This is a genomic window from Pseudomonas sp. SJZ080 (assembly GCF_007828295.1).
Lineage (GTDB): Bacteria > Pseudomonadota > Gammaproteobacteria > Pseudomonadales > Pseudomonadaceae > Aquipseudomonas > Aquipseudomonas migulae_A.
Window position 1 is genome coordinate 224,526 of the sequence record NZ_VIUK01000005.1, and the last position, 57,028, is coordinate 281,553.

Annotated in this window: 59 protein-coding genes (1 of these 59 running past the window's edge); 57 read left to right on the plus strand and 2 right to left on the minus strand. The window is 59.5% G+C overall.

What is annotated here, in order from left to right:
• From FBY04_RS09945 to FBY04_RS10230, 57 genes are all read left to right on the plus strand, one after another.
• Positions 1 to 39, plus strand: partial view of a dTDP-4-dehydrorhamnose 3,5-epimerase family protein gene (locus FBY04_RS09945; RefSeq protein WP_145315116.1) — the end only. The gene continues 522 nt to the left of window position 1, outside the view; the window shows 39 of its 561 coding nt (coding positions 523–561); the start codon falls outside the window, past its left edge; it ends in the stop codon at positions 37 to 39.
• Positions 36 to 1,262, plus strand: a complete 1,227-nt coding sequence (locus tag FBY04_RS09950; RefSeq protein ID WP_145315117.1) for a class I SAM-dependent methyltransferase — start codon at positions 36 to 38, stop codon at positions 1,260 to 1,262. The genes FBY04_RS09945 and FBY04_RS09950 overlap by 4 nt, the downstream gene beginning before the upstream one ends.
• Complete coding sequence (locus FBY04_RS09955) at positions 1,259 to 2,380, plus strand: DegT/DnrJ/EryC1/StrS aminotransferase family protein (RefSeq protein ID WP_145315118.1); 1,122 nt, start codon at positions 1,259 to 1,261, stop codon at positions 2,378 to 2,380. Before FBY04_RS09950 ends, FBY04_RS09955 begins: the two co-directional genes overlap by 4 nt.
• Complete coding sequence (locus tag FBY04_RS09960) at positions 2,377 to 3,042, plus strand: acetyltransferase (protein WP_145315119.1); 666 nt, start codon at positions 2,377 to 2,379, stop codon at positions 3,040 to 3,042. Before FBY04_RS09955 ends, FBY04_RS09960 begins: the two co-directional genes overlap by 4 nt.
• 30 nt (positions 3,043 to 3,072) lie before the next feature.
• A complete protein-coding gene (locus tag FBY04_RS09965) occupies positions 3,073 to 3,801 on the plus strand; it encodes a cephalosporin hydroxylase family protein (protein ID WP_017337168.1) in 729 nt (242 codons plus the stop codon).
• 54 nt (positions 3,802 to 3,855) lie between these two features.
• On the plus strand, positions 3,856 to 6,789 hold the full coding sequence (locus tag FBY04_RS09970) for a TIGR00180 family glycosyltransferase (protein WP_145315120.1): 2,934 nt from the start codon (positions 3,856 to 3,858) through the stop codon (positions 6,787 to 6,789).
• A gap of 104 nt (positions 6,790 to 6,893) precedes the next feature.
• The gene (gene pseC / locus FBY04_RS09975) at positions 6,894 to 8,063 is read left to right on the plus strand and encodes a UDP-4-amino-4,6-dideoxy-N-acetyl-beta-L-altrosamine transaminase (RefSeq protein ID WP_145315121.1); all 1,170 of its coding nucleotides are present in this window, start codon (positions 6,894 to 6,896) and stop codon (positions 8,061 to 8,063) included.
• Between the two features lie 37 nt (positions 8,064 to 8,100).
• Entirely contained in the window at positions 8,101 to 9,210 is a 1,110-nt protein-coding gene (gene pseI, locus FBY04_RS09980) for a pseudaminic acid synthase (protein ID WP_218571654.1), read from the plus strand.
• On the plus strand, positions 9,207 to 9,908 hold the full coding sequence (gene pseF / locus FBY04_RS09985) for a pseudaminic acid cytidylyltransferase (RefSeq protein ID WP_145315122.1): 702 nt from the start codon (positions 9,207 to 9,209) through the stop codon (positions 9,906 to 9,908). The genes pseI and pseF overlap by 4 nt, the downstream gene beginning before the upstream one ends.
• Positions 9,905 to 10,801, plus strand: coding sequence for a class I SAM-dependent methyltransferase (locus FBY04_RS09990; protein ID WP_145315123.1), 897 nt, complete (start codon positions 9,905 to 9,907; stop codon positions 10,799 to 10,801). The genes pseF and FBY04_RS09990 overlap by 4 nt, the downstream gene beginning before the upstream one ends.
• 11 nt (positions 10,802 to 10,812) lie before the next feature.
• A complete protein-coding gene (locus FBY04_RS09995) occupies positions 10,813 to 11,565 on the plus strand; it encodes a TylF/MycF/NovP-related O-methyltransferase (protein WP_145315124.1) in 753 nt (250 codons plus the stop codon).
• Positions 11,562 to 12,152, plus strand: a complete 591-nt coding sequence (locus FBY04_RS10000) for a GNAT family N-acetyltransferase (protein WP_145315125.1) — start codon at positions 11,562 to 11,564, stop codon at positions 12,150 to 12,152. The genes FBY04_RS09995 and FBY04_RS10000 overlap by 4 nt, the downstream gene beginning before the upstream one ends.
• Entirely contained in the window at positions 12,149 to 13,135 is a 987-nt protein-coding gene (locus tag FBY04_RS10005) for an ATP-grasp domain-containing protein (RefSeq protein ID WP_256666832.1), read from the plus strand. Before FBY04_RS10000 ends, FBY04_RS10005 begins: the two co-directional genes overlap by 4 nt.
• Entirely contained in the window at positions 13,119 to 13,814 is a 696-nt protein-coding gene (locus FBY04_RS10010; RefSeq protein WP_145315127.1) for an HAD family hydrolase, read from the plus strand. The genes FBY04_RS10005 and FBY04_RS10010 overlap by 17 nt, the downstream gene beginning before the upstream one ends.
• Positions 13,815 to 14,026: 212 nt before the next feature.
• Positions 14,027 to 14,953: a ketoacyl-ACP synthase III gene (locus FBY04_RS10015; RefSeq protein ID WP_145315128.1), complete on the plus strand. Its 927-nt coding sequence runs from the start codon at positions 14,027 to 14,029 to the stop codon at positions 14,951 to 14,953.
• 97 nt (positions 14,954 to 15,050) lie between these two features.
• Positions 15,051 to 16,343: a motility associated factor glycosyltransferase family protein gene (locus FBY04_RS10020; RefSeq protein WP_145315129.1), complete on the plus strand. Its 1,293-nt coding sequence runs from the start codon at positions 15,051 to 15,053 to the stop codon at positions 16,341 to 16,343.
• Positions 16,340 to 16,606: a hypothetical protein gene (locus tag FBY04_RS10025; RefSeq protein WP_145315130.1), complete on the plus strand. Its 267-nt coding sequence runs from the start codon at positions 16,340 to 16,342 to the stop codon at positions 16,604 to 16,606. The genes FBY04_RS10020 and FBY04_RS10025 overlap by 4 nt, the downstream gene beginning before the upstream one ends.
• Positions 16,607 to 16,859: 253 nt before the next feature.
• Entirely contained in the window at positions 16,860 to 17,705 is an 846-nt protein-coding gene (locus FBY04_RS10030; protein ID WP_145315131.1) for a flagellin domain-containing protein, read from the plus strand.
• A 72-nt stretch (positions 17,706 to 17,777) separates the two neighbouring features.
• Positions 17,778 to 18,143, plus strand: a complete 366-nt coding sequence (locus FBY04_RS10035) for a flagellar protein FlaG (RefSeq protein WP_145315132.1) — start codon at positions 17,778 to 17,780, stop codon at positions 18,141 to 18,143.
• An 82-nt stretch (positions 18,144 to 18,225) separates the two neighbouring features.
• Complete coding sequence (fliD, locus tag FBY04_RS10040) at positions 18,226 to 19,668, plus strand: flagellar filament capping protein FliD (protein ID WP_145315133.1); 1,443 nt, start codon at positions 18,226 to 18,228, stop codon at positions 19,666 to 19,668.
• A 126-nt stretch (positions 19,669 to 19,794) separates the two neighbouring features.
• Complete coding sequence (gene fliS, locus FBY04_RS10045) at positions 19,795 to 20,190, plus strand: flagellar export chaperone FliS (protein WP_008035229.1); 396 nt, start codon at positions 19,795 to 19,797, stop codon at positions 20,188 to 20,190.
• A gap of 10 nt (positions 20,191 to 20,200) precedes the next feature.
• A complete protein-coding gene (locus FBY04_RS10050) occupies positions 20,201 to 20,497 on the plus strand; it encodes a flagellar protein FliT (RefSeq protein ID WP_084320557.1) in 297 nt (98 codons plus the stop codon).
• Between the two features lie 173 nt (positions 20,498 to 20,670).
• A complete protein-coding gene (locus FBY04_RS10055) occupies positions 20,671 to 22,146 on the plus strand; it encodes a sigma-54 dependent transcriptional regulator (RefSeq protein WP_008044600.1) in 1,476 nt (491 codons plus the stop codon).
• A 128-nt stretch (positions 22,147 to 22,274) separates the two neighbouring features.
• Positions 22,275 to 23,480 (plus strand): PAS domain-containing sensor histidine kinase, encoded by a 1,206-nt coding sequence (locus FBY04_RS10060; protein WP_167362948.1) that lies wholly within the window; start codon positions 22,275 to 22,277, stop codon positions 23,478 to 23,480.
• 5 nt (positions 23,481 to 23,485) lie between these two features.
• A complete protein-coding gene (locus FBY04_RS10065; protein ID WP_084320559.1) occupies positions 23,486 to 24,871 on the plus strand; it encodes a sigma-54 dependent transcriptional regulator in 1,386 nt (461 codons plus the stop codon).
• 216 nt (positions 24,872 to 25,087) lie between these two features.
• Complete coding sequence (gene fliE / locus FBY04_RS10075; RefSeq protein ID WP_084320560.1) at positions 25,088 to 25,417, plus strand: flagellar hook-basal body complex protein FliE; 330 nt, start codon at positions 25,088 to 25,090, stop codon at positions 25,415 to 25,417.
• Positions 25,418 to 25,432: 15 nt separating this feature from the next.
• Positions 25,433 to 27,217 carry a flagellar basal-body MS-ring/collar protein FliF gene (gene fliF, locus FBY04_RS10080; RefSeq protein WP_084320561.1) on the plus strand — a complete coding sequence of 595 codons (1,785 nt, stop codon included), beginning with the start codon at positions 25,433 to 25,435 and terminating at the stop codon, positions 27,215 to 27,217.
• Entirely contained in the window at positions 27,210 to 28,229 is a 1,020-nt protein-coding gene (gene fliG, locus FBY04_RS10085) for a flagellar motor switch protein FliG (protein WP_008006649.1), read from the plus strand. The genes fliF and fliG overlap by 8 nt, the downstream gene beginning before the upstream one ends.
• A gap of 7 nt (positions 28,230 to 28,236) precedes the next feature.
• Positions 28,237 to 29,037 carry a flagellar assembly protein FliH gene (gene fliH / locus FBY04_RS10090; protein ID WP_145315134.1) on the plus strand — a complete coding sequence of 267 codons (801 nt, stop codon included), beginning with the start codon at positions 28,237 to 28,239 and terminating at the stop codon, positions 29,035 to 29,037.
• A complete protein-coding gene (fliI, locus tag FBY04_RS10095) occupies positions 29,027 to 30,385 on the plus strand; it encodes a flagellar protein export ATPase FliI (RefSeq protein ID WP_084320563.1) in 1,359 nt (452 codons plus the stop codon). The genes fliH and fliI overlap by 11 nt, the downstream gene beginning before the upstream one ends.
• A 6-nt stretch (positions 30,386 to 30,391) precedes the next feature.
• A complete protein-coding gene (fliJ, locus tag FBY04_RS10100) occupies positions 30,392 to 30,841 on the plus strand; it encodes a flagellar export protein FliJ (RefSeq protein ID WP_084320564.1) in 450 nt (149 codons plus the stop codon).
• 212 nt (positions 30,842 to 31,053) lie between these two features.
• Positions 31,054 to 31,359 (plus strand): STAS domain-containing protein, encoded by a 306-nt coding sequence (locus tag FBY04_RS10105; protein ID WP_145315135.1) that lies wholly within the window; start codon positions 31,054 to 31,056, stop codon positions 31,357 to 31,359.
• Complete coding sequence (locus tag FBY04_RS10110; protein ID WP_145315159.1) at positions 31,359 to 33,062, plus strand: fused response regulator/phosphatase; 1,704 nt, start codon at positions 31,359 to 31,361, stop codon at positions 33,060 to 33,062. The genes FBY04_RS10105 and FBY04_RS10110 overlap by 1 nt, the downstream gene beginning before the upstream one ends.
• 30 nt (positions 33,063 to 33,092) lie before the next feature.
• A complete protein-coding gene (locus tag FBY04_RS10115; RefSeq protein ID WP_145315136.1) occupies positions 33,093 to 33,461 on the plus strand; it encodes an Hpt domain-containing protein in 369 nt (122 codons plus the stop codon).
• Between the two features lie 82 nt (positions 33,462 to 33,543).
• Positions 33,544 to 34,905 carry a flagellar hook-length control protein FliK gene (locus FBY04_RS10120; RefSeq protein WP_145315137.1) on the plus strand — a complete coding sequence of 454 codons (1,362 nt, stop codon included), beginning with the start codon at positions 33,544 to 33,546 and terminating at the stop codon, positions 34,903 to 34,905.
• Positions 34,906 to 35,137: 232 nt separating this feature from the next.
• The gene (gene fliL, locus FBY04_RS10125) at positions 35,138 to 35,638 is read left to right on the plus strand and encodes a flagellar basal body-associated protein FliL (RefSeq protein WP_084320569.1); all 501 of its coding nucleotides are present in this window, start codon (positions 35,138 to 35,140) and stop codon (positions 35,636 to 35,638) included.
• Between the two features lie 9 nt (positions 35,639 to 35,647).
• The gene (fliM, locus tag FBY04_RS10130; RefSeq protein ID WP_008024584.1) at positions 35,648 to 36,616 is read left to right on the plus strand and encodes a flagellar motor switch protein FliM; all 969 of its coding nucleotides are present in this window, start codon (positions 35,648 to 35,650) and stop codon (positions 36,614 to 36,616) included.
• A 70-nt stretch (positions 36,617 to 36,686) separates the two neighbouring features.
• Positions 36,687 to 37,145 (plus strand): flagellar motor switch protein FliN, encoded by a 459-nt coding sequence (gene fliN / locus FBY04_RS10135; protein ID WP_008151080.1) that lies wholly within the window; start codon positions 36,687 to 36,689, stop codon positions 37,143 to 37,145.
• Positions 37,146 to 37,583: a flagellar biosynthetic protein FliO gene (fliO, locus tag FBY04_RS10140; RefSeq protein ID WP_145315138.1), complete on the plus strand. Its 438-nt coding sequence runs from the start codon at positions 37,146 to 37,148 to the stop codon at positions 37,581 to 37,583.
• Entirely contained in the window at positions 37,583 to 38,341 is a 759-nt protein-coding gene (fliP, locus tag FBY04_RS10145) for a flagellar type III secretion system pore protein FliP (protein WP_084320571.1), read from the plus strand. Before fliO ends, fliP begins: the two co-directional genes overlap by 1 nt.
• Entirely contained in the window at positions 38,338 to 38,607 is a 270-nt protein-coding gene (gene fliQ / locus FBY04_RS10150; protein ID WP_008024593.1) for a flagellar biosynthesis protein FliQ, read from the plus strand. Before fliP ends, fliQ begins: the two co-directional genes overlap by 4 nt.
• 3 nt (positions 38,608 to 38,610) lie before the next feature.
• A complete protein-coding gene (gene fliR / locus FBY04_RS10155; RefSeq protein WP_145315139.1) occupies positions 38,611 to 39,393 on the plus strand; it encodes a flagellar biosynthetic protein FliR in 783 nt (260 codons plus the stop codon).
• Positions 39,394 to 39,395: 2 nt separating this feature from the next.
• Positions 39,396 to 40,535 carry a flagellar biosynthesis protein FlhB gene (gene flhB / locus FBY04_RS10160; RefSeq protein ID WP_145315140.1) on the plus strand — a complete coding sequence of 380 codons (1,140 nt, stop codon included), beginning with the start codon at positions 39,396 to 39,398 and terminating at the stop codon, positions 40,533 to 40,535.
• A 167-nt stretch (positions 40,536 to 40,702) separates the two neighbouring features.
• Positions 40,703 to 42,832 carry a flagellar biosynthesis protein FlhA gene (gene flhA / locus FBY04_RS10165; RefSeq protein WP_145315141.1) on the plus strand — a complete coding sequence of 710 codons (2,130 nt, stop codon included), beginning with the start codon at positions 40,703 to 40,705 and terminating at the stop codon, positions 42,830 to 42,832.
• Positions 42,833 to 42,843: 11 nt separating this feature from the next.
• On the plus strand, positions 42,844 to 44,172 hold the full coding sequence (flhF, locus tag FBY04_RS10170; RefSeq protein ID WP_084320576.1) for a flagellar biosynthesis protein FlhF: 1,329 nt from the start codon (positions 42,844 to 42,846) through the stop codon (positions 44,170 to 44,172).
• Positions 44,173 to 44,288: 116 nt separating this feature from the next.
• Entirely contained in the window at positions 44,289 to 45,119 is an 831-nt protein-coding gene (fleN, locus tag FBY04_RS10175) for a flagellar synthesis regulator FleN (protein ID WP_008001746.1), read from the plus strand.
• Complete coding sequence (fliA, locus tag FBY04_RS10180; protein WP_007894214.1) at positions 45,116 to 45,856, plus strand: RNA polymerase sigma factor FliA; 741 nt, start codon at positions 45,116 to 45,118, stop codon at positions 45,854 to 45,856. The genes fleN and fliA overlap by 4 nt, the downstream gene beginning before the upstream one ends.
• Positions 45,857 to 46,023: 167 nt before the next feature.
• Positions 46,024 to 46,395, plus strand: coding sequence for a chemotaxis response regulator CheY (locus FBY04_RS10185; protein ID WP_008006721.1), 372 nt, complete (start codon positions 46,024 to 46,026; stop codon positions 46,393 to 46,395).
• 22 nt (positions 46,396 to 46,417) lie between these two features.
• Positions 46,418 to 47,206: a protein phosphatase CheZ gene (locus FBY04_RS10190; protein ID WP_084320577.1), complete on the plus strand. Its 789-nt coding sequence runs from the start codon at positions 46,418 to 46,420 to the stop codon at positions 47,204 to 47,206.
• A 46-nt stretch (positions 47,207 to 47,252) separates the two neighbouring features.
• Entirely contained in the window at positions 47,253 to 49,499 is a 2,247-nt protein-coding gene (locus FBY04_RS10195) for a chemotaxis protein CheA (protein WP_084320578.1), read from the plus strand.
• Between the two features lie 50 nt (positions 49,500 to 49,549).
• Positions 49,550 to 50,680, plus strand: coding sequence for a chemotaxis response regulator protein-glutamate methylesterase (locus FBY04_RS10200; RefSeq protein WP_145315142.1), 1,131 nt, complete (start codon positions 49,550 to 49,552; stop codon positions 50,678 to 50,680).
• Entirely contained in the window at positions 50,680 to 51,420 is a 741-nt protein-coding gene (locus tag FBY04_RS10205; protein ID WP_017337198.1) for a flagellar motor protein, read from the plus strand. Before FBY04_RS10200 ends, FBY04_RS10205 begins: the two co-directional genes overlap by 1 nt.
• A 15-nt stretch (positions 51,421 to 51,435) precedes the next feature.
• Positions 51,436 to 52,326 (plus strand): flagellar motor protein MotD, encoded by an 891-nt coding sequence (gene motD, locus FBY04_RS10210; RefSeq protein WP_084320580.1) that lies wholly within the window; start codon positions 51,436 to 51,438, stop codon positions 52,324 to 52,326.
• 39 nt (positions 52,327 to 52,365) lie between these two features.
• Positions 52,366 to 53,154, plus strand: coding sequence for a ParA family protein (locus FBY04_RS10215; protein ID WP_084320581.1), 789 nt, complete (start codon positions 52,366 to 52,368; stop codon positions 53,152 to 53,154).
• A 1-nt stretch (position 53,155) separates the two neighbouring features.
• Positions 53,156 to 54,034: a CheW domain-containing protein gene (locus FBY04_RS10220; protein WP_145315143.1), complete on the plus strand. Its 879-nt coding sequence runs from the start codon at positions 53,156 to 53,158 to the stop codon at positions 54,032 to 54,034.
• A gap of 73 nt (positions 54,035 to 54,107) precedes the next feature.
• The gene (locus FBY04_RS10225) at positions 54,108 to 54,593 is read left to right on the plus strand and encodes a chemotaxis protein CheW (protein ID WP_008024622.1); all 486 of its coding nucleotides are present in this window, start codon (positions 54,108 to 54,110) and stop codon (positions 54,591 to 54,593) included.
• Positions 54,594 to 54,986, plus strand: coding sequence for a DUF2802 domain-containing protein (locus tag FBY04_RS10230; protein WP_017337202.1), 393 nt, complete (start codon positions 54,594 to 54,596; stop codon positions 54,984 to 54,986).
• 113 nt (positions 54,987 to 55,099) lie between these two features.
• Here FBY04_RS10230 and FBY04_RS10235 read toward each other — a convergent pair whose 3' ends face one another.
• Together FBY04_RS10235 and FBY04_RS10240 are read right to left on the minus strand one after the other, a co-directional pair.
• Positions 55,100 to 55,429: an EscU/YscU/HrcU family type III secretion system export apparatus switch protein gene (locus FBY04_RS10235; protein ID WP_084320583.1), complete on the minus strand. Its 330-nt coding sequence runs from the start codon at positions 55,427 to 55,429 to the stop codon at positions 55,100 to 55,102.
• Complete coding sequence (locus tag FBY04_RS10240; protein WP_145315144.1) at positions 55,426 to 57,000, minus strand: flagellar hook-length control protein FliK; 1,575 nt, start codon at positions 56,998 to 57,000, stop codon at positions 55,426 to 55,428. Before FBY04_RS10240 ends, FBY04_RS10235 begins: the two co-directional genes overlap by 4 nt.
• Positions 57,001 to 57,028 lie beyond the last annotated feature (28 nt).

The following is a 57,028-nucleotide window of genomic DNA, read 5'->3' on the forward strand; positions in this document are numbered from 1 at the left end:
CCCTTGCTCGATGAACGCTTCGCTGGAGTGCGTCTATGAACTGCCGTGGTTGCGGTACTCCGCTGGCCTTGCCGCTGATCGACCTCGGTACCTCGCCGCCGTCGAATGCCTATGTGCGTGCCGACCAGTTGGAACAAGCCGAACAATGGGTGCCGCTGAAGGTTGCGGTATGTCAGCAGTGCTGGCTCGTGCAGACCGAAGATTACACCAGCGCCGACAGTCTGTTCGATGCTGAGTACGCCTATTTCAGTTCCTTCTCCAGCACCTGGCTGGCCCATGCCGATCGCTACGTGGCCGAGATGGTCGAACGCTTCGGCCTGACCGCCGACAGCCGTGTAGTGGAAATTGCCGCCAATGACGGTTACCTGTTGCAGTACGTGGCGGGGCGCGGCATTCCATGCCTGGGCGTCGAGCCGACGCGCAGCACCGCACAGGCAGCACGGGAAAAAGGCCTGGAGATTCGCGAGTTGTTCTTCGGCCGTGAAACCGCTTCGCAGCTGAAGTCCGAAGGCTGGGCCGCCGACCTGATGGCCGCCAACAACGTGTTGGCCCACGTGCCGGACATCAATGACTTCCTCGGTGGTTTCGCGACCCTGCTCAAGCCGACTGGCGTGGCGACCTTCGAGTTTCCGCAACTGCTGACGCTGATGGCCGGGCAACAATTCGACACGCTGTATCACGAACATTATTCCTACCTGTCCTTGACCGCCGTGCAGACGCTGTGCGAACGCAACGGCCTGGAAGTGTTCGACGTCAGTCAGTTGTCGACCCATGGCGGTTCGTTGCGGGTATTCGTGCAACGTGCCGACGGGATTCGTCGCGAAGTGCAGCCCACGGTCGCGCAGCAATTGCAGGCCGAGCTCGCCGCCGGCGTGAAAACCTCCGAGTACTACGCCACCCTGGCGCCCGCCGCCGAGGGCATCAAGCACCAACTGCTGCGTTTCCTGTTGCAGGCCAAAGCCGATGGTAAGCGAGTGGTCGGTTACGGCGCCGCCGCCAAGGGCAACACGTTGCTCAACTATGCCGGGGTCAAGCACGATCTGTTGGCCTGGGTGGCCGACGCCAATCCGCACAAACAGGGAAAATTCTTGCCTGGCAGCCGGATTCCGGTGGTGTCGCCCGAGCGTATTGCCCTCGAAAAACCCGACTACATCCTGGTTCTGCCCTGGAACCTGTTGCCTGAAATCACCCAGCAATTCGCCTCGGTCAAAGCGTGGGGCGCACAGTTTGTCGTCGCCGTTCCGGAGTTGAGTATTCAATGAGCAGAATTCATTACACCAAACCGAGTATTGGCGAGCTGGAAGCCCGGTATGCCCTGGATGCTGTGCAGAATGGTTGGGGCGCGCGCTGCTACGAATACCTGACGCGTTTCGAACACGGGTTCGCCGAGCACCTCGGCGCGACCTATGCCATCGCGACCTCCAGCTGCACTGGCGCGCTGCACATGGGCATGGCGGCGCTGGGCATTGGCGCGGGTGACGAAGTGATCCTGGGCAACACCAACTGGATCGCCTCGGCGGCACCGATTACCTACCTGGGCGCTACACCGGTGTTTGTCGATGTGCTGGCTGACAGCTGGTGCCTGGATCCGGAACTCGTCAGGCAAGCAATTACCCCGAAGACCAAAGCCATTCTTGCCGTTCATCTTTACGGCAATCTGTGCGACATGGATGCATTGCTGGCGATCGGTCGCGAACACGGGATCCCGGTCATCGAAGATGCCGCCGAAGCCATCGGTTCGCAGTGGCGCGGCAAGGCAGCCGGCTCGATGGGGGCGTTCGGTGCGTTTTCCTTTCATGGCACCAAAACCATGACCACCGGTGAGGGCGGGATATTCGTCACCTCGGACAAAGCCTTGTACGAGCGCGTTCTGACCTTGTCCAACCATGGTCGCGTTGCGGGCAGCAGCAAACAGTTCTGGCCCGAGTTCATTGGTTTCAAATACAAGATGAGCAATCTGCAGGCCGCCGTAGGCTGCGCACAGGTCGAGCGGATCGAGGAACTGATCGAACGCAAGCGCACGATTTTCGCCAACTATGCCCGTGCGCTGGCATCGCTGCCGGGTGTTTCGTTGAACCCCGAACCTGCGCACGCCCGTAACGGTTACTGGATGCCGACCGTGGTGTTCGATGCCGAGACCGGGATTCATCGCGACGAAATGATCGCCGCGTTCCAGGCTGCCGATATCGACGCCCGGGTGTTCTTCTGGCCACTGTCGTCGTTGCCCATGTTCAGCGAGCACGCAGTCGATACGCCGGTGGCGTTTGCCCTGCCGGAGCGCGCGTTCAACCTGCCGAGCTATCACGACATGACCGACGCCGATCAGGCTAGAGTGGTGGACGTTGTGCGCGGCTTGCTCGCCCAAAGGCAATCGCTGTGAAGATGTATTTGCTGGGCGCGGCCAACCCGGAAGCGGTGCGCATGCTGCACGCGGTGAAACGCAGCACGCCGAACGTCGAGTTCGCGTTTCTGGACAATGACCCCGGTAAACACGGCACGTTGTTTTTCGGCGTGCCAGTTGTTGGCGGCTCGGCGCTTGTCAGTGAACTCAAAGGGCCGGACGCACGTTTCGTCAACCTGATCACCGGCAACACCCGACTGCGCTACGAGACCACCCGCGAGCTGGTCGAGGCCGGTGCCACCCTGGGCCAGTTCATCCACCCCGGCATCGACCTGACCATGATCCGCATGGGGCAGGGCAGTTATCTGCAGGAAGGCGTGATCATGCAAGCCGAAGTGACGCTGGGTGACAACACCAGCATCAGCGCCGGCAGCGTAGTGGGGCATGAAGGGCAAATCGGCCACTCGGTGTTCATGGCGCCAGGGGTGTGCATCGCCGGTTGCGTGGAAATCGGCGACGGCACGTTTATCGGCACCAACGCCACCATTCTTCCGCGCTTGCGCATCGGCCGCTGGGTCACCATCGGTGCGGGCGCTGTCGTGACCAAGGATATTCCGGATTTTTCAGTCGTGGCGGGCAACCCCGCCAGGATCATCAAGACCAACGCGGTGCCTTACCCCGACGGTAGGGTCTTCAAGTAACCCGTTTCCCCATTTTCCTGGAGCGTTTCAATGAATCCCCATGAGCAGTTTCGCGAAGAAGTAAAAGGCAACATCGAAGGCCTGCAGCAGGACAAAGCGCTGCAAGCCGAGTCGCTGGGCTGGGTCGGCACCACGGCCAAGCACAAGTACACCTACAACTTCAGCTGGATGGGCCGGCCGATCATTCAGTTTCCTCAGGACATGGTCGCCATGCAGGAAATCATCTGGAACCTGCGTCCGGACGTGATCGTTGAAACCGGTATCGCCCACGGTGGCTCGCTGGTGTTTTATGCATCGATCCTGGAACTGATGGGCCATGGTGAAGTGCTGGGTGTCGACATCGACATTCGCCAGCACAACCGCGAAGCGATCGAAGCTCACCCGATGAGCAAGCGCATCCAGATGATTCAGGGCTCGAGCATCGACACCGCCATCGTCGACCAGGTACGCGAGCGCATCCAGGGCAAGAAAGTGCTGGTGGTTCTGGACTCCAATCACACCCACGAACACGTCCTTGAAGAGTTGCGCCTGTACGCACCGATGGTTTCGGTAGGCAGCTATTGCGTGGTCATGGACACCGTGGTCGAAGACATGCCGGAAGATGCCTTCCCGGATCGTCCATGGGGCAAGGGTGACAACCCGAAAACCGCAGTCTGGGCCTACCTCGAAGAAAACCGCGACTTCGAGATCGACCAGGCGATTCACAGCAAGCTGCTGATCACCGTCGCACCGGATGGCTACCTGCGCCGAGTGCGTTAAGCGACACCTTTATTCAAGCGTTTATCAGGCAATCGGTCTGTGGTGGGGAAGGATATGCAAGGCAATTACGGTTCTGAAAACATGTCGCCCTTGAGTGAACTGTTCACTCTGGTGCTGATTACACACAATCGCCCGGCGTTCCTGCGCAGGGCATTGCAGTTCTACAAAACACTGCCTTGCAAGATTCTGGTCCTCGATTCATCGGCCGTCGCGCTGGACGACGCGGCTGCGGTCGCGGACACCATCGACTATCGGCATTTGCCACAGTTCGGCTACTGGGGGATTCAGACCAAACTGGTATACGGCGTCGAGCACGTCACCACGCCGTATATGGTCTTCGCTTCCGACGATGATTTTCTGTTGCACGGTGCGCTCAGCGAGTCGGTTAACTTCCTCGAAGCCAACCCCGACTACGGGCTGTGCCACGGCTATTGCCTGATGTACCTGACCCATGCCACCTACGTGCAGTACTACCGACGTGACAAGAAGGTGCAGGAGGACTACAACGCCGAACACGGTCAGGATCGCGTGCTCGATTACATGAGCCAGTACATTCCGCCGTTCTATGGGGTGCACCGTACTTCGCTGCTGCGTGACTGGTATGAAGCGATGCCTGAAGGCACGATCTTCCAGTGGCAGGAAATCGGTCACGTCTACTACATGCTGGCACGGGCCAAGGCGCGGATTCTCCCGATGCCTTATGTGGTACGTGAGGTCAACTACGGCCGCTCGGATCACAACACCGAAATCATGACGACCCTGAGCTTCAAGGACGCGCGGTCTGTCGCCGACCGTGAGCGCTTTGCCGGGTTTCTGGCATCGCTGCCGACCGGCATCAGTGGCCTGAGTGAACAGCAGACAGCGGATCTTGCCCTGAAAAGTTTCGCCGCCCTGGCCAAGAGCCTGTTGGTCCGTAACGCGCTGACCATCGAACCGATTTTCGAGTCTTACTGGACGGACCCGACGGTGGAGCCGAAGCGGGTCTTCGGGCCTCAGCAATACGTCGAAATGCCGTTCTACAACAGCGCTTTCTTCGAGCAACTGACGCAGTGTGAGTTTCTGCTTCATGCGATGCCGGCCGGGCGTTTGCAGCTTGAACAGATGGAAGGTGCATTGCTCAAGCAGGAAGCTTTACTGCGCACCTATTCCAATGACAGTGCAGAGACGATTCAGGACCGCTTGATTCAAGCCGTCAATCTGGGTGCCTTCAACCGTCGGGTGGTGCAAAAGCTCGCGCAGCAGCTGCTGGACAAGGGGGAGGCTGCCGATGCCCAGGTGTTGACCAACTGGGTTCAGCGTCTGGACACCGTACCCGTTTTTGACAGTCGCCAGCTGCTCGACACGATGCCGTCGGGGCATGTGCGGAACTGGTTGCAGGCCCGTCAACCAAACGACACCGCGGTCAGGAAAATCAACCAGCACCTGGCTGCCCACGAAGGTGGTCCTCAGTTCGGCATTCTGCTGCTGGATCTGGACGCTGACATGGACAAGCTCCAGGTCACCCTGGATAGCCTCATGGAGAGTGCATTCCGGGCATTCAAAGTGGTGATCTTCACCACGGGTGACTTGCCGGCGGTCACCACCGCACAAAACACGCTGCATTTCGTCAAGGTCACCACGGCCAATTACGTCGACAAGCTGAACCAGATCGCTCGCCAGTCGACCTCGGACTGGTTGTTGCTGGCCGAGGCGGGCGACGAGTTCACCGCAGCAGGGTTCCTGCGTGCCAGTCTCGAGTTGCAGAACGCCGAGGGTTGTCGCGCGGTGGCGATGGACGAGATTCATCGGCAGGCCAATGGCACCTTGGTCGACGTCTTCCGGCCAGCCTTCAACCTTGACCTGTTGCAGAGCATGCCCGGACTGGTCGCACGACACTGGCTGATCCGCCGCGAAGCGTTGGTGGAGGTCGGCGGTTTCGCCCGCGAATTCACGTCCGCGCTAGAGTTCGACCTGTTGCTGCGCCTGATCGAAACCGGTGGCCTTGCCGGCCTTGCTCATCTGGCCGAGCCGTTGCTGATTACCGCAGCACCGGAGTTGGCATCCAGCGAAGACGAACGTCAGACACTGGTTCGTCATCTGGCGACTCGCGGTTATCAAGCGCAGGTCAGTGCCGAGGAGTCGGGTGGTTACCGCATCGACTACCGCCACGCCGAGCGCCCGAAAGTGTCGATCGTCATTCACAGCCAGGACAACCTGGAGTGCTTGCAGCGATGCCTGGTCAGCGTGTTGCAGCGCACACGCTATCAAAACAATGAAATCGTCATTGCCGATAACTACAGCCAGTCCGCCGAGCTTCACGCCTGGATCGACAACCTGGAACAAAACGGGCGTGGCCGGATTCGTCTGGTCAAGGCTGCGCAGCGGCTGAGCACGTCGGCGCTGCTGAACCTGGCTGCCGAACAGGCTCAAGGTGAATACCTGGTGCTGCTGGCTGCGGACGCCGAAGTGATCAACGCGAACTGGATCGAGGCGTTACTCAATCAGGCCCAGCGCCCCGAAGTCGGGGTTGTCGGTGCCAAACTGGTGGATCACGAAGGCAATGTGAGCGGTGCCGGCCTGATTCTCGGGCTCAATGGCGGGATCTCTTCACCTTTCATCGGCGAGAAAAAGGACGCGCCGGGCTACATGCGTCGATTGGCCGTCGAACAGAATTACACGGCTGTTTCCGGTGTATGCCTGATGATTCGCAAAGAAGTCTTCGTTGCCCTCGGCGGACTGGATCGCGAGCATTTCGATGAGGCTTACGCCGATGTCGATCTCTGCCTGAAAGTCGCCGACGCAGGTTTGCTGACGGTGTGGACGCCACAGGTGCAGATTGCGCACCCGGGCACCTTGCCGGACGTTCCGCAGGCAGTGGCGGCCTTGCGCGACAAGTGGCAGGCGCGCTTTGCCCACGACGGGGCTTACAACCAGAACCTGGCCCTGACCGGCAAGGGCTTTACCCTTGGCGATGCCAGCGGTGTGAACTGGGCGCAATTGCTCGCTTGAGCTATCTGATCAAATAAAAGGACTCACGCCATGTGCAACGGCAAATTGATGTTCAAAAGTGCGCTTGTTTGCCAGCTCGTCGGGCGTCATGTTGAGTCACGGTCATGATGCCTTACCGGATTCCTTACGGCCGGCAGAACATTGATCAGGCGGATATCGACGCCGTGATGGAAGTGCTCAAGTCACCCTGGCTGACACAGGGACCGACCATCGAACGCTTCGAAAAGGCCTTGGCCAGCCACTGTCAGGCGGAGCACGCGGTCGCCGTGTGCAACGCCACGGCGGCGTTGCACATTGCTTGTCTGGTCGCGGATCTTGGCCCGGGAGATTACCTCTGGACCAGTCCGAACACGTTCGTTGCGTCGGCCAACTGCGCTCGCTACTGTGGCGCCGACGTCGATTTCGTCGACATTGACCCGCACACCTTGAACCTTGATGCGAGGTTGCTCGCAGAGAAACTCGAGATTGCCGAGGCCGTCGGAAAACTGCCCAAAGTGGTGATCGCGGTCGCGTTCGCCGGGCAGAGTTGCGACATGCGTGCCATCGCGCAGTTATCCGAGCGCTATGGCTTCACGCTGATCGAGGATGCCTCCCATGCGGTGGGGGCCTCGTACCTGGGGCGGCCGGTAGGCTGTGGTCAATATGCCGCCATGACCATTTTCAGCTTTCATCCGGTCAAGATCATTACCAGCGCCGAGGGTGGCATGGTGCTGACCAACAATGCCAGGTATGCCGAACGCCTGCGACGGTTGCGCAGCCACGGCATCACGGGTGACCCGGCGCAGATGAAGGTGCCGGAGACGGGGTTGTGGTACTACCAGCAACTGGAGCTGGGGTTCAATTACCGGATGTCCGACTTGCATGCTGCGCTGGGGCTATCGCAAATGGCGCGCCTGGAGGCCTTCGTCGCCAAGCGTCGTCAACTGGCTGCACGCTATGCAACCCTTTTGGCAGGCCTTGCTGTGACATTGCCGGTCGAGCAACCAGGCGCCGAGTCTGCCTGGCACCTTTACGTGGTGCGGTTGCAGCTGTCGAGTATCAAACTCAGTCAGGCGCAGGTGTTCGAGGCTTTGCGGGCAGTGGGCCTGGGCGTGAACCTGCACTACATTCCGGTGCATTTGCAGCCTTACTACCGCGAACGGGGTTTCAAGGACGGCGATTTCCCACAGGCCGAGCGTTATTTTGCCGAGGCTATCAGCCTGCCGTTGTACCCCGATCTGACGGATGAAGAGCAGGACGAAGTGGCGGAACATTTGCGGCGCATCCTGGGTTGATACTTTTTTTGATAACCAACACATCTGGAGTGGCTTTGTGAAAGGGCAGCACGCAGCACGGGGAACAGGCGCGCAAAACGTTCGGCCACCGGTTCTGAGCATCGCCGGGCGTCGCATCGGTCCGGCCGAGCCTCCTTACATCGTTGCCGAGATGTCCGGGAACCACAACGGTGACATCAACCGTGCCTTTCGCATTATTGAAGCCGCCAAGCAGGCGGGTGCTGATGCCGTCAAGATTCAGACGTATCGCGCTGACACCATCACCATCGATCATTGCGGGCCAGAATTCATGGTGAGCGGTGGTCTCTGGGATGGCCGTCGCCTCTATGAGCTTTATGAAGAAGCGCACACGCCGTGGGAGTGGCACGAAGCGATCTTTGAACATGGCCGCAAAGTCGGGATTACGGTGTTTTCATCGCCCTTTGATGCCACTGCCGTGGATTTCCTCGAGTCTCTTGGCGCACCGGCCTACAAGATTGCATCGCCTGAGTTGATCGACCTGCCCCTCATTCGCAAAGTGGCTCGCACGGGCAAGCCCATCGTGATGTCCACTGGCATGGCGACCCTTGAGGAAATCGCAGAAGCGGTAGAGGCCGCGCGTGGGGCCGGCGCCACAGAGATTGTTGTCCTTCACTGCACAGCCGCTTATCCGGCGCCGCCGGAAGAAGCGAATCTGGCGACGATCGCCGAGATCGCCCGGCGTTTCGACGTAGTGGCCGGGCTTTCCGACCATACGCTCGGCACGGTGGTGTCTGCCATGGCCGTAGGCATGGGGGCGTCGTTCATTGAAAAGCATTTCACCCTTGCTCGCGCAGAGGGCGGGGTCGACAGCGCCTTCTCGCTGGAACCGGCAGAACTGGCCGAGCTCGTGACGACGGCGCGCATCGCCCATGTGGCGGTCGGTGCTCCCGCATTCGAGCCCACACGGTCGGAAGAAATTGTCCTGAAGAATCGCCGTTCACTCTATGTCGTGGCGCCTGTGGCCAAGGGCGAGATGTTGACGGAGGAAAACGTGCGCTCTATCCGTCCCGGTAACGGGCTCAAACCCAAATTTCTTGATGTGGTACTTGGACGCACGGCTGCGCGCGAGCTTGCCTTTGGCGAGCCACTTGACGCCTCGATGATCGAGGGAGGAATTGATACATGACCTGCACGCCTGGCGCCGTCGCGATCATTCCTGCCCGAGGTGGCAGTAAGCGAATCCCTCGTAAAAACATCCGTCTGTTTCGTGGTCGGCCCATGCTGGCCTGGTCGATTGAAGCGGCACTCGCATCCGGTGCTTTCGACACGGTCATGGTCAGCACCGATGACGCAGAGATTGCAGAAGCTGCGCGTGCCTTGGGTGCCGAGGTGCCTTTCCTGCGATCGGCAGCGGCCGCGAATGATCACGCCACAACGTCGCAGGTTCTGCTAGAGGTGCTGGATCGATACGCCGAGGCGGGTGTGCAGTTCGATCTTGCCTGCTGCCTTTATCCGACGGCGCCTTTCGTGCGGGCACAGGACCTTGCTGACGGTCGCGCGAAGCTGCTGGAAAGCCGGTTCGACGTCATCATGCCCGTCGCCGCTTTTTCTTATCCGATCTGGCGATCGCTGCAACGCGAGGACGATGGATGTATCGCCCTCAACTTCCCTGAACACCTCAACGCCAGGTCCCAGGACCTGCCGGTCACCTATCACGATGCGGGTCAGTGGTATTGGTTCCGTACCGAGGCATTTCTGCGCGACCAAGTGCTGATGGGGGCTAACAGCGGCTCGATCATTCTGCCCGCGATCCAGGTGCAGGATATCGATACCGAGGAAGACTGGGCGCTTGCCGAGCTGAAACATGAAAGGATGTTTGGATGAATGACCCGCGTCTACGCCGGCACGAGTTCGGTTTTCTGGAGGTGGTGGATCGCCCCACGTCAGAGGCCTTGAGCGAATATTATGCGCAGGCTTATTTTCAGAACGCGGCCAGTAGCAGTTTTCGAAAATCCTATTCTGAAGAAGAACTCGAGGTCATCGAGCTGCGAATCGCGCAAAAGGCAGGTCAGGCTCGCACGCTTTTGAGTGATGACCGGCCTGGTAGTCTCCTTGATGTCGGCTGCGGTGAAGGCTTCGTGCTCAGGTTTTTCGAGCGGCTCGGGTGGCAGGTTCAAGGTATCGACTACAGCCGTGCCGGCGTGCAACAGGTCAATCCGGCCTATGTCGACCATGTCGACCATGTCGAACAGGGCGATGTCTTCGAATTGCTCGAGGCTCGTATCGCGTCTGAACAACACTATGATCTGGTCTGGCTCGGCAACGTCCTCGAGCATGTTCTGGAGCCTGTCAGCCTGCTTCATTCACTGCGCCGTTTAGTGGCTCCAGGTGGGCTTCTTGTGGTGACAGTTCCAAACGACGGCACTGCTTATCACGAGGAACTGTACGCGGCGGGGGCGATACCTGACCGGTTCTGGGTCGCCGTACCCGATCACCTGTCGTACTTCACCGCTGACAGCCTGCGTCGAACGGCCGAGGCAACGGACTGGGATTGTCTTGCGATTCAGGGCGATTTTCCGATCGACCTGTTTCTCGCGCATGAAGGATCAAACTACGTCGTCGATCGTTCCCGGGGACCGGCAGCCCACCGGGCCCGGTTGACGCTCGAGCGGCTGATCGGGCAGGCGGGCATCGAAGCTTCCAACCGCTTTTACGCTGCACTCGTTGATGTGGGGTTCGGTCGCAACCTGACCGCGTTCTTTAGACCGAAACCCTGAGGAGTCACTACATGACAGACAAAACCATACGAACACTTGTCGGCTCGACGCAGCCCGAGACTGACCGCAAGCAGATGCTGGTCGATCGACTTCGCGCCTCACGGATTCCCGATCGTGAACTGTTGGACAACATCGGCCTCTATCTCACGCGACAGACGCTGTCGCGGATCAACTTCATGCAGATGCTCTATCAGATGATCGTGCCCGTTCACGGAACCATCATGGAGTTTGGCGTGCGTTGGGGGCAGAACATGGCGTTGTTCTCCACGTTGAGAGGAATACACGAGCCCTTCAATTACAACCGCAAGATCATCGGCTTCGATACCTTTGAAGGTTTTCCTTCGGTGGCACCTCAGGATGGCGGCAACGTACAGGCAGGTGACTACGGCGTTGTAGATAACTGGAAAGAGGAACTCGAGGACATCCTCGACTTCCATACGCAGAATGCGCCAATTCCACACAAGAAAAAGCATGAGCTGGTTCAGGGAGATGCCACGCTGACACTTCCCGGATACCTCAAGGAGCATCCCGAAACCATCGTGGCGCTGGCCTATTTCGACTTCGATATCTACAAGCCGACCCGCGATTGTCTCGAGGCGATCCTGCCCTACCTGACCAAGGGCAGCATTCTGGCGTTTGATGAACTCAATACGCCGGAGTTTCCGGGAGAAACCCTCGCCGTGCGCGAAGTGCTGGGGTTGTCTCGCTATGCCATACGGCGAGATCCCTCCAACCCGCTCACCTCTTATATGGTGATCGAATGAGTGCGGACGCCGTTCGATACCTGGTGATGCCGAACCCGTACCTGTCGGACGGTGTGCTTGATGTTCGAGCTGTGCAGCCGGCCGATATCGAAGCGATACGGCAATGGCGCAATGCCCAGATGGATGTATTGCGTCAAACGGCTCCGATATCACCGGAACAGCAAGAGCGTTATTTTGCCGAGCATGTCTGGCCGCAGATCACGAGCCTGGAGCCCTCGCAGGTTTTGGTCGCTTTGGAACGTGCAGGTGTTTTGATCGGGTATGGTGGCCTGGTTCACATTTCCTGGTCAAATCGCAGGGCCGAGGTGTCATTCTTGCTCACCCCGGAGCTCGAAAAGAATACAGACGAACTCATCGCCCTGTTTTCACGTTTTCTCGACTTGATGAAACAACTGGCTTTTGAAGATCTCGGATTGCGGCGCCTTTGCACCGAAACATTCGAGCACCGTACTCGCCACGTTGCGACACTTGAAGCTTCAGGTTTTCGCTGCGAAGGGCGCTTGCGTGAGCACGTTCTGATTGACGGCAAGCCCACGGATTCGTTTACCCATGGTTTGCTTGCCGTTGAATGGAAAAACGGTCAGTGAACGGCAGTCAGGTTCGCATGAAAAGGGGGGCTTGCAATGTGCTCGTCACTTCCGCTTCGCGCAAGGCACCGTTGGTGCGCGCCATGCAGGAAGCGGTCAGGCGCATAAATCCCGATGCTTGCGTTTTTGCCGGTGATCTCGATCCCGAAGCGCCAGCTCGTTATGTGGCTGACGGGTTCTGGCAGATGCCGCGCATTACCGACGCTGAACTGCCTGCGCTGATCCAAGGCTGTCACGAACGCGGGATTGCGGTGGTTTTTCCAACCCGCGATGGCGAGTTGCTCTTTTGGGCGCGCCACCGCGCAGCGCTATCTGAAGCGGGAATCTCAGTCATCGTCTCTCACCCCGAGGCCGTCGAACGCTGCCTGGACAAGCTCGCTTTCGCTGACTTCGGCAGAGAGGGCGGGCTTGCGGTCATCAATGCGGCGACGACACCCGAGGCCGTCGGTGCCGGGCCTTATGTGGTGAAAGAGCGTTATGGGGCCGGTTCCCGAGCGATCGGGCTTGATTTGTCACTCGATGCCGCTCGCCTTCACGGGAAAAACCTGGATGCCCCGATCTATCAGCCATTTGTGCCAGGACCGGAGATCAGTATCGACGGCTGGATTGATCGCGGCGGCTCGGTGGTGGGCGTGGTGCTGCGCAGACGCGACCGTGTGAGCGCTGGCGAGTCGCAGATAACGACCACGTTTCGCAGTGAAGCGCTTGAGCGTGAAGCTGTTCGCGCACTGGAGACGCTCGACTTGCGTGGTCCGGTGGTGATGCAAGCGATCGTCGTCAACGACACGATGCGCATTATTGAATGCAATCCTCGCTTCGGCGGAGCCTCCACAACCGCCATCGCTGTCGGGCTGGATGTTCTTTACTGGAGCCTTGCAGAGGCATTCGACCAAGGGTTGCCACCTGTTTTCAAACGTATTGCGGGTGAAGTAAGACAAGTTCGTCTGCCCACTGATCTGGTGCTGCATGATCCTGATTTTTGATCTTGACGATACGCTTTATGACGAAAGCAGTTTCGTCACAAGCGGGCTCGGCGCAGTGGCCCGGCACGGCGAAGATGCCTATGGATGGAATGCCGAGCGTTCTCTGGATTTTATGCTGGAGGTGCTCGAGCGTGAGGGGCGAGGACGGGTTTTTGATCGATGGCTTGCGTCGCATGAGCAGTTGTCGAAGGCGCGTGTAACCGAGTGCGTGAACATTTATCGCCATCATCGCCCGAGCCTTGAATTGTTCCCCGCTGCCAGACTCGTGCTCGACCGATACTGTGGGCAAGTACCGCTCTATCTCGTCACCGACGGCCACAAGATCGTGCAGAAGAACAAAGTCGATGCACTGGGGTTGTCCCCAGCGTTTCGGCGAGTCCTTATCACGCATCGTTTTGGTATCCGTCATGCGAAGCCTTCCACTCACTGCTTCGAGCTTATTCGCCAGGCAGAAGGCTGTCGCTGGGCCGACATGGTTTACGTGGGTGACAACCCCTCCAAGGATTTCGTGAACCTCAAGCCGCTTGGCGCATTGACCGTCCGGGTGCAGACCGGTGGGCATCGCAACGTCGTGGCTCTGCCGGGCTACGATGCGCAGGTTTCCATCCCTGACCTTGACGCATTACCCGAGGTGCTGGCCGCTCACTTTGAGCTGTCGCACAGCAGCTTATCGGTCTGATTCGGCAAAATAGCGTGACCTGCGAGTCATAACGCGCATCTTCACTGTATTGTATTAATAGGGAAGGTGGCGCCTGGCCTTTTTTTGGCCCAGTGATAGCCTTTTATTCTTCCCGCTGTCGCCTCGACGGGGCGACGTTTTTCTCTGTTTGTCGGCGCCCCTCGAATCATTACGAGCGGTGGTATTGGGCTGTTTATTATTGGGAAGCCGTAATGATTGGCATAAAAAGCATTGCGAGCTACGTTCCTGTAGCCGGCGTGGACAATTACGCACAAGGTGCAAAATTCGAAAAGGATGAAGAGTTCATCCTGGGCAAGATCGGTTCGGCCTTCCTGCCGCGCAAAGACGCCGGGCAGGAAACTTCGGACCTGTGTGTCGAAGCAGCCAATGCGCTGTTCGCCAACAATCCCGACTTGAAGCGTGAAGACATCGACGTGCTGATCGTCGTCACCCAGAACGGCGATGAAGAAGGCCTGCCGCATACCGCAGCCATCGTCCAGGACAAACTGGGTCTGCCGACCACCGTGGCCGCGTTCGATATTTCCCTGGGCTGCTCCGGTTACGTCTACGGCATTTACGCGATCAAGGGCTTCATGGAAGCTGCGGGCTTGAAGAATGGCCTGTTGATCACCGCCGATCCGTATTCGAAGATCGTCGACCCGGAAGACCGCAATACCACCATGCTGTTTGGCGATGCCGCCACCGCGACCTGGATGGGCGAGAACGCGCCATGGCTGTTGGGCAAGGCCAAGTTCGGCACCGACGGTTCCGGCGCGCCGCACCTGAAGGTCACCGATGGCGTGTTTTTCATGAACGGCCGTCAGGTGTTCAACTTCGCGTTGCTCAAGGTTCCGGCACATTTGCATGAACTGCTGGCCGACTCGCAACTGACGGCTGACGATATCGATGCGTTTTGCATCCATCAGGGCAGTGCAGCGATTGTCGATGCCGTGGCACGACGTTTCGAAGGTGAACCCGAGAAGTTCATCAAGGACATGGTCGAGACCGGCAATACCGTCTCGTCGAGCATTCCGTTGCTGCTGGAAAAACACGTCCTGGACTCGAGCTGGAAGCGTGTTGCGTTGAGTGGTTTCGGCGTGGGGCTGTCATGGGGTTCGGCGATTATCTATCGTCCCTGAACCTCTGCTCTTTAATCAAAGAAAGCCAGGCACAAAAAAAGCGTTCAAGGTGTAACCTTGAGCGCTATTTTTTTGCCCGAACGAAAAGCGAGGCTCCATGAGCGAGTTCTTTGAGCGCAATGGCGAGTTGATTCAGCGGCGCTGGCCCAAGGTCTGGGATCGACTGTCAGTTGAAGACAGCTCAACCTTGCAGGCTGACCTGGTGGAAGGCCTTGGCTCGACGTTGAGCATCAATGGCATCCAGTTGACCAGTCGCCATGACCGCACCCGTGAAGCCGCACTTCAGGCCGATAGCCTGCCCAGCGACAGTCCGGTGGTGCATGTCTATGGCACCGGACTGGGTGATTTGCAGACGCAGTTGCTGGAACGTGCCGGGCTTGAACGGTTGTACGTGCATATCCTGAGCGGCGCTGTGTTTGCCCTGGTGCTGCAACTGCTCGATCAACAGCAGTGGCTCGGCGATTCGCGAGTAGAACTGCTGTACGCCGGTGATCTGGCGGAAATCCAGTTGCCGTATTTCGCGCTGCCTTCGGAATTGGTGCTGGCAGACGACTTCAACGCCAAGATCCGCGACCGGCTGATCAGCGAGACCCACCTGACCTTCAATAATCGCAACTTCGATCCGGACAATCCCGAGATTGCCGAACGATTGCAGGAATCTGTCGAGCGTGTTCGCGCCGATACCGATGTTGCCGAGTTATTTGCCACCTGTTCTGGCAGGCAGGTGTTTGTCATCGCCACCGGGCCTAGCCTGGAACAGCACTTCGACACACTGCGGTCGGTACGCGAACGTGCGCAGCGGCCTTTGTTCATTTGTGTGGATACCGCCTACCGGCCGCTGATCGAGCAGGGCATCAAGCCGGATGTGGTGGTCACGATCGATCAGCGCATCTCGACGCGACATTTGCCGCCCGATGGCACTGGCGATATCACGCTGGTCTACATGCCTATGGTCGAGCCAGCGGCTTTGGGGGCCTGGCAGGGCAAGCGTTATGTGGCCTATTCCGCCAGTCCGATCTATAGGGAGCTTCGCGAGACGCTACCCAAGGCCCAGCTTTATGTCGGTGGCAGTGTGATCCACCCGGCTGTGGACCTGGCAGTAAAAATGGGGGGGCGCCAGATCACTCTGTTCGGCGCCGACTTTGCTTTCCCGAACAACAAGACCCATGCTGGCTGGAATGACGGTGAGCTTGGACCGCAAGTGAGCGCTGCCCGGCATTGGGTGCTCGACGGCCATGGTCAGCGAGTCAAGACACAGCTCAATTTCCGCAGCTACTTGTGCGAGTTGGAGCGGTACATCGCCGGGCATCCTCAAGTGGTTTTCTATAACAGCAGCCGGGCAGGGGCGATGATCGTCGGCACGACGTTTCACCCGGAGTACACGCGATGACTCAACGCTTGCTGGCTGCCCAGGCGCAGCAGTGCTCCGGTTTGTTCCGTTTGGGGCGAGACGTCGAAGCGGCGCTGCTGATGGTTCAGGTGTGCAGCGATGTTCAACTCGTGATGGGGCGTGCGAGTGTCGAGGTTCAATCGCGCTGGACAGCATTGCTCACCGACATGCTGGCCCGTCAGGAGGTGCAGGACTGGTTGGCGCTGGCTGATTATCTCGACCATGAGCTGTCGCAATTGCTGAAAGCGGCAACCACCGATTAACGCTTTTTGATTTGTGCCGGTACAGGCGAGTCCTCGCTGTCCCGTTACCGGCATTTCCCTGACGTCACTTTTTTGTATTGGGTTGCCGCCAAGCCCTTGTTTCATGAGGGGTGGCAGTGTGATGGCAAATATTTTTCAAAATCCCCTAAAGCAACCTGCATTCGCGACGATAACTATTACGAAGGTTCTCTAGGCCATACCCGGCGGTTGCCAGGGCCGGAAGCCGCAGTACCCAACCAACGAGGAATTCGTCATGGCTTTGACAGTAAACACCAACACTACTTCGCTGAACGTTCAGAAGAACCTGAACCGTGCTTCCGACGCTCTGTCGACTTCGATGACTCGCCTGTCTTCCGGCCTGAAAATCAACAGCGCCAAAGATGACGCCGCCGGCCTGCAGATCGCTACCCGTATGACTTCGCAGATCCGTGGTCAGACCATGGCTATCAAAAACGCCAACGACGGTGTTTCGATCGCTCAGACCGCTGAAGGCGCTCTGCAAGAGTCGTCCAACATTCTGCAGCGTATGCGTGAAATCGCACTGCAATCGCGAAACGACTCGAACGGTACTGCTGACCGTACCGCTCTGGACAAAGAATACAAACAGTCCATCGACGAACTGACCCGTATTGCCAAGTCCACCAACCTGAACGGCAAGGCGCTGATCGACGGTACTGCTGGCGCGATGGAATTCCAGGTAGGTGCGGGTACTACTTCCGACAACCAGATCACCCTGACCCTGTCGACCAGCTTCGACGCCAGCGCCCTGGGCATGACCGGTACTACCATTTCCGGTACTTCCAACGCAGCCAACCACTCGGCAGTACTGTCGGCTGTCTCGGCTATCGACCTGGCACTGGCGAACATCAACGCCACTCGTGCTGACCTCGGTGCTGCTCAAAACCGTTTCTCCACCACCATCTCCAACTTGCAGAACATCAACGAAAACGCTGAAGCTGCACGTAGCCGCGTACAAGATACCGACTTCGCTGCTGAAACTGCACAGCTGACCAAGCAACAAACTCTGCAACAAGCTTCCACCGCAGTTCTGGCTCAGGCCAACCAACTGCCATCCGCTGTACTGAAACTGCTTCAGTAATAGCTGAGTAGGTTTTGGCGGGGGAGTGCGCACGCGCGCTCTCTCGCTTTTTCAGTTTGAGAGGTGATGGACATGGATATGAGCGTGAAGCTGAACTTGTCTTATCCAGCCGCGAAGCCGGCGACGACTGTTGCTGACCATTCGGTGGAGAAGCCTCGAGCCGATGCTGCCAAAGTGGCAACGGTCAAGGATGAGCCAAAAGACGCGGTAACCGAGCAGGACAAACTGAAGATGGCCGTTCAGGAAATTGAAAAGTTCGTTCAATCGGTCAAGCGCAATCTGGAGTTCTCGATCGACGAGCCTTCAGGTAAGGTCATTGTCAGAGTGATTGCCAGCGACTCGGGTGAAGTGGTTCGCCAGATCCCCAACGAAGAAGTCCTCAAGCTGGCTAATAGTTTGAATGATGCAAGCAGCCTGTTGTTCAGCGCTAAAGTCTGACAGCTGGCACGAATTTTGTTGCTATGTTCTTTTGGGCGTTGTAATGGTCAAAAGGCCGGCGACACACTGAAGGGAGTCCCACATGGCAAGTCCAATTCTACCGGGTCTGGGGTTAGGCTCCGGGCTTGACACCGGTGCTATCGTCAAAGCCTTGGTCGATGCTGACAAAGCGGCCAAGCAGAGTCAGATCAACCGACAGACGACGACCAATACTTCGCAGATTTCCGGTATCGGGACCCTCAAGAGTGTCCTCGCGAATTTCCAGACCGCGATCAAGAACCTCGGTAGTACCACGACCCCGCAGTTCCTGGGTTATACCGCGACGAGTTCCGATCCCAAAGTGCTGACCTCTGTCGCCAGCAACTCGGCGGTCAACGGTACTTATGTCATCAAGGTCGACAACCTTGCGACCTCGTCGAAAGTGGCGACTGCTGCGTTTGCCGGTGGTGCCAGCAGTGCCATTCCGAGTGGTACGCTCACTATCACTCAAAATGGCATTTCCCGTCCTGTCGACATTCCTGCCGGCGCCACGCTGCAATCGGTACGGGATGCGATCAACACCCAGCAAGGCGTTAATGGTTTCAGTGCCAACATTGTCACTGACTCCTTCGGCTCTCGTTTGGTCATGGGGTCCACTGTTACCGGTGCAGGTTCCGATATCACGCTCAGTGGTGTTGCTGGCTTGGAGATCACCGCAGGCCAGAAAATGGGCGCTACACCTACGGCGACTTCGGCCGGTGCCATCGGCGAACTCGCTGTGGACGCCAAGTTCACGGTTGACGGACTGGCAATCAGCAGCAAATCCAACACCGTGGATGGCGCCATTTCCGGTTTGACACTGAATTTGGTAGCCGGTGGTGGAGCGACATCCACTGTGACGGTCGGGCCGAATAGTGACGGTTTGAAAAAATCGATCCAGGCTTTTGTCGACGCATACAACCAGGTTGTCACCACCGTCAATACGCTGACCAAGCCCTCCCTGGATAAAGATGGCAAGCCAACCATTCCCGCGGCATTGACCGGTGACCCGCTGGCTCGGGGTATCATGGCGTCGATCCGTGAACCGTTGGCCAGCATCGGTGCAGGCGACAAGCTGACCGTTCTTTCGCAGTTGGGTATTACTACCAACCAGAAAACCGGCGCGCTTGATTTCGACAGTACCAAGTTCACTACGGCGATGACCACACAGAAGCTGGGTGGTGAAATTCAGACTCTGTTCCTGGGTGACCCGACGGCAACCGGTGATGCGGCCAAAGGGCTGCTGGAACGGATGAATACAGCGCTTACGCCTTATACCGTCACTGGCAGCGATGGCATCCTTGATGCGCGCTCCACTAACTTGGCCAAGGTCAAAACAAACCTGGCCAGCCAGCAGGAGGCACTGGATCGTCGGATCGAGACGCTGACAGCCGTGCTGACCAAAAAGTATAACGACATGGATCTCCTGGTCGGCAAGCTCAAGGCCACGGGGAACAACATTACCTCGATGTTCGAGGCAATGAACGCGCAGAAAAACGCCTCGTAACGCGCAAGCGCCAAAAGCCCGGCAGCGGATTCCGCCTGTCGGGCTTTTTTTGTTTCAATCTAAAGTTTTTTGACGCCGTGTCGATACACTGGCTATACGAATCACAAAGTTTGGATGAGGTAGAACATGAACCCGATGTTAGCCCTTCGGCAGTACCAGAAGATTGGCGCTCAGGCCCAGACTTCCGAAGCCAGCCCCCATCGCTTGGTGCAAATGCTTATGGAGGGCGGTCTGGATCGCATCGCTCAGGCCAAGGGTGCCATGGAGCGCAAGGATATCCCCAACAAAGGGATTTTCATCGGCAAGGCCATCGGCATCATCGGCGGCTTGCGTGAAGGTCTGGACCTGGAGAATTCTGTCGAGTCCGTGGGTGAGTTGGACAAGCTGTACACCTACATGATGAAGCGCCTGACAGAAGCCAACGTCAAAACCGATCCAAAGATTCTCGACGAAGTCGCCGATCTGCTTCGCACCGTCAAGGACGGCTGGGATGCTATCGCTGCGCCGGGTCCGCAGTTTTAAGGAGATCACCATGAGTCTTGTTTTGCAGCGAATCGAAGAAACCCGTGAAGGCCTGGTCGGTGCCCTGGCCGAGCGAAACTGGGAAGCCATTGGTGAATTGGACCTGGCTTGCCGTTCCTGCATGGAAGACGTCTTGAGTGAAACTTCGGTGGACGAGGCCGCGTTGCGCGACAACCTTGAGGAGTTGCTGGGGGTCTATAAGCAGCTTTTAGAGGCGGCGACGGGGGAGAGGCAGGCAATAGTCGATGAGATGTCGCAGATCCATCAAGCACAGAACGCAGCAAAGGTTTACCATCTGTTTGGTTAATTAATCCTCAGTTAATACAGACCGGGTGCGCCATAAATTTGACTGTGCACGGTTTTTTGACTTAACTAGTGGCTGGTTGCAGATTTCAGGCGTCTACAGGCATAACGTGTCTGCAAGCGTCTAGCTTGCCCCCTCATTTCGGGCATTGAGTTGACTAGGGAAGTTGCTATTGCATGTGGCGTGAAACCAAAATTCTGCTGATTGATGACGATAGCGTCCGCCGCCGCGATTTGGCGGTGATTCTAAATTTTCTTGGCGAAGAAAATTTACCCTGCGGTAGCCATGACTGGCAGCAGGCTGTCGGCTCTTTGTCATCAAGTCGTGAAGTGATCTGTGTCCTCATCGGGACGGTCAATGCTCCTGGCGCACTTCCGGGCTTGTTAAAGACACTCTCTACCTGGGATGAGTTCCTTCCGGTTTTGTTAATGGGCGATAATTCTTCCGTTGACTTGCCAGAAGACCAGCGTCGTCGAGTGCTTTCGACCCTCGAGATGCCGCCCAGCTACAGCAAGCTGCTCGATTCGCTGCACCGTGCCCAGGTCTATCGCGAGATGTATGACCAGGCTCGCGAGCGCGGTCGTCACCGTGAACCCAATCTTTTCCGCAGTCTTGTCGGCACCAGTCGGGCGATTCAACACGTCCGTCAGATGATGCAGCAAGTCGCCGACACCGACGCCAGCGTGCTGATTCTCGGCGAGTCCGGCACCGGCAAGGAAGTGGTTGCGCGTAACCTGCACTATCACTCCAAGCGTCGTGATGCGCCGTTCGTGCCGGTCAACTGCGGGGCGATCCCTGCCGAGTTGCTGGAAAGCGAACTGTTCGGTCACGAGAAGGGTGCCTTCACCGGGGCAATCACCAGCCGCGCCGGGCGTTTTGAACTCGCCAACGGCGGCACGCTGTTCCTCGATGAAATCGGCGACATGCCGCTGCCAATGCAGGTCAAGTTGCTGCGCGTGTTGCAGGAGCGCACCTTCGAGCGCGTAGGCAGCAACAAGACCCAGAGCGTCGATGTGCGCATCATCGCGGCGACCCACAAGAATCTCGAAAGCATGATCGAGATCGGCACTTTCCGCGAAGACTTGTACTACCGCCTGAACGTGTTCCCGATCGAGATGGCGCCGCTGCGCGAGCGCGTCGAAGACATTCCGTTGCTGATGAACGAATTGATCTCGCGCATGGAGCACGAGAAGCGCGGCTCGATCCGTTTCAACTCCGCAGCGATCATGTCGCTGTGCCGTCACGGCTGGCCGGGCAACGTTCGCGAGCTGGCGAACCTGGTGGAGCGCATGGCGATCATGCACCCGTACGGGGTGATTGGGGTCGTCGAGCTGCCGAAGAAATTCCGCTATGTCGATGACGAAGACGAGCAGTTGGTCGACAGCCTGCGTAGCGATCTGGAAGAGCGCGTGGCAATCAATGGCCATACGCCGGACTTCACCGCCAACGCCATGCTGCCGCCGGAAGGCCTGGACCTGAAAGACTACCTCGGTGGTCTGGAGCAAGGGCTGATCCAGCAGGCGCTGGATGATGCCAACGGCATTGTGGCGCGCGCCGCCGAGCGCCTGCGGATTCGCCGCACCACGCTGGTGGAGAAGATGCGCAAGTACGGCATGAGTCGTCGCGACGGTGATGAACAGGCGGATGATTGACGCCTGTTTTTCAAGTCCTTCATTTATAGGCGGTTTTTTTTAGGCACGGGTATTGCTACATCCCTCGCAACGTTCCGTTTAACTGACGGTCAGCCACGCGAGAGAGCACGATGCCCCACGCCGCCCAGATGTCTCCTGTCCCTGACGCTTCGGGGCACCCGTCGTCCGTAGAGCAGGCAAGCCGGCTTGGCCTCGAGCAGGCGTTCGCGCTGTTCAATCAGATGTCGAGCCAGTTGACCGACTCCTACAGCATGCTCGAAGCGCGGGTCACCGAACTCAAGGGTGAGCTGGCGGTGGTCAGCGCTCAGCGCATGCAGGAACTGGCGGAAAAAGAACGCCTGGCCAATCGCCTGCAAAACCTCCTCGATCTGTTGCCGGGTGGCGTCATTGTCATTGATGCCCTGGGCATCGTGCGCGAAGCCAACCCCGCTGCCTGCGAGCTGCTCGGTCTGCCTCTCGAAGGCGAGCTGTGGCGCCATGTCATTGCCCGTTGCTTTGCGCCGCGTGAAGACGATGGTCATGAAATCTCTCTCAAGGACGGTCGGCGCCTGTCGATCGCCACTCGCTCGCTGGACGCCGAACCTGGCCAGTTGGTATTGCTCAACGACCTGACCGAAACCCGACACCTGCAAGATCAACTGGCCCGCCACGAACGCCTGTCGTCACTCGGTCGCATGGTTGCGTCGCTGGCTCATCAAATCCGCACGCCTTTGTCCGCTGCATTGCTCTACGCCAGTCATCTGGCCGAGCAAGAATTGCCGGTCGCCACGCAGCAGCGTTTCGCCGGCCGCCTGAAAGAGCGTCTGCACGAGCTGGAGCATCAAGTGCGTGACATGCTGGTGTTCGCGCGTGGCGAGCTGCCGTTGACCGATCGCGTCACGCCAAAGATGCTCATGCAGTCCTTGCAATCGGCCGCATTGACCCACGTACAGGACCTGCCGATTCGCTGGCAGTGCGACAGCCACGCGGGAGAATTGCTGTGCAATCGCGACACCCTGGTCGGAGCGATCCTGAACCTGATCGAGAACGCCATCCAGGCGAGCGCCGGTGACGTCCGTTTGAAAGTGCATCTCTACAGTCGTGACAACACCCTGCGGGTTTCGGTCAGCGACAGCGGAAGCGGTATCGATGCGAAAGTGCTGGCGCGTCTCGGCGAGCCGTTCTTTACCACCAAAACCACTGGAACAGGCCTCGGTCTGACCGTGGTCAAGGCCGTTGCGCGTGCTCATCAGGGAGAATTGCAGCTGCGCTCGCGGCTGGGGCGCGGCACTTGCGCGCAGGTGATTCTGCCGCTTTTTTCTGATGAGAAGCGTAGCGCTCAGAGAGCGGAGTGAAGGGCATGGCAATCAAGGTTTTACTGGTCGAGGATGACCGCGCGTTGCGCGAGGCACTGGCGGATACGCTGATGCTCGCGGGACACGACTACAAGGCTGTCGGTTCGGCGGAAGAGGCGCTCGAGGCTGTCGGTGCCGAGACCTTCAATCTGGTGCTCAGCGACGTCAATATGCCGGGCATGGACGGCCATCAACTGCTCGGCTTGTTGCGGGCTCGTCAGCCACAATTGCCCGTCTTGCTGATGACGGCTCACGGTGCTGTGGAGCGTGCGGTCGATGCGATGCGTCAGGGCGCGGTGGATTATCTGGTCAAGCCGTTCGAGCCCAAGGCGTTGCTGGATCTGGTGGCACGTCATGCGCTGGGCAGTCTGGGCGCTCCCGACAGCGAAGGGCCTGTTGCGTATGAGCCGGCCAGTGCGCAATTGCTCGAATTGGCTGCGCGGGTAGCGCGCAGCGATTCCACCGTATTGATCTCCGGCGAGTCCGGGACCGGTAAAGAGGTGCTGGCGCGCTACATCCATCAGCACTCGCATCGCGCCAGTCAGCCGTTCATTGCGATCAACTGCGCGGCGATTCCCGACAACATGCTCGAGGCGACGCTGTTCGGTCACGAGAAGGGCTCGTTCACCGGCGCCATCGCGGCGCAGGCCGGCAAGTTCGAGCAGGCCGACGGCGGCACCATCCTGCTGGACGAGATTTCCGAAATGCCTCTGGGCCTTCAGGCCAAGTTGCTGCGGGTGTTGCAGGAGCGTGAGGTCGAGCGGGTGGGGGCACGCAAGCCCATTACGCTGGACATTCGTGTTGTCGCGACCACCAACCGTGACCTGGCGGGTGAAGTGGCGGCGGGCCGTTTTCGTGAAGACCTCTACTATCGCCTGTCGGTATTTCCACTGGCCTGGCGTCCATTGCGCGAGCGTACCGCCGATATCCTGCCGCTGGCCGAACGCCTGTTGGCCAAACACGTCAATAAAATGAAGCATGCCGCGGCGAGACTGTCGCCCGAGGCTCAGGCGTGCCTGATCGGCTATCCATGGCCGGGCAACGTACGAGAGCTGGACAATGCGATTCAGCGTGCCTTGATTCTGCAGCAGGGCGGTTTGATCCAGCCTCAGGATTTCTGTCTCGCTGGGCCGGTTGCCTGTGCGCCGTTGCCGACATTGGCGTCGGTGCCGGTGCGGTCGATGGAGGTCGAGGCCGAATCGGCTGGGGCGCTGGGGGACGATCTGCGTCGTCGCGAATTCCAGATGATTATCGACACCCTGCGCTCTGAGCGTGGGCGCCGCAAAGAAGCGGCCGAGCGTTTGGGTATCAGTCCGCGGACGCTGCGCTACAAGCTGGCGCAAATGCGTGATGCCGGAATGGATGTGGAAGCTTATTTGTTCGCCACCTGATCTTGTTTTGTAACGATGGTCGTGAACGATGTCGCGGGGCGGCAGGATAAGCGCGGCGGCCTTGAGTCCATCGCGAGCAGGCTCGCTCCTGCAGTTTGTGAAAGCAGAGGATTTGCTTTTGTTCAGAGCTGCCACGGAGCTGGCACCCTTGTTGCTACACCTCACTACCCGCCGAGTGAGTGTCAAAAAATTGCGGGTCGTCAATGAGAGTAGACCATGAGCCAAGGTATTGAATTTAATCGATTGATGCTGGATATGCGTTCCATGCAAATGGATGCCATGTCTGCGCCTAAATCGACTGCCGCCGTCCCTGAACTGAATGGCAGCAGCTTTTCCGACATGCTCGGTCAGGCCGTCAATAAAGTGAACGACACACAGCAGGCGTCCAGCCAGTTGGCCAATGCCTTCGAGATCGGCAAAAGCGGCGTGGACCTGACCGATGTGATGATTTCCTCGCAGAAGGCGAGCGTGTCTTTCCAGGCGTTGACCCAAGTGCGTAACAAGCTGGTTCAGGCTTACCAAGACATCATGCAGATGCCGGTTTAAGGACGAGATTGAGTCATGGCAGAAGCAGTCGCCGATAATGTTCCGGCCAAGGCCACACCGATAGACGGCAAACCGCCGCTGTTCGGCTTGTCCTTCCTGGAAAACCTCTCCGAGATGACCATGTTGCGTCAGGTGGGCCTGTTGGTCGGCCTGGCAGCGAGCGTGGCCATTGGCTTCGCCGTGGTGTTGTGGTCCCAGCAGCCGGACTACCGGCCTCTGTACGGCAGCCTTGCCGGTATGGACGCCAAGCAAGTCATGGATACCCTGGCTGCCGCTGACATTCCCTACACCGTTGAACCGAATTCCGGTGCCTTGCTGGTCAAGGCCGATGACCTGTCCCGTGCGCGACTCAAGCTCGCGGGCGCTGGTGTCACTCCCAGCGATGGCAACATCGGTTTCGAGATCCTCGACAAGGACCAGGGCCTCGGCACCAGCCAGTTCATGGAAGCGACCCGTTATCGTCGCGGCCTCGAAGGCGAACTGGCCCGGACCATTTCCAGCCTGAACAACGTCAAGGGTGCCCGCGTGCACCTGGCGATTCCGAAGAGTTCGGTATTCGTGCGCGACGAGCGCAAGCCAAGCGCTTCGGTGCTGATCGAGCTGTATTCCGGCCGCTCGCTGGAGCCGGGTCAGGTGCTGGCGATCATCAACCTGGTCGCGACCAGCGTTCCTGAACTCAGCAAGTCGCAGATCACCGTCGTCGACCAGAAGGGCAATCTGCTTTCGGATCAGGCGGAAAATTCCGAACTGACCATGGCCGGTAAGCAATTCGATTACAGCCGTCGCATGGAAAGCATGCTCACCCAGCGTGTGCACAACATTCTGCAACCGGTGTTGGGCAACGACCGCTACAAAGCCGAAGTCTCCGCCGACGTGGACTTCAGTGCCGTCGAGTCGACCTCCGAACAGTTCAATCCGGACCAGCCGGCGCTGCGTAGCGAGCAGTCGGTCAACGAACAACGTACCGCCAGCAACGGCCCGCAAGGTGTTCCGGGTGCGCTGAGCAACCAGCCGCCGTCGCCTGCTTCGGCGCCGCAAACCACCGGTGGCGCCACCGCACAGGCCGGGATGGTACAGCCAGGCCAGCCGCTGCTGGACGCCAATGGCCAGCAAATCATGGACCCGGCCACCGGCCAGCCGATGCTGGCGCCGTACCCGGCGGACAAGCGTCAACAATCCACCAAGAACTTCGAACTCGACCGTTCCATCAGTCACACCAAGCAACAGCAGGGCCGGTTGAATCGCCTGTCGGTGTCGGTGGTGGTGGACGATCAGGTCAAGATCAACGCAGCCAACGGTGAAACCACCCGTGCACCGTGGAGCGCCGATGAACTCGCGCGCTTCACCCGTCTGGTACAGGACGCCGTCGGTTTCGACGCCAGCCGTGGCGACAGTGTCAGCGTGATCAATATGCCGTTCTCCGCCGAGCGCGGTGAAGTGATTGCCGATATTCCGTTCTACTCCCAGCCATGGTTCTGGGACATCGTCAAACAAGTGCTGGGTGTCTTGTTCATCCTGATACTGGTGTTCGGTGTTCTGCGTCCGGTGCTCAACAACATCACCAATGGCGGCAAAGGCAAACAGCTGGGCCTGGGCAGCGACGTGGAGCTCGGTGGTATGGGTGGCCTGGACGGCGAACTGGCCAACGACCGCGTCAGCCTCGGCGGCCCGACCAGCATCCTGCTGCCGAGCCCGAGCGAAGGCTATGACGCTCAGTTGAATGCAATCAAGAGTCTGGTGGCAGAAGACCCGGGTCGTGTGGCCCAGGTCGTGAAAGAGTGGATTAACGCAGATGAGTGATAACCGAGCCGTTGCCGCCAAACTGTCCCGGGTCGACAAAGCCGCGATTCTGCTGCTGTCCCTGGGTTCTACCGATGCCGCGCAAGTGCTGCGCCACATGGGGCCCAAAGAGGTCCAGCGTGTGGGTGTGGCCATGGCGCAGATGGGTAATGTGCACCGCGAACAGGTCGAACAGGTGATGAGCGAGTTCGTCGACATCGTCGGTGACCAGACCAGCCTGGGTGTCGGCTCCGACGACTACGTGCGCAAAATGCTCACGCAGGCCCTGGGCGAAGACAAGGCCAACGGCCTGATCGACCGGATCCTGCTGGGCGGCAACACCAGTGGCCTCGACAGCCTGAAGTGGATGGAGCCGCGTGCCGTCGCCGACGTGATCCGTTACGAACACCCGCAGATCCAGGCGATCGTCGTGGCCTATCTCGATCCTGATCAGGCCGGCGAAGTGCTGGGCAACTTCGACCACAAGGTGCGTCTGGACATCATTCTGCGGGTCTCCTCGCTGAACACCGTGCAGCCAGCGGCTCTGAAAGAGCTCAACCAGATTCTCGAGAAGCAGTTCTCCGGCAACTCGAATGCCTCGCGCACCACCCTGGGTGGCATCAAGCGTGCGGCCGACATCATGAACTTCCTCGACAGCTCGATCGAAGGCCAGTTGATGGACTCGATCCGCGAAGTCGACGAAGACCTGTCCGGTCAGATCGAAGACCTCATGTTCGTGTTCAACAACTTGTCCGATGTCGACGACCGGGGCATTCAGGCGTTGCTGCGCGAAGTGTCCTCCGATGTGCTGGTGCTGGCGCTCAAGGGCTCGGACGAAGGCGTCAAGGAAAAGATCTTCAAGAACATGTCCAAGCGGGCGGCCGAACTGTTGCGCGACGACCTCGAGGCCAAAGGCCCGGTGCGTGTCAGCGACGTGGAAACTGCGCAGAAAGAAATCCTCACCATTGCTCGCCGTATGGCCGAAGCCGGAGAAATCGTTCTCGGCGGGAAGGGCGGCGAAGAGATGATCTAAGGTCACTATGTCGTCCAAACATGATGAGTCCCAGACCGACCTGATCCGTGCCAAGGACGTCGGTGGTTTCGATGTCTGGTCGCTGCCCAGTTTCGACCCGCACGTACCGGAGCCCGAGCCAGAACCTGAGCCCGAGCCGCCGGAAATGGAAGAAGTGCCGCTGGAAGAAGTCCAGCCACTGACCCTCGAAGAACTCGAAAGCATTCGCCAGGAGGCCTACAACGAAGGCTTCGCGACGGGTGAGAAAGAAGGGTTTCACAGCACCACGCTCAAGGTTCGCCAGGAAGCCGAGGCAGTCCTTGCGCCGAAAGTCGCGGCACTTGAGCAATTGATGGCCAACCTGTTCGAGCCGATCGCCGAGCAGGATACGCAAATCGAGAAGTCCTTGGTCGACCTCGTGCAGCACATCACCAGGCAGGTGATTCAGCGCGAACTGGCCATCGACTCGACACAGATCGAACACGTCATGCGCGACGCCCTCAAGCTGTTGCCGCTGGGCGTGGGCAATGTGCGGCTGTACATCAACCCGCAGGATTTCGAACAGGTCAAAGCCCTGCGCGAGCGCCATGAAGAAACCTGGCGCATCGTCGAGGACGAAGCATTGTTGCCTGGCGGTTGCCGGGTCGAGACTGAGCACAGTCGCATCGATGCCACTGTCGAAACCCGTATTGCCAGGGTCATGGACAAGCTGTTCGATCAGTTGCACGAACAGGCCTTGCACCCTGCCGCACCGGATCTGAGCCTGGATCTGCCGATCGACGACAAGCCTGCGGTCGCAGCCGAACCGGAAGAACCCGATGCGCCTTGATCGCACCAGCTTCGCCAAGCGCCTGGGCAGTTATGCCGAGGCCACGGAGCTTGCCGGCGCACCGATCCTTGAAGGTCGCTTGCTGCGCATGGTCGGCCTGACCCTCGAGGCTGAAGGTTTGCGCGCCGCCATGGGCAGTCGCTGCATGGTGATCAACGACGACAGTTACCACCCGGTGCAGGTCGAAGCCGAAGTCATGGGTTTCTCCGGCAGCAAAGTCTTCCTGATGCCGGTCGGCAGCGTTGCCGGCATCGCGCCCGGTGCCCGTGTGGTGCCTTTGGCCGACACCGGTCGCTTGCCGATGGGCATGAGCATGCTCGGGCGGGTGCTGGATGGCGCCGGTCGTGCGCTGGACGGCAAGGGCGGGATGAAGGCGGAAGACTGGGTCCCGATGGACGGCCCGACGATCAACCCGCTCAAGCGTCACCCGATCAGCGAGCCGCTGGACGTGGGTATTCGCTCCATCAATGGTTTGCTGACGGTCGGTCGCGGGCAGCGGCTCGGGTTGTTCGCCGGTACCGGCGTCGGCAAGAGTGTGCTGCTGGGCATGATGACCCGCTTCACCGAGGCCGACATTATCGTCGTGGGGCTGATCGGTGAACGGGGTCGCGAAGTTAAAGAGTTCATCGAGCACATCCTCGGTGAAGAGGGCCTCAAGCGTTCAGTGGTCGTGGCGTCGCCCGCGGACGACGCGCCACTGATGCGCCTGCGCGCCGCGATGTATTGCACGCGGATTGCCGAGTATTTCCGCGACAAGGGCAAGAACGTCCTGTTGCTCATGGACTCGCTGACCCGTTTCGCCCAGGCTCAGCGGGAAATCGCCCTGGCCATCGGCGAACCGCCGGCGACCAAGGGTTATCCGCCATCGGTGTTCGCCAAGTTGCCGAAACTGGTGGAAAGGGCCGGTAACGCCGAAAAGGGCGGTGGTTCGATCACGGCGTTCTACACCGTGCTGTCCGAAGGTGATGACCAGCAGGATCCGATCGCCGATGCGGCCCGGGGCGTACTCGACGGGCACATCGTCCTGTCCCGGCGTCTGGCCGAAGAGGGGCACTACCCGGCCATCGATATCGAAGCCTCCATCAGCCGGGTCATGCCGTCGGTGGTGTCGCCGGAACACATGGCTCGTGCGCAGTATTTCAAGCAGCTGTGGTCGCGCTATCAGCAGAGTCGGGACTTGATCAGCGTGGGCGCCTACGTCGCCGGCGGTGACCGGGAAACCGACCTGGCGATTTCCCTGCAGCCGCAGTTGGTCAAATACCTGCGCCAAGGGCTTAACGACAAGATCAGCCTGGGCGAAAGCGAATCCTATCTCGGTTCGATCTTCGCGCCCGCGGCTGGCGGCTAATCGATCATGGCCCAGAGTCGGGCAGGGCGTCTGGCGCCGGTGGTCGATATGGCCGAGAAGGCCGAGAAAACCGCCGTCCAGCGGTTGGGCCATTTTCAGGGTCAGGTTCGCTTGGCTGAAAGCAAGCTCGCCGACCTCGAGGCTTTTCGTCTCGACTACCAGGAGCAGTGGATCATTCGCGGCAGCAGCGGCGTTTCGGGCCAATGGTTGCTGGGGTATCAGGGCTTTCTTGCGCAACTGGGCGTCGCCATCGATCAGCAGCGGCAAAGCCTGGCGTGGCATCAGAACAATCTGAACAAGGCGCGGGACACCTGGCAGCAGGCGTTTGCCCGGGTCGAAGGCTTGCGCAAGCTGGTCCAGCGCTACGCCGACGAGGCGCGGCAGCTGGAAGACAAGCGCGAGCAGAAGCTGCTGGACGAATTGTCTCAGCGGTTGCCCCGTGAGAGTCCGTATTGAGTCAGTGAAACCGCGTTATCGTTCTTCGCGGGCAAGCCCGCTCCCACAGTTTTCGCGTCGATCGCAATTTCTGTGAACGACACAAAACCTGTGGGAGCGGGCTTGCCCGCGAAGGCGTACTCAAAAACTCCACAACTCCCAACCTTGCCCCCGTCTGCGCCAAGTGCTAAACCTTGTACACGTACGTTCGCCAATGACAAGGAAGCCGTTCAATGTCAGTCGTTACAGAAGTATCTTCGGATGGAAAAAAACTGACGATTTCGATCGAGGGACGATTCGATTTCGGTCGGCATCAGGAATTTCGCGAGTCCTACGAGCGGCTCGGCAATAAACCCGAGTCCATTGTGGTTGACCTGAAGAAAGCCACTTATCTCGATAGTTCTGCACTGGGCATGCTGCTCTTGCTGCGTGATCACGCCGGTGGCGACAGTTCAGATATTCGCGTCGTCAACAGCAGTTCCGATGTGAAGAAAATCCTCGCTATTTCCAACTTCGACAAGTTGTTCGACATTAGTTGATCATGCCGCTCGAACCGCTGACGATACTGATCGCTGAAGACAGCGCGGCCGATCGCATGCTGTTGTCGAGTATCGTCCGCCGTCAGGGCCATGAAGTATTGACGGCGGCCAATGGTGCCGAAGCAGTCGAAGCGTTTCGCCAGCAACGACCGCAACTGGTCTTGATGGACGCCATGATGCCGGTGATGGACGGTTTCGAGGCTGCACGGCAGATCAAGGCGCTGGCTGGGGAAACCCTGGTACCGATTATCTTCCTGACCTCGCTGACTGAAAGCGAGGCGCTGGCCCGCTGTCTGGAGGCCGGCGGCGACGACTTTCTGGCAAAGCCCTACAACCAGGTGATCCTCGCCGCCAAAATCAAGGCGATGGACCGCTTGCGGCGGCTGCAGGCCACCGTGCTGGAGCAGCGAGACCAGATCGCCAGGCATCACGATTACCTGCTCAACGAACAACGTGTGGCCAAGGCCGTGTTCGATAAGGTCGCCCATTCCGGCTGCCTGAACGCCCCCAATATCCGCTACCTGCAATCGCCCTATGCGCTATTCAACGGTGACCTGTTGCTGGCGGCATTTACCCCGGCCGGCGACATGCACGTGCTGCTCGGCGATTTCACCGGCCATGGGTTGCCGGCCGCCGTCGGGGCCATGCCGCTGGCAGAAGTCTTCTACGGCATGACCGCCAAGGGCTACGGCCTGTCGGAAACCCTGCGCGAGATGAACGCCAAGCTCAAGCGCATTCTGCCGGTGGACATGTTCTGTTGTGCAACACTGCTGTGCCTGAGTTTTCAGCGACGCTCGGTGGAAGTCTGGAACGGCGGAATGCCGGACGGTTATCTGCACAACATTGCGAGCGGCGAGCGCACACCGCTGACAGCCCGGCATTTACCGCTCGGCGTACTGAATCCGCAGACGTTCGATGACCGTACCGAAGTGTTTCCGATGGCGGTCGGGGATCGGGTCTTCCTGTTGTCTGATGGGGTGATCGATACTTGCGACGCCAAAGAACAGTTGTTTGGTGTCGAGCGGCTGCAACAGGTGTTTGCGGCCAACCGTCAGCCTGACCGGCTCTTTGAAGAGATCGAGCAGGCGCTGCAGGATTTTCGCGGAGAGGCCCGCGATGATGTCAGCATGGTCGAAGTCAGCCTGCTCGAAGCGGCGCAGCTGATACCACCGCCCTTGGTCTATTCCGATAGCGGCCAGTCCTGCCCGCTGGACTGGTCGGTGAATTTCGAGTTCCGTGCCGCCACCCTGAAACGCTTCAATCCGCTGCCGTATCTTTTGCAGTTGCTGTTGGAGGTCCATGGTTTGCGTGCGCAGAGCGGGGCGCTCTACAGTGTGCTCGCGGAGCTGTATTCCAATGCGCTGGAGCACGGCGTGCTGGGGCTGGATTCGAGCCTGAAACGCGATGCTTCGGGTTTTACCCGCTACTATCAGCAGCGCAATGCGCGTCTGGATGAGCTGCAGGACGGCTATGTCCGGGTGCATTTGCAGGTTGCGCCAAAGGACGGCGGCGGTTGCCTGACGATTCGGGTCGAAGACAGTGGCAAGGGTTTTGATGTCGAGCGAGTGATGGCGCGCCCTGTCGATGGCATCCGTCTGTCGGGACGTGGCGTCAGTTTGATCCGCCAGCTGAGCCGGAACGCCAGTTGGTCCGACGAAGGTCGAAGCGCCCGCGTGGAATTTTTCTGGGAGGCTCTGGCATAATCCGCGCATTCTTGATCAAGGAGTGAGCAAGTGGCTGACACACATCTGGATCGCGACGTGCTGAGCGCGTTGCAAGAGGTCATGGAGGATGAGTATCCGATGTTGCTGGATACTTTTCTCGCCGATTCCGAGGAGCGCTTGGTTCTTCTGCACAAGGCTGAAGATGCAGCGCTGCTTATGAATACTGCTCATAGTTTCAAGGGCAGCAGCAGTAACATGGGGGCCGTCCGTCTGGCCGAGCTGTGTCATGAACTGGAGCAGCGAGCCAAGAATAAAAACCTTTCAGGCATTGAAAAACTGCTCGGTGAAATCGACGGCGAGTTCGCTATTGTCCGGCCGTTGTACGAGGCAGAGCGCCAGCGCTCTTCGCCGACCGAGGCGACCGTCCGGCGCTTTTAACGCCGCCTGAGAAAAACTGGCTCAACCCTTGCAGGTATCACTGCAACTGTACCTACGATCCCAGTGCAGCGGAGACCGTTTCATGCCCGTTACCCCCAATATTCTTCTTCAGGCCGCCGCGCAGGCCAAGACTCAAGCCGCCTCCGCCAATACACCGGCGCTGTCCGCTGAGCCCGGGGACAAGGCGTCCAGCTTCGCTCAGGTTTACGCCACTCAGGCCCAGAACAAACCCTCTGCGGCCCCTGATGGATCGGTGAAGCCGGCGCGTGATAAATCCCCGGACAGCCCCGATAAAAAGAGCGTCGGCAACGACAAGTCTGCCGCCCCGGAACCGACGGTTGCCGATAGCGGCAAATCCTTGCCCGTCGATAAACCGGCGCCGAGCGACGACAAGGTCGCCAACGAGGATGTCCCCGAAACGCCGGTGGCCGACACTGCACCCGTCGATCCGACCCTCGATCCTTCATTGCTGCCAGAGTTGCAACCCGTCGTGACGGCGCCTGTTGCGGAGGCGCCCCCTGTGGTCGTCACTCAGCAACCGCCAGTGGAGATTGCTGTCGCTCCTGCAGTGACGACGACGGCGCAGGCTCCTGTTACGGCGGCGGATAGCGATTTCGATCCCGAGGCTGATCCTCTCGATGCTCTCCCGGCTGTGCGCATGGCCATGGAGCAGGGCGGCCATATTTCGGCTTCCAGCCAGGCACAGCCCAAGGCTGCGCCGACGCCGACGCCAGCCCAGATCCAGGCTGATGGCGAGCCTACCTCGGCACAGAACTTTGCCGCCGGTATGGCGGGCATGCTCGATGTGCAGGCAGACAAGGACAGTACCAGCCAGGGGGGCGAGAAAGCGTTCAGTGGGTTGATCGATGACGGCCTCAAGGATTTGAAGTCTGCCACCAGCGATACCCGTGTTGATGACTTCGCCAATCGTCTGGCTGCTCTGACCCAGGCCGCCACGCCGAAAACCGCCAATGCCGTGCCGGTGAATCAGCCGATTGCCATGCATCAGAGTGGCTGGACCGAAGAAGTGGTGAACCGGGTCATGTACCTGTCCAGCGCCAACCTGAAGGCGGCCGACATCCAGTTGCAGCCTGCTGAACTGGGGCGCCTGGATATTCGGGTGAACATGGTCCCGGACCAGCAGACCCAGGTGACCTTCATGAGTGCGCACCCAAGCGTTCGCGAAGCGCTGGATGGCCAGATGCATCGCTTGCGAGACATGTTCGCGCAACAGGGGATGGGTCAGGTTGACGTCAACGTCTCCGACCAGTCCCGTGGCTCTCAGCAAGGTCAGGACCAGGCCCAACAAAGTCAGGGCGGACGCACCAGCGCCAGCGGCGGTCGCCTCGATGGCATGGACGAAGAGCTCGCGCCGACGGTTGCCGAAGTGGCGGCCAGTGCGACCAGCGTCATCGGCTCCAGCGCGGTTGACTACTACGCCTGATCCAGCGCAAAACCCTTGTGGGAGCGGGCTTGCTCGCGAATACGGTTGAACATTCAGCATTGATGCTGGCTGTCACACCGCGTTCGCGAGCAAGCCCGCTCCCACATTAGGTTTGCGGTGTTTTCAAAATTTCGCTTGGTCCTATCCATTCTCCCTCCGACACTTCTGGCATAACACTTGCTCTTGCCTTGCCGTGCGACTGTGAAAACCCGAATAGTGACGGATTATTGGCATGGCGAAGAGCGAAGCAGCAGTAAAAGACCCCGCAACCAAAGGCAAAATCAAGCTGATCATTTTGATCGTGGTGGCCCTGCTGCTGGCGATCGGCTTGTCCGTGGGAGCGACCTGGTTCTTCATGCACAGCGCCCAGAGCAAACCTGCCGCCGCGGCTGAAGTTGCCCCGGTCGGCAAGCAGCCAGCGATTTTCGAGCCCATGGCGCCGGCCTTCGTGGCCAATTACAACCAGAACGGCCGTCAGCGCTACATGCAGGTGAGTATCACCATGCAGGGTCGCAATCAGGCCGATCTGGAAGCGCTCAAAGTCCACATGCCGGTGATCCGCAATAACCTCGTCATGCTGTTCTCCGGGCAGGATTTCGCGACCCTGGCGTCGCCGGTCGGTCAGGAAATGCTGCGTCAGAAGGCGACGGCCAGCGTGCAGGAAGTGGCGCAGAAAGAGCTCGGCAAAGTAGTCATCGAACAGTTGCTTTTCACTAATTTCGTACTGCAGTAGGAACACGACATGGCCGTGCAGGACCTGCTGTCCCAGGATGAAATCGATGCGCTTTTGCATGGCGTCGATGACGGTCTGGTACAGACCGATACCGCTGCCGAGCCCGGCAGCGTCAAAAGCTACGACCTGACCAGTCAGGATCGCATTGTCCGCGGACGCATGCCGACCCTGGAAATGATCAACGAGCGTTTTGCCCGCTACACCCGCATCAGCATGTTCAACATGCTGCGCCGCTCGGCGGACGTTGCGGTCGGTGGCGTGCAGGTGATGAAGTTCGGCGAATACGTCCACTCGCTGTACGTGCCGACCAGCCTCAACCTGGTCAAGATCAAACCGCTGCGCGGTACTGCGCTGTTCATCCTCGACGCCAAGCTGGTGTTCAAACTGGTGGACAACTTCTTTGGCGGCGACGGCCGTCACGCGAAGATCGAAGGGCGTGAATTCACTCCCACCGAACTGCGTGTGGTGCGCATGGTGCTGGAGCAGGCGTTCGTCGATTTGAAGGAAGCCTGGCAGGCGATCATGGAAGTGAATTTCGAGTACATCAACTCGGAAGTGAACCCGGCCATGGCCAACATCGTCGGCCCGAGCGAAGCCATTGTCGTGTCGACGTTCCACATCGAACTCGATGGCGGTGGCGGTGACCTGCACGTGACCATGCCGTACTCGATGATCGAACCGGTGCGCGAAATGCTCGACGCCGGCTTCCAGTCGGACCTCGATGATCAGGACGAGCGCTGGGTCAATGCCCTGCGCCAGGACGTGCTGGACGTTGACGTGCCGATCGGTGCCACGGTTGCCCGTCGCCAGCTGCGCCTGCGCGACATTCTGCACATGCAGCCGGGGGACATTATCCCGGTCGAGATGCCGGAAGAAATGATCATGCGCGCCAATGGCGTGCCTGCGTTCAAGGTCAAGATGGGCTCGCATAAAGGCAACCTCGCGTTGCAAGTGATCGAGCCGATCGAGCGCCGTTAAGCGGCGCTGCTCCCCATTCGCTATTAACTGACGGCAGCCCGTTGAAAGGGGTGCCCGCCGAGGACACATGATGGCTAACGACATGAATACCCAGGACGACCAGGCGCTGGCCGATGAATGGGCTGCGGCCCTGGAAGAAACCGGCGACGCCGGGCAGGACGACATCGACGCCTTGCTGGCCGCCGACGCCGCGAGCTCGCCGTCCAACCGTCTGCCGATGGAAGAGTTCGGCAGCGTGCCGAAGAACAACGATCCGGTCACGCTGGACGGTCCGAACCTCGACGTGATCCTCGACATCCCGGTGTCGATTTCCATGGAAGTGGGCAGCACCGACATCAACATCCGCAACTTGCTGCAACTCAACCAGGGTTCGGTGATCGAGCTTGATCGTCTGGCGGGTGAACCGTTGGACGTGCTGGTCAACGGCACGCTCATCGCTCACGGTGAAGTGGTAGTGGTCAACGAGAAGTTCGGCATCCGCCTGACCGACGTGATCAGCCCAAGCGAACGTATCAAGAAGCTGCGCTGAGTGAAAAAGGTTCTGGGGTTTGTGCTGGCGTTGCCGTTCAGTGTGCTTGCGGCCGAGCCGGTGGCGACTGCTGCCTCGGCACCTGCTGTCAGCAGTGGTGTGGCGGGGCAATTGACGCAGCTGGTGCTCGGTTTGCTGCTGGTGCTGGGGTTGATCTTCTTCCTCGCCTGGCTGTTGCGCCGGGTGCAGCAGGCTGGGCCGGCCGGCAAGGGGCAGGTGATCGAATTGATCGGCTCCCGCGCGTTGGGCCCGCGTGACCGTTTGATACTGGTGCAGGTTGGCAACGAGCAGATTCTGCTCGGCTTGAGCCCCGGCACCATCACCGCCTTGCATGTGCTCAAGGAGCCGGTGCAGGTGCCGGCCACCGAGAAAGCGACCCCGGAGTTTGCCCAGCGCCTGATGGAGCTGATGGGCAAGGATCAGAAGGATAAGAAGTAATGGGTGCGCTACGCATCATCTTGACGCTGGCCCTGATGCTGGCTGCGCCACTGGCCATCGCCGCCGATCCGTTGTCGATCCCGGCGATCACCCTGGGCACCAATGCCCAGGGCGCTCAGGAATACTCGGTCAGCCTGCAGATCCTGCTGATCATGACCGCGCTGAGTTTCATTCCGGCGTTCGTCATGCTGATGACCAGTTTCACCCGGATCATCATCGTCTTCTCGATCCTGCGTCAGGCCCTGGGCTTGCAGCAGACGCCGTCCAACCAGATTCTTACCGGCATGGCGCTGTTCCTGACGCTGTTCATCATGGCACCGGTGTTCGACCGGGTTAACCAGGATGCCTTGCAGCCTTATCTGGCGGAAAAACTCACCGCGCAAGATGCTGTGGCCAAGGCCCAGGTGCCAATCAAGGATTTCATGCTGGCCCAGACGCGCAGCAGCGATCTTGAGCTGTTCATGCGCCTGTCCAAACGCACCGACATCGCGACACCGGACCAGGCGCCACTGACCATCCTGGTGCCGGCCTTCGTCACGTCTGAGCTGAAGACCGCGTTCCAGATCGGTTTCATGATCTTCATTCCGTTCCTGATCATCGACCTGGTCGTGGCCAGTGTGCTGATGGCCATGGGTATGATGATGCTCTCGCCACTGATCATTTCCCTGCCGTTCAAGATCATGCTCTTCGTGCTGGTGGATGGTTGGGCATTGATCATCGGTACGTTGGCCAGCAGCTTCGGCGGTGTCTCGCCATGACGCCGGAAGTTGCGGTAGACATCTTTCGTGAAGCGCTCTGGCTGACCACCATGATGGTCGCTGTGCTGGTGATTCCGAGCTTGCTGGTGGGGCTGTTGGTCGCCATGTTCCAGGCCGCCACCCAGATCAACGAACAGACCCTGAGCTTCCTGCCGCGCCTGTTGGTGATGCTGGTGACGTTGATCGTCGCCGGTCCGTGGCTGGTGCAGACCTTCATGGAATACATCCTGCAGTTGTACGGCAATATTCCTCGGGTCATCGGCTAAGCCATGTCACTGCTGCAGCTGACCGACACCCAGATCAGTACCTGGGTCGCTTCGTTCATATTGCCGCTGTTTCGCATCGGCGCCGTCCTGATGACCATGCCAATCTTTGGCACGACCTTGGTGCCGACCCGCGTGCGATTGTATTTCGCCCTGGCAATCACAGTGGTTGTCGTGCCGGGCCTGCCACCGATGCCTCAGGTTCAGGCGCTGGATCTGAGCGCGCTGCTGCTGATCGCCGAACAGATCATTATCGGCGCATTGATGGGGCTCTCCCTTCAGCTGTTTTTCCAGGCGTTTGTCGTCGCCGGGCAGATTATTTCGATTCAGATGGGCATGGGCTTCGCCTCGATGGTCGACCCTACCAATGGTGTGTCGGCGGCGGTAATCGGCCAGTTCCTGACGATGCTCGTGACCCTGCTGTTTCTCGGCATGAATGGGCATCTGGTGGTGTTCGAAGTGCTCACGGAGAGCTTCACCACCATGCCGGTCGGCAGCGCGATGCTGATCAATCACTTTTGGGAGCTGGCCAACAAGCTGGGCTGGGTGCTGGGCGCGGCAATGCTCCTGGTATTGCCGGCTATCACAGCATTGTTGGTGGTTAACATCGCCTTCGGCGTGATGACGCGGGCGGCGCCACAGCTGAACATTTTCTCCATCGGTTTCCCCCTGACCCTGGTGCTGGGGCTGGTGATTTTCTGGGTGGGTCTCGGCGACATTCTCAATCAGTATCAGCCGTTGGCCACCGAGGCCCTGCAGCTGTTACGTGACATGGCAGGGGCGCGCTAGCCATGGCCGAGAGCGAGAGCGGTCAGGACAAAACAGAAGACCCCACGGAGAAACGCAAAAAGGACTCCAGGGACAAGGGCGAGATTGCCCGCTCGAAAGAGCTCAACACCCTGGCAACCATGATGGCCGGTGCCGGAGGGTTGTTGATCTACGGTGGCGGGCTGGCCCAGGATCTGCTGGAAATCATGCGCCTGAATTTTTCGCTGCCGCGGGAGGTGTTGCTTGATCCGGGGCAAATGGGTCACTACCTGCTGAATTCGGGAAAGATTGCGATCCTGGCGACGCAGCCGATATTGTTGACACTGCTGCTGGCGGCCTTTCTGGGGCCGATTTCCCTGGGGGGCTGGTTGTTCGCCGGCAAGAGCCTGGCGCCCAAATTCAGCCGGATGAACCCTGCAGCGGGCCTCAAGCGGATGTTCTCCAGCACGGCTGTGATCGAATTGGTCAAGGCGCTGGCCAAGTTTCTGCTGATTCTGTTTGTGGCATTGTCCGTCCTGCGCTCGGACATCGATGACTTGCTGCGCATTGCCCACGAACCGCTGGAGCAGGCGATCATCCATAGCGTTCAACTGGTGGGCTGGAGCACATTGTGGATGGCGTGCGGGCTGATCCTGATCGCGGCGGTGGATGTTCCGGTTCAGCTTTACCAGAGCCACAAGAAACTGCTGATGACCAAGCAGGAAGTACGAGACGAGCACAAGGATCAGGAAGGGAAGCCGGAGGTCAAGCAGCGGATTCGCCAGTTGCAGCGCGAAATGTCCCAGCGGCGAATGATGGCAGCCATCCCCGAGGCTGACGTGGTGATTACCAACCCGACTCACTACGCCGTGGCGCTCAAGTACGATGCGGAAAAAGGTGCTGCGCCGGTGCTGCTGGCCAAGGGTAGCGACTTCCTGGCTTTGAAAATCCGCGAGATCGCCGTGGCCAATGAAGTGTTGCTTCTGGAGTCTCCGGCCCTGGCGCGTTCGATCTACTACTCCACCGAGCTGGAGCAGGAAATTCCCGGTGGGTTGTATCTGGCGGTCGCTCAGGTATTGGCCTACGTCTATCAGATCCGCCAGCACCGCGCCGGCAAGGGCAAGCGTCCTGAGCCGCTCAAGGATGACCTGCCGATTCCACCGGATCTGCGGCGCGATTCCTGATTTTTTTGCGCTGGCCATGCCGACGCCTTCGCGGGCACAGGCAGCACAATCCCCCCGATAAACCCCTCTGTTTCAAACCCCGGCAAAAGTTGGAAGGCTTCTTGCAGTAGCCGCTCTGCGCCTGCTTCGGGCGTCAAAAGTTTGCTTTAAAGTAACGGGGAAAACCGGTGGATCGCTCTCAGTTTATCAACAGTGCCCGCACAAACGTCGCCGACCTGAGTCGGGGCAATCTGGGTGTGCCATTGTTGCTGCTGGTCATGCTGGCCATGATGATGCTGCCGGTGCCGCCGTTCCTGCTGGACGTGTTCTTCACCTTCAACATTGCGCTGTCGATTGTCGTGCTGCTGGTCTGTGTCTACGCCCTGCGACCGCTGGATTTCGCGGTGTTCCCGACCATCCTGCTGGTGGCAACACTGTTGCGGCTGGCGCTGAACGTGGCCTCCACGCGGGTGGTGATGCTTCACGGTCAGGACGGCCATGCCGCCGCCGGTAAGGTGATCCAGGCCTTCGGTGAGGTGGTGATCGGTGGTAACTACGTGGTTGGTATCGTGGTCTTCGCGATTTTGATGATCATCAACTTCGTCGTGGTGACCAAGGGTGCCGGACGAATTTCCGAGGTGAGCGCGCGTTTCACCCTCGATGCGATGCCCGGAAAGCAAATGGCGATCGACGCCGACTTGAACGCCGGCCTGATCGATCAGAACCAGGCCAAAATGCGTCGGATGGAAGTGGCCCAGGAGGCCGAGTTCTACGGTTCCATGGACGGTGCCAGCAAATTCGTACGCGGTGACGCCATCGCCGGTTTGCTGATTCTGTTCATCAACCTGATCGGCGGCATGGCGGTCGGCATTTTCCAGCACGGCATGACCTTCGGTGATGCCGGCAAGGTTTACGCGTTGCTGACCATTGGTGACGGTTTGGTGGCGCAATTGCCATCACTGTTGTTATCGACAGCCGCCGCGATCATGGTGACCCGAGCTTCCGGTTCGGAAGACATGGGCAAGCAGATCAATCGCCAGATGTTCGCCTCGCCGAAGGCGCTGGCCGTGGCGGCGGGTTTGATGGCAGTCATGGGCCTGGTGCCCGGCATGCCGCACTTCTCCTTTCTGAGCATGGCGGCCCTCGCAGCCGGCGGTGCGTACCTGTTCTGGAAGAAGCAGAACACCGTCAAGGTTCAGGCCTTGCAAGAGGTCAAGCGTCAGCAGGAGCTGCTGCCATCGCCGGCCCGCGCTCAGGAAACCAAAGAGCTTGGCTGGGACGATGTGACGCCGATCGACATGATTGGCCTGGAAGTCGGCTATCGCCTGATTCCACTGGTGGATCGCAACCAGGGTGGTCAGTTGCTTGCGCGTATCAAAGGCGTACGCAAGAAGCTGTCCCAGGACCTGGGCTTCCTGATGCCGACTGTGCATATCCGTGACAACCTCGACCTCGCGCCAAGTGCCTATCGACTGACCCTCATGGGGGTGATCCTGGCCGAAGCGGAGATTTATCCGGATCGGGAGCTGGCGATCAATCCGGGTCAGGTCTACGGTTCGCTCAACGGCATCACCGCCAAAGATCCGGCTTTCGGGCTGGAAGCGGTCTGGATCGAAATCAGCCAGCGTGCGCAGGCACAATCCCTCGGTTACACCGTGGTCGATGCCAGTACAGTAGTGGCAACCCACTTGAACCAGATTTTGTACAAGCACTCCAGTGAGCTGATCGGCCATGAAGAAGTGCAGCAACTCGTGCAGTTGCTGGCCAAAAGCTCCCCTAAACTGGCCGAGGAGCTGGTGCCGGGCGTGGTGTCGTTATCGCAGCTGCTCAAGGTGCTCCAGGCGTTGCTGGCCGAACAGGTGCCCGTACGGGACATTCGCAGCATCGCCGAAGCGATCGCGAACAATGCGGCCAAGAGTCAAGATACTGCCGCGCTGGTGGCCGCCGTACGCGTCGGCGTATCCCGTGCAATCGTCCAAAGCATTGTAGGGACTGAGTCGGAGCTGCCAGTTATCACTCTTGAGCCAAGGTTGGAACAAATATTGCTCAATAGTCTTCAGAAGGCGGGACAAGGCTCGGAAGAGGGCGTTCTGCTGGAGCCAAGCATGGCTGAAAAACTGCAACGCTCGTTGATCGAAGCGGCGCAGCGTCAGGAAATGCAAGGTCAACCGGTGATTCTGCTGGTGGCCGGTCCGGTTCGCGCGATGCTGTCGCGATTTGGCCGACTCGCAGTCCCGGGTTTGCATGTGTTGGCTTACCAGGAAATCCCTGACAACAAGCAAGTGACCATCGTTGCGACAGTAGGGCCCAACGGCTGAGGTAGTGGTTTATGCAAGTTAAGCGTTTTTTCGCCGCCGATATGCGTCAGGCCATGAAACTGGTTCGTGATGAGCTGGGCGCTGATGCCGCCATCATTGGCAACCGCCGCATCGCCGGTGGTGTCGAGCTGACGGCTGCCCTCGATTACAAACTGTCGGCGCTGGCCCCGCGTGTTCCGAACATGGAGCTCGAGGACGAGCTGCGCAAGACCCAGTCGCGGATCGTCACCGCCCAGGCCGAACTGAGCCTGCGCAGCGAAGGCGAGAGCGACAAGTCCACCAATCGCCAGTTGTTCGCCGGCCTGCCACTCACCGCCGCCGAACCGTTGATCGAACCGACTTACACTGAACCCCGTCGTGCAGCGCCGGCCCCCGCGCCAGCCTCCAGCGGTGTCGATCCGCGGGCTTTCGATTCGATGCGTTTCGAACTCAACAGCCTGCGCGAACTGATGGAAGTACAACTCGGCTCTCTGGCCTGGAACCAGCTGCAAGGCAGCCGTCCGGCCCAGGCCAACCTTTGGCGTCGTCTGCAGCGCATCGGTTTGTCCGGCCCGTTGTCCCGTGATCTGCTGGAAATGATTACCGGCATTGACGAACCCCGTCAGGCCTGGCGCATGTTGCTGGCGCACCTGGCGCGGATGATCGCCACACCGGAAGTCGAGCCACTGGAAGAGGGCGGTGTGATTGCCATGGTCGGTCCTGCCGGCATGGGCAAGACCACCACGCTGGCCAAGCTCGCGGCCCGTTACGTGCTCAAGTACGGCGCGCAGAACATCGCGCTGGTCAGCATGGACAGCTACCGTATCGGCGCTCAGGAACAACTCAAGACCCTGGGCCGGATCCTCAACGTGTCGGTCACCCACGTCGACCCGGGCCAGTCCCTGGTGCAGGCGCTGGATCCGTTGCTGCGCAAGCGTGTGGTGCTGATAGATACCGCCGGTCTTCAGGCCAGCGATCCGGCACTGCGCATGCAGCTCGAAAGCCTGGCCGGTCGTGGCATCAAATCAAAAAATTATCTGGTTCTGGCAACCACCAGCCAGAAACAGGTTCTAACCGCCGCTTATCACAGTTACAAGCGCTGCGGGCTCGCTGGCTGCATCCTGACTAAACTGGATGAAACGGCAAGCCTTGGCGAGGTGTTGAGCCTGGCAATCAGTCATGAATTGCCGGTGGCTTACCTGACCGATGGACCGCGGATTCCGGATGATTTGCATCTGCCGCGTCGTCATCAGCTGGTGAGCCGCGCCGTCAGCGTGCAAATGCAGGAAGAACCCAGCGAAGAAGCCATGGCTGACATGTTCGCTGATATTTACCACAGTCCGACCAAGCAGGTTGGCTGAGGTATTAATGAACAGTTTTTGTACCTACATCGATGGTCTGCCATGCATTGTTCCGTTTGTGAACGCGCAGCCAGTAATGTGGCCTCCGTCTATGCAAGACAAGGTAAAGAAATAACATGGGCAGCATGCATCCCGTACAGGTGATCGCGGTGACCGGCGGCAAAGGTGGCGTCGGGAAGACTAACGTGTCAGTGAACTTGTCCCTGGCTCTAGCTGAGCTCGGCCGGCGCGTCATGCTGCTGGACGCCGATCTGGGGCTGGCGAACGTCGACGTCCTGCTGGGGCTGACACCCAAACGTACCCTGGCCGATGTCATCGAAGGCCGCTGTGAGCTGCGCGACGTGTTGTTGCAGGGGCCCGGCGGTATCCGCATCGTCCCGGCGGCGTCCGGCACTCAGAGCATGGTGCATCTGAGCCCGGCGCAACACGCCGGCCTGATCCAGGCGTTCAGCGATATCGGCGACAACCTCGACGTTCTGGTGATCGACACCGCTGCGGGCATTGGTGACTCGGTAGTCAGTTTCGTTCGCGCCGCGCAGGAAGTCCTGCTGGTGGTCTGCGACGAGCCGACCTCGATCACCGACGCCTATGCACTGATCAAACTGCTGAACCGCGATTACGGCATGAACCGCTTCCGCGTCCTCGCCAACATGGCCCAGAGCCCGCAGGAAGGGCGCAACCTGTTCGCCAAGTTGACCAAGGTCACGGATCGCTTCCTCGACGTCGCCTTACAATACGTCGGTGCGGTGCCGTACGACGAAAGCGTGCGCAAGGCCGTTCAGAAGCAGCGCGCGGTTTATGAAGCTTTCCCGCGTTCCAAGTGTTCCCTGGCCTTCAAGGCCATCGCACAAAAGGTCGATACCTGGCCGCTGCCTGCCAACCCGCGTGGGCACCTGGAGTTTTTCGTCGAGCGCCTCGTGCAACAAACGGCAGGACCCGTGCTATGACAGCCAGCGGTTATAACCTCTACAAGAAGTCGGCGCGTGACGCGCAGTACGAGCTGATCGAGCGTTACGCGCCACTGGTCAAACGCATTGCTTACCACTTGCTGGCGCGATTGCCAGCCAGTGTTCAGGTCGAAGACCTGATCCAGGCCGGCATGATCGGCCTGCTTGAAGTATCGACCAAATACGACGCTAGCAAAGGCGCGAGTTTCGAGACGTACGCGGGCATTCGAATCCGCGGCGCGATGCTCGATGAAGTCCGCAAGGGGGACTGGGCGCCACGTTCGGTCCACCGCAATACCCGCATGGTCAGCGACGCAATTCGCTCGATTGAAGCTAAAACCGGCCGTGACGCTAAAGATCACGAAGTTGCGGCCGAACTCCAATTGAGTCTCGACGATTACTACGGGATTTTGAACGACACCCTGGGCAGCCGGTTATTCAGTTTCGACGATCTGTTGCAGGACGGCGAACACGAAGGGCTGCACGAGGATGGCGCGAGTGCTCATCTCGAGCCGTCACGCGATCTGGAAGATGAACGCTTCCAGGCGGCGCTGGCGGACGCGATTGCCAATTTGCCGGAGCGTGAGCGACTGGTGTTGGCGCTGTACTACGACGAAGAGTTGAATCTCAAGGAAATCGGTGAGGTCCTGGGGGTCAGCGAATCTCGGGTCAGCCAGTTACACAGCCAGTGCGCGGCCCGTTTGCGGGGGCGTTTGGGGGAGTGGCGAGCGCGCTGAAGGCAGTGTGGGGACACTGCGAACGTGGCTGGTGTGGTGTTGAACTGCGCCGGTCTCGATCTGTTGTGCTCCAGACAGTCATTGAGTGCTTTGCCGGATTGATTGAAATGGCGCGTCCAGGTGCTGGGCGCGTTTAAGACTGCTTGGAGGTCGAATTGGACAAGAACATGAAAATCCTCATCGTTGATGACTTCTCAACGATGCGGCGGATCATAAAAAACCTGTTGCGTGACCTTGGGTTCACCAACACGGTCGAGGCTGACGATGGCATTACTGCCATTCCGGTTCTCAACAGCGGGAGCATCGACTTTCTGGTAACGGACTGGAACATGCCTGGCATGACCGGTATCGATCTGCTGCGTCACGTGCGCGCCGATGAAAAGCTCAAGCACCTGCCAGTGCTGATGGTGACTGCTGAAGCCAAGCGCGAGCAGATCATCGAAGCGGCCCAGGCCGGTGTTAACGGCTATGTGGTCAAACCCTTCACGGCCCAGGCGTTAAAAGAAAAAATCGAGAAGATTTTCGAACGCATCGGTTGAGAAACTGCGCCACGGGGGAGCTATGGACCAAAACGAATCTTCACAGGGCGATTTTGAATCGACCCTGAAAAAACACGCAGTCGAACTGGTCGAAAGCCTTGAAAAAGGCAAGTTTGGCGACGCTGTGCAACTGATCCATGAGCTCAATCAGACCCGTGACCGTGGCCTGTATCAGGAAGTGGGCAAGCTCACCCGCGAGCTGCACAGCGCGATCGTCAATTTCCAGATTGACCCGCACATGCCGCAAGCCGAGGAAGTGTCCCAGATCACAGATGCCACCGAGCGACTGGGCTACGTTGTCAAGCTGACAGAGGCCGCAGCCAACCGCACCATGGACCTGGTCGAAAACTCTACGCCATTGGTCAACAGCCTGAGCGATGAAGCCCAGGCGCTGAGCACGGATTGGGGGCGGTTCATGCGTCGCGAAGTCGGGGCTGAAGAGTTTCGCGAGCTGGCACGGCGTGTCGACGGTTTCCTGACACGCAGCAGCGCGGACAACCGCGCGGTGTCGAGCAACCTCAACGACATTCTGCTCGCTCAGGATTACCAGGACCTCACAGGTCAAGTGATCAAGCGTGTGACCCAGTTGGTCACCGAAGTTGAAAGCAACCTGCTCAAGCTCGTGCTTATGGCCAGTCAGGTGGACCGCTTTGCGGGCATCGAACATGACCGTGAAGCGATGCTTGCTGAAAAAGATCCGCAAAAACATCTCTCTCAGGGTGAAGGTCCGCAGATTCATGCCGATAAAAGAGAAGACGTTGTGTCCGGTCAGGACGATGTGGACGATTTGCTATCCAGCCTAGGGTTTTAGAATTTTAGGTATTTTAGGTTTTTAGACCTGTAGGAGCACACCCTTAATGAGCTTCGGCGCCGATGAAGAGATCCTTCAGGATTTCCTGGTTGAGGCCGGCGAGATTCTAGAGCAACTGTCCGAACAGCTGGTCGAACTTGAAAGCCGACCGGATGATGCGGACTTGCTCAATGCAATTTTTCGCGGTTTTCACACTGTAAAAGGGGGCGCCGGCTTCCTCCAGCTCAACGAGCTGGTGGAGTGCTGTCACATCGCCGAGAACGTGTTCGACATCCTGCGCAAGGGTGAACGTCGCGTCGACTCGGAGTTGATGGACGTGGTTCTCGAAGCGCTGGACGCGGTGAACAGCATGTTCAGCGAAGTCCGCGAGCGCAGCCCGATCACGGCTGCCACGCCTGAATTGCTCGCGGCCCTGGCCCGTCTGGCCGAGCCGCAAACCGCCGATGAAGCCGCACCTGTGGCTCAAGTGGCGGAAGAGCCGGCTGTCGAAGCCGAATCAGGCGACATCACCGATAACGAATTCGAACAACTGCTGGACTCGCTGAACGCCGTCAAGGCTCAGGCCGAGGCTCCGACAGCTGCTCCGCTGCCAGCCGGCGATGCCGCTGCCAGCGACGAAATCACCGACGCAGAATTCGAGTCGTTGCTCGATCAACTGCACGGCAAAGGTCAGTTCGCCGTCGACGCGGTGGCAGCTCCTGCTGCACCCGCCGCACCGGCTGCCCCGAAAGCGGCAGGCGACAGTTCCGACATTACCGACGACGAGTTCGAAGCGCTGCTCGATCAGCTGCACGGCAAGGGCAACTTTGCCGTCGACGCGCTGGAGTCGGCCATTGCTTCGGCCCCGGTCGCCGCTGTGCCTGGCGCCAAAGCGGCCGGCAGTGATCTGATCTCGGATCACGAGTTCGAATCGCTGCTCGACGAATTGCACGGTAAAGGCAAATTCACTGAAGTCGGCACCGGTTCCGCCGCTTCTTCGGTAGCGGCACCCGTTGCCAAAGCCCCGGCACCTGTCGCCAAGGCGCCCGAGCCTAAAGCCGAAGCGCCGAAGCCTGCTGCCGCTGCTGCACCGGCGCCAGCCCGTGCACCGGCTGCGCCACCGGCGGAAAAGCCGGCCAGCGAAGCCGAGACCACCGTGCGGGTCGACACCGCGCGTCTCGACGAAATCATGAACATGGTTGGCGAATTGGTACTGGTGCGTAACCGCCTGGTTCGCCTGGGCGCCAACAGCGCCGATGAGGCCATGTCCAAGGCCGTGTCGAACCTCGACGTGGTCACCGCCGACCTGCAAACCGCGGTCATGAAGACCCGGATGCAACCGATCAAGAAGGTCTTCGGGCGCTTCCCGCGCCTGGTTCGCGACCTGGCTCGCCAGCTCAAGAAAGAGATCAACCTGGAGCTGGTCGGCGAAGAAACCGACCTCGACAAGAACCTTGTCGAGGCACTGGCCGACCCGCTGGTCCACTTGGTGCGCAACTCGGTCGACCACGGTATCGAAGAGCCGGCTGATCGTGAAGCGATGGGCAAACCGCGAAGCGGCAAAGTGATTTTGTCCGCTGAACAGGAAGGCGACCACATCCTGCTGTCCATCTCCGACGACGGCAAGGGCATGGACGCCGATGTGTTGCGCGGCATCGCGGTCAAGAAAGGTCTGATGGACAAGGATGCGGCGGACCGGCTCAGTGAGTCTGACTGCTTCAACCTGATCTTCGCACCGGGTTTTTCGACCAAAACCGAGATCTCCGACGTGTCGGGTCGTGGCGTGGGCATGGACGTGGTGAAAACCAAGATCGCCCAGCTCAACGGCACCATCAACATCTACTCGACCAAGGGCAAAGGCTCGAAGATCGTCATCAAGGTGCCGTTGACCCTGGCGATCATGCCGACGCTGATGGTCATGCTCGGCAACCAGGCGTTTGCGTTCCCGCTGGTGAACGTCAACGAGATCTTCCACCTCGACCTGTCGCGCACCAACGTGGTGGACGGTCAGGAAGTGGTGATCGTGCGGGACAAGGCGCTGCCACTGTTCTACCTCAAACGCTGGCTGGTCAGCTCCGCTGCTCACGAAGAGCAGCGCGAAGGCCATGTGGTGATCCTTTCGGTAGGCACCCAGCGGATCGGCTTCGTCGTCGATCAACTGGTCGGCCAGGAAGAAGTGGTCATCAAGCCATTGGGCAAAATGCTCCAGGGAACCCCGGGCATGTCCGGCGCCACCATCACCGGTGACGGCCGCATTGCGCTGATTCTCGATGTTCCGAGCATGCTCAAGCGTTACGCCGCACGGCGTATTTGATTCTGGGGGAGCGGGGCGACTGAGCCTCGCCCCCGCCTAACGGAGTGTTTATGGTAGTCAAGGTCCTGGTGGTGGACGATTCGGGGTTTTTCCGCCGCCGCGTCTCGGAAATTCTTTCAGCGGATTCGAATATCCAGGTTGTCGGCACGGCAACCAACGGAAAAGAGGCGATCGATCAGGCGCTGGCCCTCAAGCCGGACGTGATCACCATGGACTACGAGATGCCGATGATGGATGGCATCACGGCAGTGCGGCACATCATGCAGCGCTGCCCGACCCCGGTGTTGATGTTCTCCTCGCTGACGCACGAAGGCGCCCGGGTCACTCTGGATGCACTGGATGCCGGCGCGGTGGATTTCCTGCCGAAGAATTTCGAAGACATCTCGCGCAATCCCGAGAAGGTCAAGCAACTGCTGTGCGAGAAGATTCTCAGCATTTCGCGCAGTAACCGTCGTGTCAGCGCTTACAGCGCGCCGGCACCGGCGCCGGTCTCGACGCCAGCCCCGTCCCCCGCACCTTCCAGCGTCAGCAGTCATGGCAGCAACGTCCCTGCACGTCCGGCACCGATCCCGGCCCGTGCACCTGCGCACGCACCGTCGTCGCCGGCGCCGAAGCGCAAAGCCTACAAGCTGGTTGCCATCGGCACTTCCACCGGTGGCCCGGTTGCCCTGCAGCGCGTATTGACGCAATTGCCGGCCAATTTCCCTGCCCCGATCGTGCTGATCCAGCACATGCCGGCGGCGTTCACCAAAGCCTTCGCCGAACGTCTGGACAAGCTCTGCCGCATCAGCGTCAAGGAAGCCGAGGATGGCGACATCCTGCGTCCGGGCCTGGCGTTGCTGGCACCGGGTGGCAAGCAAATGATGATCGATGGCCGTGGCGCGGTGAAAATCCTGCCGGGCGACGAGCGTCTGAACTACAAGCCGTGCGTGGACATCACCTTCGGTTCGGCGGCCAAGTCCTACGGTGACAAAGTTCTGGCGGTCGTACTGACCGGCATGGGCGCCGATGGCCGTGAAGGTGCGCGTCTGCTCAAGCAGGGCGGCAGCTCGATCTGGGCTCAGGATGAAGCCAGCTGCGTGATCTACGGCATGCCGATGGCCATCGTCAAAGCCGAACTCGCCGATGCGGTGTACGGTCTCGACGACATAGGCAAGCACCTGGTCGAGGCGTGTATCTGATGGATGTACTCAGCCTTATCGGGATCATCATGGCGTTTGTCGCCATCATTGGCGGCAACTACCTTGAAGGTGGTCACCTCGGCGCACTGGCCAACGGCCCGGCGGCGTTGATCGTACTCGGCGGGACCGTCGGTGCGGCGCTGCTGCAATCGCCGATGAGCGCCTTCAAGCGCGCCATGCAGATTCTCGGCTGGATCCTGTTCCCGCCTCGCGTGGACCTGGCTGGCGGCGTCGACCGCGTGGTGAACTGGAGCCTGACCGCTCGCAAGGAGGGTCTGCTCGGTCTGGAAGGTGTGGCCGACGCCGAACCCGACGCCTACTCGCGCAAAGGCCTGCAACTGCTGGTCGACGGCGCCGAGCCGGAAGCGATTCGCAGCATTCTGGAAGTGGATTTCTACACCCAGGAAAGCCGCGACATCGAAGCCGCCAAAGTCTTCGAAAGCATGGGCGGCTATGCGCCGACCATCGGCATCATCGGTGCGGTGATGGGCCTGATCCACGTCATGGGCAACCTGGCCGATCCGTCGCAACTGGGCAGCGGCATTGCCGTGGCCTTCGTCGCCACCATCTACGGCGTGGCCAGTGCCAACCTGGTGCTGCTGCCGATCGCCGCCAAACTCAAATCCGTTGCATTGCGCCAGTCGCGTTATCGCGAAATGTTGTTGGAAGGCATTCTGTCGATCGCCGAAGGTGAAAACCCTCGCTCTATTGAGTTGAAGCTTCAGGGCTTCATGGATTGATGGGGGTAATGGACTATGGCTCGTCGTCGACAACCTGAAGAACATGTAAACCATGAACGCTGGCTCGTTTCCTATGCCGACTTCATTACGTTGCTGTTCGCCTTTTTCGTGGTGATGTACTCGATCTCTTCGATCAACGAAGGCAAGTACAAGATCATTTCGCAAGCGTTGATCGGCGTGTTCACCGATTCGGATCGGGCGCTCAAGCCGATCCCCATCGGTGAAGAGCGTCCGAAAACCGTGACCCCGGCCAAGCCGCTGGTCAAGGACAGCGAGCAAGTCGACGCTGGTATTTCCGGGGCCAGTGATCCGCTGAAAAGCATCGCCGATGACATCAGTGCCGCGTTCGGCGACTTGATCAGCTCCAATCAGATGACCGTTCGCGGTAACGAGCTGTGGGTCGAGATCGAACTCAATTCCAGCCTGTTGTTCGGCAGTGGCGATGCCATGCCCAGCGACATGGCGTTCAACATCATCGATAAAGTCGCAGCGATCCTGAAGCCGTTCGACAACCCGATTCACGTCGAAGGGTTCACCGACGATCAACCGATCCGCACCGCGCAGTACCCGACCAACTGGGAACTGTCCTCGGCGCGTTCGGCGAGCATCGTGCGCATGCTGGCGATGCAGGGTGTGAATCCGGGCCGGCTGGCGTCGGTGGGCTATGGCGAATTCCAGCCGGTGGCCAACAACGCCACGGCAGAGGGCAGGGCGCGCAACCGTCGCGTGGTGCTGGTCGTGTCACGAAATCTCGATGTACGTCGCAGCCTCACCGGCACCGGAACCGCCCATGCGCAACCGGATGCCGCGTTGAAGCGTGCTGGCACACAAACTGCACCTGCACCGGTCAAGTCGCCGGGACGAGAGAACGCCGTCAATTCTCCGTCACCCGCATTAATACGTTGAGCTATTTCCCGGTCGACCCGACCGGGTGGAACAATCCGAATGAGAGTCTGGGCCGTTGCCAATCAAAAGGGTGGTGTTGGTAAAACCACTTCCTCCATCGCTTTAGCCGGGTTGCTGGCCGAGGCGGGCAAGCGCGTGGTCGTGGTCGATCTGGACCCCCACGGCTCGATGACCAGCTACTTCGGTTACGATCCCGACAGCCTGGAACACAGCAGCTACGACCTGTTCCTGCACAAGGGCAGCGTGCCGCAAGGCTTGCCCGGTCAGTTGCTGTTACCCACCAGTCACGCGAGTATTTCCCTGTTGCCGTCGAGCACTGCGCTGGCGACGCTTGAGCGTCAGTCGCCGGGCCAGAGTGGTTTGGGCCTGGTGATTGCCAAGAGCCTGGCGCAACTGTGGCAGGACTTCGATTACGCCGTAATCGACAGCCCGCCGTTGCTCGGTGTGCTGATGGTCAATGCCTTGGCGGCCAGTCAGCAATTGGTGATTCCGGTGCAGACCGAGCACCTGGCGGTCAAAGGCCTGGAGCGCATGGTCAACACCCTGGCGATGATCAACCGCTCACGCAAACAGCCACTGGCATTCAGCATCGTGCCGACCCTGTTTGATCGGCGCACCCAGGCGTCTCTCGGGACCTTGCGGGTATTGCGCGACAAGTACCCTGAAGAAATCTGGCAAGGCTACATCCCGGTTGACACGCGTTTGCGCGATGCCAGCCGTGCCGGCGTGACGCCTTCGCAATTCGACGGCAAGAGCCGCGGCGTGATGGCCTACCGCGCGCTGCTCAAGCACATGCTGACCCAGCAATCCGTTGCGCAGGTGGCGTGAGATGAATCGCCCGGTAAAAATCACTTCCCGTCCACAACTTGCGCTCCAGTCTTATCTGGACAGCTTGCTGATGGACGCGACCGAAGAGTTGCCGCCGGAAATCGAAGCGATCCCCGAGGTGGTCGAGGTTGAAGCGGCGCTGGACGAGTTCCAGGCTGCGGTGCTTGAAGAGCAGGCGCGTGATGCACAGAAACCGGCTGAGAAACCGGCGGCCGTTGTCGCACCGGTCGCAGCACCTGTGGTGAAGGCCCCGGTGGCACTGATCGAGGCGCCGGCGCCGGTTTTGGCCCCCGTCTCCACCATCGCGCCGCTGCTGCAAGCCCTGGTGCCGCCGATCGTCGAAGTTCATTTGCCACCGAGCAACACGCCGCCACCGGTGGAAACCGACGGTCGTCCTGTCTGGGCCGCCGAGCCGTTCGAATGCCTGCTGTTCGATGTCGCCGGGTTGACCCTGGCGGTGCCGTTGGTGTGCCTGGGCTCGATTTATTCCCTGGCCGGTCAGGAGCTGACACCGCTGTTCGGTCAGCCGGAATGGTTCCTCGGGATTCTGCCGAGCCAGGCCGGCAATCTGAAAGTGCTCGATACCGCCCGTTGGGTCATGCCCGACCGCTATCGCGATGACTTCCGTCAGGGGCTGCAATACGTTATTTCGGTTCAGGGCTACGAGTGGGGGCTTGCGGTGCATCAGGTCAGCCGCTCGTTGCGCCTGGACCCGAACGAAATCAAGTGGCGCACTCACCGTGGTCAACGGCCATGGCTGGCGGGCACTGTGATTGAACACATGTGTGCGTTGCTTGACGTTTCCGAACTGGCCGAGTTGATCGCCAGCGGTGGGGCAAAACACATGGGCGGCAGCAAGCCGGTCCACAAACCGACATAAAAACAGGCGGGGCAAGTGACTTGCCATCGCAACGAACACACACCGCTAGGGCGGTTTTTCGAGGGGTCAGGGTATGAATGATAAGGCGTCGTCTGCAAAGGGTTCCGAAGATCCGATCCTGCAATGGGTAACCTTCAAGCTGGACAATGAAACCTACGGCATCAATGTGATGCGCGTTCAGGAAGTCCTGCGCTACACCGAAATCGCCCCGGTCCCAGGTGCCCCGAGCTACGTGCTGGGCATCATCAACCTGCGCGGTAACGTGGTCACCGTGATCGACACCCGTCAGCGCTTCGGCCTGATGAATGCCGAGATCAGCGACAACACCCGGATCGTCATCATCGAAGCCGACAAGCAAGTGGTCGGCATCATGGTCGACAGCGTGGCCGAAGTGGTTTACCTGCGTCAGTCGGAAATCGAGACTGCGCCGAACGTGGGTAACGAAGAGTCCGCCAAGTTCATTCAAGGCGTGTGCAACAAGAACAACGAATTGCTGATCCTGGTCGAGCTGGACAAGATGATGAGCGAAGAAGAATGGTCGGAACTGGAGAGTATCTGATTGATTCTTGAGGTTGCGGTCATTGTCCTGTTCCTTTTCTGGGCAGGCACGCTGGCGATGTTTCTGGCGTACATTCGGGGCCAGCGGCAGATCGCTGCGCAACAGGCCCAGGGCGATGCGTTGCGTGATCAGCGCATCAAGGACCTGGCCAAGCGCGTTGACGACTATCAGAGCGGCAACGTGCGCATGGGTGAAGACCTGCATGAACTGCGTGCTGTCGTCGGGCCGTTGCCGGACAAGCTGGCTCAGCTTGAACAGCGCGACCCGTCGAGTCTGTCGTTCGCCCAGGCAGCCCGCCTGGTCGGAATGGGGGCGAGCGTTGATGAACTGACTCAGTCCTGCGGGTTGACCCAGGCTGAGGCGGAGTTGATGAGCAAGTTGCACAAGAACTGACAGGCCAAAAGATCGCAGCCTCGTTGCACTCGACAGCTCCTACATGGGATGGCATTCACCCTGTAGGAGCTGTCGAGTGCAACGAGGCTGCGATTTTTTGCATTCAACACACATCAGTAATCATCCCCGCGATCGGTGATGTCCTTCTCGACCATCAACGCACTCGGATCATGCCCCTGCGGAAACTTGCCTTTCAGATTCCACGCAAACGCAATGATCTCGGCAATCGTGCGGTACAACTCCTCCGGAATACTGTCACCCAGCTCCATCCTTGCCAGCAGTTTCACCAGCTCGGCGTTCTCGTAAATCGGCACTTCATAATCGCGGGCAATCTTCAGGATTTCTTCTGCCAGTTCTTCGTCGCCCTTGGCCGTGAGGGTCGGGGCGTGGGTGCCGTCGTATTTGAGGGCGATGGCCTGGCGTGGCGTATCGGAATTTCTCATGCGGTTTCGTCGACCCAGCGTTGTTCGAGACGGGTTTGCGGCCCTTGCGGTGGTGTGCCCAAGTGGCAATCGAGATCGCCGACGTTCAGGCCTGACGCCAGCAAGCGTTCGCGCAGCCCGGCCAGGTTGCTCTCGATCAGGCTGGCGGTGTAGGGGCGCTCGGCCCACAGCTGGCTGGACAGGCTGCCTTCGATCAACTGCGCCTGAATCTGCAAGGGGCCCAGCGGCTCCATGTCGAACGCCAACTCGACGCGCCACAGTTGTTGTTTGGGTTCGCGTTCGTCACGGCGTTCCTTGGGTTGATCTTTTTCGGGCGCTTCCTCGCGCTGAAACTTGACCTGCAGCGGCACGATGTCCTGCAGGTTGCGCATGGGGATTTCCAGCTGCCAGGTGCTCATCAGCCGACCGTCGTCCGTGACGCCGGTCTGCTCCAGGCTCGACAGTTGATGGCTTTGCAGGCGTGAAACCGCTGCGGCGGCCAAGCGCAGCAAGTGCTCCAGATCATCTTCCCCCTCCAGGTTTTGCAGAAAACGCTCGGGCAGGGGGAAACTGGTCGGCTGTGGTTTGGCGCTGACCTGACCGAGCATGCCGAGGGCGCTGCGCACGAAACTGGGCATGGTCTGGGCCAGGGTGTTGGCCGCAATGATCGCGTTGAGGTTGGTATTGGCCGGCAGCCCCTGACTCAATTGCGCGATCAGCTTGAGCAGGTCGCCTTTCATATCGGGTGCCAGTGTCGGGTTTTGCCCGGTAAGCAACTTCGCCTCAAGGAACAGGCCGCTATTGGCCAGGGCCAGGGCCAGGCCTTTGGGTGTACTCAGTTGCTGAACGTCCGGCAGGCCGGCGAGCAACCTGTCCACGGCGGCTCGCAGGTCGCTGGAGGTCTGATTCGAGGCTGGAAGGTTTTGCAGGAGTTTGAGCAATCCGTCCAGCGAGCCTTGGCGGCTTTGCTGGCTGACCAGTTGCTGGGAGACTGCCAATTGCTCCTGACGGTTACTCAGCGGGACGAATTTCAGGGTCTGGGCGTCTTGTACCAGCGCGCTCAACAACGTGCCGATGCGCAGCGGCGTCGGGCTGTCGATGCTCAGGGTGCTGCCGCTCAGTGACGTGTTCAGCAGGCTTACCAGCGAGCGAAAAACCGTTGGCTGCCCCGGCACTTGCGGCATCACCTGGGACGTCAGCACTTTGCCTTGCAGCAAGGTGCCCACCGGCAATTGCGCCGTGTCGAGGCGGGTGAGGGTGGCAACGCTTGCGGCGATGGCCTGTTGCACGGTGATGGCCAGGTTGCTCGCCGAGGGCTGGGTGATCGCCAGGTTCGTGCCCTGAGGCAACGGTTGACTGCTGGTGGCCTGAACCGTGGTCTGACGGCCGCTTTCGAGGGTGACCTTGAGTAGCAGTTGAAAGGTCTGATCCGCCTGCTTGAGCGACAGCACTTCGGCCTTGGCGGATTGCCCGGCGGTGATCAGCCCCTCCATCGGCGTCAGCAGCTTGAGCAAGTCGCCACTCACCACCTGCGGACGCGATGTCGCGGGCGTGGTCGGTGGTAGCGGGAGGATGTTCATTTCGCCTGTCATACGCGGTCACAACCTGAGGAAATTGCCC

Coding starts and splice junctions, on each gene's coding strand:
- fliJ (WP_084320564.1), top strand. CDS start 30,392: ATGGCCCAGAGTCGGGCAGGGCGTCTGGCGCCGGTGGTCGATATGGCC.
- fliP (WP_084320571.1), top strand. CDS start 37,583: ATGGGTGCGCTACGCATCATCTTGACGCTGGCCCTGATGCTGGCTGCG.
- fliA (WP_007894214.1), top strand. CDS start 45,116: ATGACAGCCAGCGGTTATAACCTCTACAAGAAGTCGGCGCGTGACGCG.
- fleN (WP_008001746.1), top strand. CDS start 44,289: ATGGGCAGCATGCATCCCGTACAGGTGATCGCGGTGACCGGCGGCAAA.
- FBY04_RS10035 (WP_145315132.1), top strand. CDS start 17,778: ATGGATATGAGCGTGAAGCTGAACTTGTCTTATCCAGCCGCGAAGCCG.
- FBY04_RS10220 (WP_145315143.1), top strand. CDS start 53,156: ATGAATCGCCCGGTAAAAATCACTTCCCGTCCACAACTTGCGCTCCAG.
- fliN (WP_008151080.1), top strand. CDS start 36,687: ATGGCTAACGACATGAATACCCAGGACGACCAGGCGCTGGCCGATGAA.
- FBY04_RS10055 (WP_008044600.1), top strand. CDS start 20,671: ATGTGGCGTGAAACCAAAATTCTGCTGATTGATGACGATAGCGTCCGC.
- FBY04_RS10025 (WP_145315130.1), top strand. CDS start 16,340: ATGACTCAACGCTTGCTGGCTGCCCAGGCGCAGCAGTGCTCCGGTTTG.
- FBY04_RS10105 (WP_145315135.1), top strand. CDS start 31,054: ATGTCAGTCGTTACAGAAGTATCTTCGGATGGAAAAAAACTGACGATT.
- fliQ (WP_008024593.1), top strand. CDS start 38,338: ATGACGCCGGAAGTTGCGGTAGACATCTTTCGTGAAGCGCTCTGGCTG.
- FBY04_RS09970 (WP_145315120.1), top strand. CDS start 3,856: ATGCAAGGCAATTACGGTTCTGAAAACATGTCGCCCTTGAGTGAACTG.
- fliS (WP_008035229.1), top strand. CDS start 19,795: ATGAACCCGATGTTAGCCCTTCGGCAGTACCAGAAGATTGGCGCTCAG.
- fliG (WP_008006649.1), top strand. CDS start 27,210: ATGAGTGATAACCGAGCCGTTGCCGCCAAACTGTCCCGGGTCGACAAA.
- FBY04_RS10240 (WP_145315144.1), bottom strand. CDS start 57,000: ATGACAGGCGAAATGAACATCCTCCCGCTACCACCGACCACGCCCGCG.
- FBY04_RS10195 (WP_084320578.1), top strand. CDS start 47,253: ATGAGCTTCGGCGCCGATGAAGAGATCCTTCAGGATTTCCTGGTTGAG.
- fliR (WP_145315139.1), top strand. CDS start 38,611: ATGTCACTGCTGCAGCTGACCGACACCCAGATCAGTACCTGGGTCGCT.
- FBY04_RS10050 (WP_084320557.1), top strand. CDS start 20,201: ATGAGTCTTGTTTTGCAGCGAATCGAAGAAACCCGTGAAGGCCTGGTC.
- pseC (WP_145315121.1), top strand. CDS start 6,894: ATGATGCCTTACCGGATTCCTTACGGCCGGCAGAACATTGATCAGGCG.
- FBY04_RS10235 (WP_084320583.1), bottom strand. CDS start 55,429: ATGAGAAATTCCGATACGCCACGCCAGGCCATCGCCCTCAAATACGAC.
- flhF (WP_084320576.1), top strand. CDS start 42,844: ATGCAAGTTAAGCGTTTTTTCGCCGCCGATATGCGTCAGGCCATGAAA.
- fliI (WP_084320563.1), top strand. CDS start 29,027: ATGCGCCTTGATCGCACCAGCTTCGCCAAGCGCCTGGGCAGTTATGCC.
- FBY04_RS10190 (WP_084320577.1), top strand. CDS start 46,418: ATGGACCAAAACGAATCTTCACAGGGCGATTTTGAATCGACCCTGAAA.
- FBY04_RS10120 (WP_145315137.1), top strand. CDS start 33,544: ATGCCCGTTACCCCCAATATTCTTCTTCAGGCCGCCGCGCAGGCCAAG.
- fliH (WP_145315134.1), top strand. CDS start 28,237: ATGTCGTCCAAACATGATGAGTCCCAGACCGACCTGATCCGTGCCAAG.
- FBY04_RS10060 (WP_167362948.1), top strand. CDS start 22,275: ATGTCTCCTGTCCCTGACGCTTCGGGGCACCCGTCGTCCGTAGAGCAG.
- FBY04_RS09995 (WP_145315124.1), top strand. CDS start 10,813: ATGACAGACAAAACCATACGAACACTTGTCGGCTCGACGCAGCCCGAG.
- FBY04_RS10065 (WP_084320559.1), top strand. CDS start 23,486: ATGGCAATCAAGGTTTTACTGGTCGAGGATGACCGCGCGTTGCGCGAG.
- fliD (WP_145315133.1), top strand. CDS start 18,226: ATGGCAAGTCCAATTCTACCGGGTCTGGGGTTAGGCTCCGGGCTTGAC.
- flhB (WP_145315140.1), top strand. CDS start 39,396: ATGGCCGAGAGCGAGAGCGGTCAGGACAAAACAGAAGACCCCACGGAG.
- FBY04_RS10215 (WP_084320581.1), top strand. CDS start 52,366: ATGAGAGTCTGGGCCGTTGCCAATCAAAAGGGTGGTGTTGGTAAAACC.
- FBY04_RS09950 (WP_145315117.1), top strand. CDS start 36: ATGAACTGCCGTGGTTGCGGTACTCCGCTGGCCTTGCCGCTGATCGAC.
- FBY04_RS10225 (WP_008024622.1), top strand. CDS start 54,108: ATGAATGATAAGGCGTCGTCTGCAAAGGGTTCCGAAGATCCGATCCTG.
- FBY04_RS09955 (WP_145315118.1), top strand. CDS start 1,259: ATGAGCAGAATTCATTACACCAAACCGAGTATTGGCGAGCTGGAAGCC.
- fliL (WP_084320569.1), top strand. CDS start 35,138: ATGGCGAAGAGCGAAGCAGCAGTAAAAGACCCCGCAACCAAAGGCAAA.
- FBY04_RS10000 (WP_145315125.1), top strand. CDS start 11,562: ATGAGTGCGGACGCCGTTCGATACCTGGTGATGCCGAACCCGTACCTG.
- FBY04_RS09990 (WP_145315123.1), top strand. CDS start 9,905: ATGAATGACCCGCGTCTACGCCGGCACGAGTTCGGTTTTCTGGAGGTG.
- FBY04_RS10015 (WP_145315128.1), top strand. CDS start 14,027: ATGATTGGCATAAAAAGCATTGCGAGCTACGTTCCTGTAGCCGGCGTG.
- FBY04_RS10020 (WP_145315129.1), top strand. CDS start 15,051: ATGAGCGAGTTCTTTGAGCGCAATGGCGAGTTGATTCAGCGGCGCTGG.
- FBY04_RS10010 (WP_145315127.1), top strand. CDS start 13,119: ATGATCCTGATTTTTGATCTTGACGATACGCTTTATGACGAAAGCAGT.
- FBY04_RS09965 (WP_017337168.1), top strand. CDS start 3,073: ATGAATCCCCATGAGCAGTTTCGCGAAGAAGTAAAAGGCAACATCGAA.
- FBY04_RS10030 (WP_145315131.1), top strand. CDS start 16,860: ATGGCTTTGACAGTAAACACCAACACTACTTCGCTGAACGTTCAGAAG.
- fliM (WP_008024584.1), top strand. CDS start 35,648: ATGGCCGTGCAGGACCTGCTGTCCCAGGATGAAATCGATGCGCTTTTG.
- motD (WP_084320580.1), top strand. CDS start 51,436: ATGGCTCGTCGTCGACAACCTGAAGAACATGTAAACCATGAACGCTGG.
- pseF (WP_145315122.1), top strand. CDS start 9,207: ATGACCTGCACGCCTGGCGCCGTCGCGATCATTCCTGCCCGAGGTGGC.
- fliF (WP_084320561.1), top strand. CDS start 25,433: ATGGCAGAAGCAGTCGCCGATAATGTTCCGGCCAAGGCCACACCGATA.
- FBY04_RS10205 (WP_017337198.1), top strand. CDS start 50,680: ATGGATGTACTCAGCCTTATCGGGATCATCATGGCGTTTGTCGCCATC.
- fliE (WP_084320560.1), top strand. CDS start 25,088: ATGAGCCAAGGTATTGAATTTAATCGATTGATGCTGGATATGCGTTCC.
- FBY04_RS10185 (WP_008006721.1), top strand. CDS start 46,024: ATGAAAATCCTCATCGTTGATGACTTCTCAACGATGCGGCGGATCATA.
- FBY04_RS10200 (WP_145315142.1), top strand. CDS start 49,550: ATGGTAGTCAAGGTCCTGGTGGTGGACGATTCGGGGTTTTTCCGCCGC.